39 protein-coding genes and 3 pseudogenes are annotated in these 46,297 nt (G+C 45.2%); 20 read left to right on the top strand and 22 right to left on the bottom strand.

The features are described 5' to 3' along the window. The 7 genes and pseudogenes from DW640_RS20145 to DW640_RS20115 form a co-directional block, all read left to right on the top strand. Nucleotides 1-177 (top strand): annotated as a pseudogene (locus DW640_RS20145) (sodium:solute symporter); the annotation flags it as partial. A 123-nt stretch (nucleotides 178-300) separates the two neighbouring features. Further along, entirely contained in the window at nucleotides 301-909 is a 609-nt protein-coding gene (gene yihA / locus DW640_RS20140) for a ribosome biogenesis GTP-binding protein YihA/YsxC (protein WP_070750995.1), read from the top strand. Between the two features lie 6 nt (nucleotides 910-915). Further along, a complete protein-coding gene (locus DW640_RS20135; protein WP_008763505.1) occupies nucleotides 916-1,515 on the top strand; it encodes a DUF4923 family protein in 600 nt (199 codons plus the stop codon). Between the two features lie 695 nt (nucleotides 1,516-2,210). Next, nucleotides 2,211-2,606 (top strand): DUF1573 domain-containing protein, encoded by a 396-nt coding sequence (locus DW640_RS20130; RefSeq protein ID WP_008763504.1) that lies wholly within the window; start codon nucleotides 2,211-2,213, stop codon nucleotides 2,604-2,606. Nucleotides 2,607-2,701: 95 nt separating this feature from the next. Next, nucleotides 2,702-4,690 carry an OPT family oligopeptide transporter gene (locus DW640_RS20125; RefSeq protein ID WP_008763503.1) on the top strand — a complete coding sequence of 663 codons (1,989 nt, stop codon included), beginning with the start codon at nucleotides 2,702-2,704 and terminating at the stop codon, nucleotides 4,688-4,690. Between the two features lies 1 nt (nucleotide 4,691). After that, nucleotides 4,692-6,239 (top strand): N-acetylmuramoyl-L-alanine amidase-like domain-containing protein, encoded by a 1,548-nt coding sequence (locus tag DW640_RS20120; protein WP_062695122.1) that lies wholly within the window; start codon nucleotides 4,692-4,694, stop codon nucleotides 6,237-6,239. Nucleotides 6,240-6,250: 11 nt separating this feature from the next. Continuing rightward, the gene (locus tag DW640_RS20115) at nucleotides 6,251-7,183 is read left to right on the top strand and encodes a PorV/PorQ family protein (protein ID WP_008765856.1); all 933 of its coding nucleotides are present in this window, start codon (nucleotides 6,251-6,253) and stop codon (nucleotides 7,181-7,183) included. Nucleotides 7,184-7,204: 21 nt separating this feature from the next. Here DW640_RS20115 and lipB read toward each other — a convergent pair whose 3' ends face one another. Then, on the bottom strand, nucleotides 7,205-7,873 hold the full coding sequence (gene lipB, locus DW640_RS20110; RefSeq protein ID WP_055300591.1) for a lipoyl(octanoyl) transferase LipB: 669 nt from the start codon (nucleotides 7,871-7,873) through the stop codon (nucleotides 7,205-7,207). A gap of 89 nt (nucleotides 7,874-7,962) precedes the next feature. Here lipB and DW640_RS20105 point away from each other — a divergent pair, with 89 nt between their 5' ends. Further along, complete coding sequence (locus DW640_RS20105) at nucleotides 7,963-8,799, top strand: helix-turn-helix domain-containing protein (RefSeq protein ID WP_008765858.1); 837 nt, start codon at nucleotides 7,963-7,965, stop codon at nucleotides 8,797-8,799. Between the two features lie 182 nt (nucleotides 8,800-8,981). Here the strand turns inward: DW640_RS20105 and DW640_RS20100 are convergent, their stop codons facing one another. The 4 genes from DW640_RS20100 to DW640_RS20085 all read right to left on the bottom strand — a co-directional run bounded on the left by DW640_RS20100 (nucleotide 8,982) and on the right by DW640_RS20085 (nucleotide 14,398). Next, nucleotides 8,982-11,198, bottom strand: coding sequence for a heavy metal translocating P-type ATPase (locus DW640_RS20100; protein WP_117578874.1), 2,217 nt, complete (start codon nucleotides 11,196-11,198; stop codon nucleotides 8,982-8,984). 63 nt (nucleotides 11,199-11,261) lie between these two features. Further along, a complete protein-coding gene (locus DW640_RS20095; RefSeq protein ID WP_022471112.1) occupies nucleotides 11,262-11,621 on the bottom strand; it encodes a heavy-metal-associated domain-containing protein in 360 nt (119 codons plus the stop codon). Nucleotides 11,622-11,644: 23 nt separating this feature from the next. Beyond that, nucleotides 11,645-13,864 (bottom strand): TonB-dependent receptor, encoded by a 2,220-nt coding sequence (locus tag DW640_RS20090; protein WP_199610435.1) that lies wholly within the window; start codon nucleotides 13,862-13,864, stop codon nucleotides 11,645-11,647. Between the two features lie 135 nt (nucleotides 13,865-13,999). Next, nucleotides 14,000-14,398, bottom strand: a complete 399-nt coding sequence (locus DW640_RS20085) for a hypothetical protein (RefSeq protein WP_011107631.1) — start codon at nucleotides 14,396-14,398, stop codon at nucleotides 14,000-14,002. Between the two features lie 125 nt (nucleotides 14,399-14,523). On the opposite strand from DW640_RS20085, the gene DW640_RS20080 reads away from it, so the two are divergent. Both DW640_RS20080 and DW640_RS20075 read left to right on the top strand, forming a co-directional pair. Then, on the top strand, nucleotides 14,524-14,703 hold the full coding sequence (locus DW640_RS20080) for a hypothetical protein (protein ID WP_008765862.1): 180 nt from the start codon (nucleotides 14,524-14,526) through the stop codon (nucleotides 14,701-14,703). 4 nt (nucleotides 14,704-14,707) lie between these two features. Then, a complete protein-coding gene (locus DW640_RS20075; RefSeq protein ID WP_008763494.1) occupies nucleotides 14,708-15,631 on the top strand; it encodes a cation diffusion facilitator family transporter in 924 nt (307 codons plus the stop codon). 9 nt (nucleotides 15,632-15,640) lie between these two features. Here the strand turns inward: DW640_RS20075 and DW640_RS20070 are convergent, their stop codons facing one another. Then, on the bottom strand, nucleotides 15,641-16,147 hold the full coding sequence (locus DW640_RS20070; protein WP_182427141.1) for a hypothetical protein: 507 nt from the start codon (nucleotides 16,145-16,147) through the stop codon (nucleotides 15,641-15,643). A gap of 194 nt (nucleotides 16,148-16,341) precedes the next feature. Then, entirely contained in the window at nucleotides 16,342-16,575 is a 234-nt protein-coding gene (locus DW640_RS20065) for a YecH family metal-binding protein (protein ID WP_008763492.1), read from the bottom strand. 224 nt (nucleotides 16,576-16,799) lie between these two features. Here DW640_RS20065 and DW640_RS20060 point away from each other — a divergent pair, with 224 nt between their 5' ends. From DW640_RS20060 to gcvP, 4 genes are all read left to right on the top strand, one after another. Then, nucleotides 16,800-17,651 carry a DUF3298 and DUF4163 domain-containing protein gene (locus DW640_RS20060; RefSeq protein WP_016267722.1) on the top strand — a complete coding sequence of 284 codons (852 nt, stop codon included), beginning with the start codon at nucleotides 16,800-16,802 and terminating at the stop codon, nucleotides 17,649-17,651. A gap of 113 nt (nucleotides 17,652-17,764) precedes the next feature. Continuing rightward, nucleotides 17,765-18,385 carry a 16S rRNA (guanine(527)-N(7))-methyltransferase RsmG gene (gene rsmG / locus DW640_RS20055; RefSeq protein ID WP_016267723.1) on the top strand — a complete coding sequence of 207 codons (621 nt, stop codon included), beginning with the start codon at nucleotides 17,765-17,767 and terminating at the stop codon, nucleotides 18,383-18,385. 21 nt (nucleotides 18,386-18,406) lie between these two features. Then, a complete protein-coding gene (locus DW640_RS20050; protein ID WP_008763490.1) occupies nucleotides 18,407-19,045 on the top strand; it encodes an MBL fold metallo-hydrolase in 639 nt (212 codons plus the stop codon). Nucleotides 19,046-19,167: 122 nt separating this feature from the next. Then, nucleotides 19,168-22,017, top strand: a complete 2,850-nt coding sequence (gene gcvP / locus DW640_RS20045) for an aminomethyl-transferring glycine dehydrogenase (RefSeq protein WP_117578871.1) — start codon at nucleotides 19,168-19,170, stop codon at nucleotides 22,015-22,017. A gap of 197 nt (nucleotides 22,018-22,214) precedes the next feature. On the opposite strand, the gene DW640_RS20040 is transcribed toward gcvP, so the two are convergent. The 14 genes and pseudogenes from DW640_RS20040 to DW640_RS19975 all read right to left on the bottom strand — a co-directional run bounded on the left by DW640_RS20040 (nucleotide 22,215) and on the right by DW640_RS19975 (nucleotide 37,882). After that, the gene (locus tag DW640_RS20040; RefSeq protein ID WP_008765867.1) at nucleotides 22,215-22,784 is read right to left on the bottom strand and encodes a nitroreductase; all 570 of its coding nucleotides are present in this window, start codon (nucleotides 22,782-22,784) and stop codon (nucleotides 22,215-22,217) included. Between the two features lie 42 nt (nucleotides 22,785-22,826). Beyond that, nucleotides 22,827-23,912, bottom strand: coding sequence for an HpaII family restriction endonuclease (locus DW640_RS20035; RefSeq protein WP_048696247.1), 1,086 nt, complete (start codon nucleotides 23,910-23,912; stop codon nucleotides 22,827-22,829). Between the two features lie 21 nt (nucleotides 23,913-23,933). After that, complete coding sequence (locus DW640_RS20030; protein ID WP_008765869.1) at nucleotides 23,934-24,542, bottom strand: YigZ family protein; 609 nt, start codon at nucleotides 24,540-24,542, stop codon at nucleotides 23,934-23,936. A gap of 255 nt (nucleotides 24,543-24,797) precedes the next feature. Further along, nucleotides 24,798-26,045, bottom strand: a complete 1,248-nt coding sequence (locus DW640_RS20025) for a DUF1015 domain-containing protein (RefSeq protein ID WP_008763485.1) — start codon at nucleotides 26,043-26,045, stop codon at nucleotides 24,798-24,800. A gap of 161 nt (nucleotides 26,046-26,206) precedes the next feature. Beyond that, nucleotides 26,207-27,127 (bottom strand): NAD(P)-dependent oxidoreductase, encoded by a 921-nt coding sequence (locus DW640_RS20020; protein ID WP_090614395.1) that lies wholly within the window; start codon nucleotides 27,125-27,127, stop codon nucleotides 26,207-26,209. A gap of 114 nt (nucleotides 27,128-27,241) precedes the next feature. Next, a complete protein-coding gene (gene serC / locus DW640_RS20015) occupies nucleotides 27,242-28,309 on the bottom strand; it encodes a 3-phosphoserine/phosphohydroxythreonine transaminase (RefSeq protein WP_008763483.1) in 1,068 nt (355 codons plus the stop codon). Between the two features lie 573 nt (nucleotides 28,310-28,882). Next, a complete protein-coding gene (locus tag DW640_RS20010; protein ID WP_048696257.1) occupies nucleotides 28,883-30,217 on the bottom strand; it encodes a DEAD/DEAH box helicase in 1,335 nt (444 codons plus the stop codon). A 155-nt stretch (nucleotides 30,218-30,372) separates the two neighbouring features. After that, the gene (gene nqrF, locus DW640_RS20005) at nucleotides 30,373-31,647 is read right to left on the bottom strand and encodes an NADH:ubiquinone reductase (Na(+)-transporting) subunit F (RefSeq protein ID WP_008763481.1); all 1,275 of its coding nucleotides are present in this window, start codon (nucleotides 31,645-31,647) and stop codon (nucleotides 30,373-30,375) included. 18 nt (nucleotides 31,648-31,665) lie between these two features. Next, a complete protein-coding gene (nqrE, locus tag DW640_RS20000; RefSeq protein WP_008763480.1) occupies nucleotides 31,666-32,292 on the bottom strand; it encodes an NADH:ubiquinone reductase (Na(+)-transporting) subunit E in 627 nt (208 codons plus the stop codon). A gap of 83 nt (nucleotides 32,293-32,375) precedes the next feature. Further along, complete coding sequence (locus DW640_RS19995; protein WP_008763479.1) at nucleotides 32,376-33,017, bottom strand: NADH:ubiquinone reductase (Na(+)-transporting) subunit D; 642 nt, start codon at nucleotides 33,015-33,017, stop codon at nucleotides 32,376-32,378. Nucleotides 33,018-33,037: 20 nt separating this feature from the next. After that, nucleotides 33,038-33,712 (bottom strand): Na(+)-translocating NADH-quinone reductase subunit C, encoded by a 675-nt coding sequence (locus DW640_RS19990; RefSeq protein ID WP_008765873.1) that lies wholly within the window; start codon nucleotides 33,710-33,712, stop codon nucleotides 33,038-33,040. A gap of 12 nt (nucleotides 33,713-33,724) precedes the next feature. After that, a complete protein-coding gene (locus DW640_RS19985; RefSeq protein ID WP_048692090.1) occupies nucleotides 33,725-34,897 on the bottom strand; it encodes an NADH:ubiquinone reductase (Na(+)-transporting) subunit B in 1,173 nt (390 codons plus the stop codon). A gap of 48 nt (nucleotides 34,898-34,945) precedes the next feature. Continuing rightward, nucleotides 34,946-36,416, bottom strand: a pseudogene (locus DW640_RS19980) (Na(+)-translocating NADH-quinone reductase subunit A). A 65-nt stretch (nucleotides 36,417-36,481) separates the two neighbouring features. Then, complete coding sequence (locus DW640_RS19975; protein WP_054960224.1) at nucleotides 36,482-37,882, bottom strand: C1 family peptidase; 1,401 nt, start codon at nucleotides 37,880-37,882, stop codon at nucleotides 36,482-36,484. Between the two features lie 201 nt (nucleotides 37,883-38,083). On the opposite strand from DW640_RS19975, the gene DW640_RS19965 reads away from it, so the two are divergent. The 6 genes from DW640_RS19965 (at nucleotide 38,084) to DW640_RS19940 (ending at nucleotide 46,008) form a co-directional block, all read left to right on the top strand. Next, nucleotides 38,084-39,313, top strand: coding sequence for a BamA/TamA family outer membrane protein (locus tag DW640_RS19965; RefSeq protein WP_074855808.1), 1,230 nt, complete (start codon nucleotides 38,084-38,086; stop codon nucleotides 39,311-39,313). Between the two features lie 125 nt (nucleotides 39,314-39,438). Then, nucleotides 39,439-40,188 carry a TolC family protein gene (locus DW640_RS19960; protein WP_072067277.1) on the top strand — a complete coding sequence of 250 codons (750 nt, stop codon included), beginning with the start codon at nucleotides 39,439-39,441 and terminating at the stop codon, nucleotides 40,186-40,188. Nucleotides 40,189-40,198: 10 nt separating this feature from the next. Next, complete coding sequence (locus DW640_RS19955; RefSeq protein ID WP_117578869.1) at nucleotides 40,199-42,427, top strand: hypothetical protein; 2,229 nt, start codon at nucleotides 40,199-40,201, stop codon at nucleotides 42,425-42,427. After that, nucleotides 42,411-43,898, top strand: a complete 1,488-nt coding sequence (locus DW640_RS19950; RefSeq protein WP_199610433.1) for an O-antigen ligase — start codon at nucleotides 42,411-42,413, stop codon at nucleotides 43,896-43,898. The genes DW640_RS19955 and DW640_RS19950 overlap by 17 nt, the downstream gene beginning before the upstream one ends. A gap of 3 nt (nucleotides 43,899-43,901) precedes the next feature. Continuing rightward, complete coding sequence (locus DW640_RS19945) at nucleotides 43,902-44,801, top strand: glycosyltransferase family 2 protein (RefSeq protein ID WP_032850742.1); 900 nt, start codon at nucleotides 43,902-43,904, stop codon at nucleotides 44,799-44,801. A 19-nt stretch (nucleotides 44,802-44,820) separates the two neighbouring features. Beyond that, on the top strand, nucleotides 44,821-46,008 hold the full coding sequence (locus tag DW640_RS19940; RefSeq protein WP_072067275.1) for a glycosyltransferase family 2 protein: 1,188 nt from the start codon (nucleotides 44,821-44,823) through the stop codon (nucleotides 46,006-46,008). Nucleotides 46,009-46,016: 8 nt separating this feature from the next. Here the strand turns inward: DW640_RS19940 and DW640_RS24090 are convergent. Continuing rightward, nucleotides 46,017-46,297, bottom strand: a pseudogene (locus tag DW640_RS24090) (N-acetylmuramoyl-L-alanine amidase); the annotation flags it as partial.

The raw sequence follows: 46,297 nt of genomic DNA, 5'->3' as shown, positions 1-46,297 counted from the left end.
CGGCTGGTCCCGCTCATCGCCATCGCCTCCCCGGTGCTCTGCTACGCTCTGGACTGGTGGATAAACAAAGAAACCGGATATAAATTTGGCTATGAATTGCTAATGTTGAACGGAAGCCTTACCTTTGCGGGGCTCATGCTGCTGTCCGGAAAAGAGAAAACGGCGAAAACGCCTTGAAAACTGGCGTCCGGAGTTTATAATAAAAAGTAGTGGAGTTTATTATAAACGTGACCATAGTTTATTATAAACGATAAGAGAGTTTATTAGAAGTAGAAAAACAAAGAAATAAATGACAATAAAATGGAAATAACGAGTGCAGAATTTGTGATTAGCAACACGGACGTGAAGAAATGTCCGACAGGAGTATTTCCCGAATACGCCTTCATCGGGCGGTCGAATGTAGGAAAGTCGAGCCTTATCAATATGCTGACTGCCCGCAAAGGACTGGCGATGACCTCCGCCACACCGGGAAAGACAATGCTTATCAACCACTTCCTAATCAACCAAAGCTGGTACCTGGTCGATCTTCCCGGATACGGCTACGCCAGACGCGGACAAAAAGGAAAAGACCAGATACGTACCATCATCGAAGACTACATCCTCGAACGGGAACAGATGACCAACCTGTTTGTACTGATAGACAGTCGCCTGGAACCGCAGAAAATAGACTTGGAATTTATGGAATGGCTGGGCGAAAACGGCATCCCTTTCTCCATCATCTTCACCAAAGCAGACAAACTGAAAGGCGGACGTCTGAAAATGAATATCAACAACTACCTGCGTGAACTGAGCAAGGAATGGGAAGAACTTCCCCCGTATTTCGTATCTTCTTCGGAAAACCGCACAGGACGCACGGAAATCCTCGACTACATAGAAAACATCAGTAAAGAAGTCTATAAAAATAAGTAAACGAAAATGAAAAAGAACATTTTATTTATTGCATGGGTTGCATTATTCTCACTCTTTGCAAGCAACAGTCAGGCACAATCATTAAAGGATCTGCTCAACAAAGACAACATCTCCAAAGTAGTAAATGCCATCACCGGAACACCCGAAACGATAGACATGACAGGTACATGGACTTACAGCGGTTCGGCAGTAGAATTTGAATCGGACAATCTGCTGATGAAAGCAGGAGGAGCCGCAGCCGCCACGATGGCAGAAAACAAATTGAACGAGCAATTGAGTAAAGTGGGCATCAAAGAAGGACAAATGAGCTTCACGTTCAACGCCGACAGTACTTTCACCAGCACCGTCGGAAAAAAGAAACTGAACGGCACTTATTCGTACAATGCTTCCACCAAGCAGGTAGACTTAAAGTACTTGAAACTACTGAACCTGCACGCGAAAGTGAACTGCACTTCCAACTCTATGGATTTATTGTTCAACTCCGACAAGCTGCTTAAATTAATGACATTCCTCGGCAGCAAGACAAACAGCACAGCACTGAAAACTGTCAGCTCACTGGCTGAAAACTACGACGGGATGATGCTGGGATTCGGGTTGAAGAAATAGTGTTTTATTTGCAAAACCAAAAGCTCTGAAACGCCTTCTGGCAGGGCTCGAAAACCGAATCCTAACCGAAAGGGAAACCGAACCTTAACCAGTAGAGAAGAGTAGAGTATATAATTCTATTCTAAAGAAATAGAATTACTAAGAAAGAGAAGAAAGAATTTCGCCGCTGCCGATTCACTTTCAGAACAGAAATGAATCAGACCAGTTCATCTTTGATTCGATGTTCTTTCTGTTCTTTACGTTGTTGAATGCGTTTGTACAACTTAACAATAAATGCTATAAAGTAATTCAACTCATAAAAGGGAGTCATATGATAGAAATCAAGTTTTGTTTTCATAATAGCTGGATTTTATGGGTTTGTTCCAAATATAGTAATTTTTTATGCGATAAACAAAAAATATGAGTATTCATTAGCGTGTTGAAATGAATTAATTTAGCGAACAGAGATCGGCAGTATTCACCTCGGTGCTCACTTCTGCTCGTCTCGGCGCTCAGCGTTTTTCACCTCGCTGCTTATTCTCATCCAGCTCGGTGCTCAGTGTTCCTCACCTCGGTGGTCAGGATTGCCAAGCCCAAGGACGATGATAAACAGAAGTTATTTTATTCCCTTTTTCGATAAAATTAACTCTGCCGACGGGATAGTTTCAGGGAAAAGCGTTACCTTTGGCGTTTGTAATCAATAAAAAGAAGGAAAAATGAAAAAGATACTTTTTTTAATGACCTTGTTAGTGGTAGGAGTAAGTTTCGCTTTTGCCCAGACTAACGCTGATATTAAGTTTGACAAAACAACACACGACTTTGGAAAATTCTCTGAAAACAGTCCGGTAGTAAGCTGCGTATTCACTTTCACTAATATCGGTGACGCTCCTTTAGTTATTCATCAGGCGGTAGCGTCTTGCGGATGCACAGTGCCCGAATATACCAAAGAACCGATCCAGCCGGGAAAGAAAGGTACAATCAAAGTAACTTACAACGGAACAGGTAAATATCCGGGACACTTCAAAAAGTCGATTACCCTGCGTACCAACGCAAAAACCGAAATGGTACGCCTCTATATCGAAGGCGATATGACCCCGAAAGACGAGAAGTAAGAAAAAATAGACATAACGTAAAGGAGAATCTTTCGATTCTCCTTTTTTTTTGTTTACTTTGAAGTCCATTAAGCATAAACTACTAAAAATATAATATGAAACAAGAAGAAGACAAATTCACCGGACTACCCGAGAACGCGTTCAGAGAGTTAAAAGCAGGAGAAGTGTACAATCCCCTGATGAGTCCTTCCAAAAATTATCCGGAAGTAAACTTCTGGTCAGTAACATGGGGTATCGCCATGGCCATCCTTTTCTCGGCAGCCGCCGCCTATCTGGGGCTGAAAGTGGGACAAGTATTCGAAGCCGCTATTCCGATAGCCATCATTGCCGTAGGAGTCTCCGGTGCAGCCAAAAGAAAAAATGCGTTAGGAGAAAATGTAATTATCCAGTCTATCGGAGCGTGTTCCGGTGTAATCGTTGCCGGAGCCATCTTTACCCTCCCCGCCCTTTATATCCTTCAAGTCAAATATCCTGAGATGACAGTCAGCTTTATGCAGGTATTTATCAGCTCGCTGCTGGGTGGCGTACTGGGTATCCTGTTTCTGATTCCTTTCCGCAAATATTTCGTCAGCGATATGCACGGCAAATATCCTTTCCCCGAAGCAACCGCTACCACACAGGTGCTGGTGTCCGGAGAAAAGAGCGGCAGCCAGGCCAAACCGCTGTTGATGGCGGGAATGATCGGTGGATTGTATGACTTCATCGTGGCCACTTTCGGCTGGTGGAACGAGAACTTCACCACCCGCGTATGCGGAGCCGGAGAAATGCTGGCTGAGAAAGCGAAACTGGTATTCAAAGTAAATACGGGAGCTGCCGTACTCGGTCTGGGCTATATCGTCGGACTGAAATATGCTTCCATCATCTGTGCCGGATCACTGGCAGTATGGTGGATCATCATTCCGGGAATGTCCGCCATCTGGGGAGACAGCGTGCTGAACGCATGGAACCCCGAAATCACTTCTACGGTAGGCATGATGAGCCCCGAAGAAATCTTCAAGTATTACGCCAAGAGCATCGGTATCGGCGGTATTGCCATGGCGGGTGTCATCGGTATCATCCGTTCGTGGGGAATCATCAAGAGTGCCGTCGGACTGGCTGCCAAAGAAATGGGCGGTAAAGGCAATGTAGAAAAGAATATCGTGCGTACACAGCGTGACCTTTCGATGAAAATCATCGCTATCGGCTCTATCCTTACGCTGATTCTGATCGTGCTGTTCTTCTACTTCGATATCATGCAGGGAAATATCGTCCATACGCTGGTAGCGATTGCGCTGGTAGCAGGCATTTCCTTCCTGTTCACGACGGTAGCTGCCAATGCGATTGCCATTGTAGGCACCAATCCGGTATCGGGAATGACATTGATGACACTGATTCTGGCTTCCGTAGTGATGGTAGCTGTCGGACTGAAAGGTCCTTCGGGCATGGTGGCCGCACTTGTGATGGGTGGTGTAGTATGTACGGCACTGTCTATGGCGGGCGGTTTCATCACCGACTTGAAGATCGGTTACTGGCTGGGTAGTACGCCTGCCAAACAGGAAACATGGAAATTCTTGGGAACCATCGTTTCTGCTGCTACAGTAGGCGGTGTAATGATTATACTGAACAAGACATACGGCTTCACCAGCGGCGCACTGGCTGCACCACAGGCCAATGCGATGGCTGCCGTTATCGAACCGCTGATGAGCGGCGTAGGTGCCCCCTGGCTGCTGTATGGCATCGGTGCAATCCTTGCTATCGTGCTGACATTCTTCAAGATTCCCGCACTGGCCTTTGCGCTGGGTATGTTTATTCCGTTGGAGCTGAATGTGCCGCTGGTAGTAGGCGGTGCCGTCAACTGGTATGTAACAAGCCGCAGCAAGGATACGGCACTCAATACGGAAAGAGGTGAAAAAGGTACGTTGCTGGCATCCGGTTTCATTGCCGGAGGCGCATTGATGGGAGTAGTGAGCGCGGCAATGCGTTTCGGCGGTATCAATCTGGTCAACGAAGCCTGGCTGAACAATACCTGGTCGGAAGTGTTAGCATTAGGAGCTTACGCTTTATTGATCCTCTACTTTATCAAGGCTTCCATGAAAGTAAAATAAGATGAGGAAACTGTTATCTGTTATAGTATCACTTATGACTGCAATGACATTTGCACAACAGCCCGTCGAGCTACCTTTGTGGCCCGACGGTGCTCCCAACTCCAACGGACTGACCGGCGGGGAAAAGGAAGTGTCACCCCACAGAATCAGCAATGTCACCGACCCCACCATAACCGTTTACCGTGCACCGCAGCCGAACGGAATGGCTGTCATCATGTGTCCCGGAGGTGGCTACAGCCGCCTCGCCATGGATCATGAAGGGCACGATATGGCATCCTGGTTCTGCGGACAGGGCATCACTTACGTTGTATTAAAGTACCGGATGCCGAACGGTCATTGCGAAGTCCCTTTGTCGGATGCGGAAAGAGCAATTCGCATCGTACGCGAGCATGCTGGAGAATGGAATATCCATCCCCGCAAAATAGGAATCATGGGAGCATCCGCCGGAGGACATCTCGCCTCTACCCTTGCCACCCATTACAGTGCGGCATCGCGTCCCGACTTTCAGATTCTGCTTTATCCGGTGGTCACCATGACGCAAAGTACTCATGGCGGTTCGAGAAAAGAGCTTCTGGGCGGAAATCCGACCGCAGAACAAGAGGTACTCTTCTCCAACGAACTGCAAGTGACATCCGATACTCCGCAAGCCTTTATCGTCCTGTCTTCTGATGACGGTGCCGTGCCTCCTTCCAACGGAGTGAACTATTATCTCGCTTTACAGAAAAACAATGTTCCCGCATCGCTTCATGTCTACCCTACCGGCGGACATGGCTGGGGATTCCGGGACAACTTCAAGTATAAGCAACAATGGACACAGGAACTCGAAAAGTGGTTGCGTGAGGGTGTCGTATTTCCGAAGGAGACAGCACCGATGTTGAGAATCGGAAAGACGTACCTTGGAACAAAGTATGTAGCCAACACACTGGATCAGGGAACGGAAGAAAAGTTAGTCATCCTGCCCCAAACGGTAGATTGCCTTACTTTCGTCGAATATACGCTGGCTCAGGCGATGGGGTCTTCTTTTGCCGATAATCTGCAAAAGATACGTTATCGGGACGGTGTGATCGACGGATACACTTCGCGGTTGCACTATACCTCCGACTGGATTGAGAACGGTGTCCGCCAAGGATTTCTGGAAGACGTTACTGCACAAAACAGTACGCAGACCACCAAACTGTCTCTCTCTTATATGTCCACCCATCCCCAAAAGTACAGGCAACTGGCGGATTCGCCGGAGAACGTGAAACGGATGGCCGAGCATGAAAAGGCATTGTCCGGGAAAAAGGTACACTGGCTACCTAAAGGAAAACTCCCCGACGCAGGACTTCCGTGGATCATGGACGGTGATATCATCGCCATCACCACGAATCTTCCGGGACTGGATGTAGCTCATGTAGGGATGGCCGAATATATAAACGGAAAGTTGCATTTGCTTCACGCCTCTTCTACGCTTGGCAAGGTTGTTGTCAGCGAAGAGCCTCTCAGCCAAATGCTTCGCAATAATAAATCATGGAGCGGCATACGTGTCGTCCGGATGTCTCACCCTTAAAACAAATGATTATGAAACGAGTAAAACATTTACTTCTCGCGTCGTGTCTGTTGCCTACTTTTCTGGGAGCACAGGGAGTGGCAAGCGCCTCTTTTCTGGAGATTACTCCGGATGCCCAATCGGCAGGTATGGCCGGCACAGGACTGGCTATCACTGACAATGGAAGCACGGCTATCTTTCATAACGCTTCCACCATCGCTTTCTCGCAGGATGTAATGGGTGCCAGCTACTCATACGCTGACATAAATAAAGACTTTGGAATGCATAGCGCATCCCTTTTCTACCGCATCGGACGGGAAGGGAAGCACGGATTTAGCGTAGGATTCCGTCACTACAAGGATGCCGATTTTCATTGGCAGGACGGTGCGGAAGATCATGCCCGCGCATGGAACGTAGAAGCCGCATACTTCAGAAATGTAGCCAAAAACCTGTCCCTTTCATTAACACTCAGATATCTGCAGGCAAAAGCCTATAAGGATGCGGACAGCAAAGGGTCAGTCTCCGTGGACCTCGGTGCCAGCTATCATCGCAGCATGGGTATTCTGGACGAAATGGCTTCATGGACAATCGGATTTCAAGCCGCCAACCTGGGTAGCAAGCTGGATGGACAGAAACTGCCTGCCCGACTGGGACTGGGTGGTGCCATCGACCTGCCGTTCAGTATGGACAACCGCTTGCAGGTGGCTCTTGACTTCAATTACCTGCTCCCGTCCGAGTACCGCCATCTTCAAGCCGGCATCGGAGCGGAATATAATTTCCTGAAATATGGAATTATCCGTGGAGGATATCACTTCGGGGATAACGACAAAGGAACAGGCAACTACGGTACACTGGGCTGCGGAATCAACTTCTGGCCGATTCGCGCAGATTTCTCTTATGCACTGGCTGATAAAGACTGTTTCATGCATAAGACATGGCAGCTCGGCATTGGAATCGTTTTCTAGGCTTTTCCTTCGGGCAGTCCGCTAAGTTTTATCATTGAGCAGTTTGCTAAGCTCGCATTCAAGGCGTTGCTTCACTTCGTCCATAGGCACTTCGTGCTTCAGCTCCTGACGAAGAGAAGTGACGCCTTTATCTATAAAGCCACAAGGATGAATATAGCTGAAATAGCGTAAATCCGTATTCACATTCAGAGCCAGTCCGTGCATGGTAACATAATGACTGCTCCTCACTCCGATCGCACAAATCTTACGGGCACGGGGCGTACTCCCCTCCAGCCAGACACCTGTTGCTTTTTCAAGCCGTCCCGCTTCAATGCCATAGGAGGCACAGACACGTATCACAGCCTCTTCGAGCAGGTGCACATATTCCTTCAGCCCCAGATGAAACTCTTCCAGATTCAAGATCGGATAACAGACTAGCTGTCCGGGACCATGATACGTGATATCCCCTCCCCGATCTATATGGAAAAGGGTAGCCTGAATGGCTTTCAGCTGATCGTCATTCAACAGCATATTCTTTTCTTTTCCGCTACGTCCCAAAGTATAGACGTGCGGATGTTCGCACATAATAATACGGTTTTCATACGGTTCTCCCTGCGCTTTTGCGCAGACAAGGGTATCAAACCATTCTGTCTGCCGCTGCCATGCCTCGGCGTATGGAATCAAATTCCAGTCTACTAATACAGTTTTCATGAAGACAAAAGTAAGAAATAAAAAGAAAAATCGTACATTTGCGGACCGAATATAACAAGCACTCTAAACCAAAGATAACAAACACTCTTATGAAAATGGAAGTTCCACAAGTAGATTTGCCTCTGGAGGTGTTGGCATGGACTAAAGTAACCGAAGATATTCTGAACATCTACAAACAATCGTGCCGGCTGCAGGCGTGTATTTTCGCCATCTGTACGGAAGGAACCATGAAAGTCTCCATCAATCTGTTGGAATACGAGGTTCACCCGAATGATCTGATTACATTACTTCCCGGAACAATCATACAGTTCCGTGAGAAAGCGGAAAAGGTTAGTCTTTGTTTTGCCGGATTCTCTGCGAAATGTATCGGACATATCAACTTGCTGACCACCATCGGGAACGCTTATCCCAAGCTGATAGAACAGCCGATCATCCCTCTTTCCGAGAATATCGCCGACTATCTGAAGGAATATTTTGCCTTGTTGTCTCATGCCAGTTGTGACGAGTCTTTCAAGATGGACTCCAAATTGGCGGACTTATCACTCCAGACTATTCTGACAAGCATCCAGCTGATGTACCGGAATTATTCGGGAAACAATCATTCGAACCGTAAGAAGGAGATTTGCCGGAAGTTGATTCAACTGATCACTGAACACTACAAAGACCAGCGTTGTGCACAGTTCTATGCCGATCAACTGGGAATCTCTCTGCAACATCTGAGCACCACCGTAAAACAAGTGACGGGGAAAAGTGTATTGGATACTATTGCTTATATTGTCATTATCGATGCCAAAGCGCAGCTAAAGGGTACGGATATGACTATTCAGGAGATAGCTTATTCGCTGAATTTCCCGAATCCCTCTTTCTTCTGCAAGTTCTTCAGACGGCATGTAGGGATGTCACCGCTGGAATTTAGAAATAGTTGAGGTTTGTAATCAAAGGCTATATCATGGATGGAGGCTACATATGACCAATCTTCATTATGATATTATTTAGGCACGAATTACGCGAATTACACAGTTCTAAAGGTTTAAAATCCGTGTTAATCCGCGTAATCCATGCCTAATTTAAAGTTATAAAGGAACTTTACCACGCTCCCTTTCGATGTTTAAATCTTCCTTCTTCCCAAACTCAACGAATTGAGCACTACACTCACACTGGAGAATGCCATGGCGGCACTTGCCAGCATCGGATTCAGCAACAATCCGTTTATAGGGAACAATACTCCGGCAGCGATAGGAATACCGATCAGGTTGTAGATAAATGCCCAGAAAAGGTTTTGATGAATCAGTCGTACAGTCTGCCTGGACAGTTCGAAGGCTTTGGGGAGTAACAGCAAGTCGGACGTCATCAGCGTCACCATAGCGACATCCATAGCAATATCCGTACCCTTTCCCATAGCAATGCTGACGTCAGCCAACGCCAGTGCCTGTGAGTCATTGATACCATCGCCCACCATTGCCACTTTCTTTCCCTGCATTTGCAGCTCACGCACAAATTCGGCTTTATCGTCCGGCAAGGCATCTGCCACAAATCGCTCGATACCCAGACGGGAAGAGACTGCCAAAGCTGTCCGCTGACCGTCACCGGTAAGCATACAGATATCAATGCCCTGACGTTTCAGTTCTTTCACTGCCTCGGCAGAAGTAGCCTTGATCGGGTCGGAAACGGCAATGATAGCCAAAAGTTCATTCTCACGTCCGAAGTATATGATTCCGTTTCCGTCTGATTCGTAGTGTACCAGCATATCAGCCATGACATCGCTTACTGTAGCGCTGAAATCTTTCAGAAGTTTATGGCTGCCCACCCAGTAAGTCTTACCTTGATAAAACACCTTTATACCTTTGCCTGTGATGCTTTCAAAACTGCTCAAAGGAGCGGGAGTTATCTTTTCCTCGTCTTGGAGTACGGCTACAATCGCGCCTGCCAACGGGTGTTCCGATTTCAGCTCGGCAGCAAGAAGTACATCTTTGAAGTGTTCTTCCTGCGGCTGTGCCCACAACCATCCGGTAGCGGTAGGATGTCCTTCGGTCAAAGTACCGGTTTTATCCAGTACCACCACATCTACCTTACGCATCTGCTCCAGAGCGACGGCGTCTTTTATCAGAATATGCTGTCCGGCAGCTTTACCGATTCCCACCATCAGCGCAGTAGGTGTGGCAAGTCCCAGAGCACAGGGACAGGCTATGACCAGAACGGATACAGCAGAAAGAATACCATAAGAAATATACTCACTGCCACCGATAGCTACCCACAGCACAAACGTCAGAATGGCAATTCCCAACACGACAGGAACGAAGATGCCTGTAATACGGTCTACGATACGCTGCACAGGAGCTTTGCTGCCTTGTGCTTCCTGCACCATGTGAATGATGCGTGCCAGCACAGTATCACTTCCCACCTGAGAAGCACGAATGATGAAGGAACCGCGCTGATTGATTGTTCCGGCAAGGACCTTATCGCCCTTTTTCTTCTCTACCGGAATCGGCTCACCGCTAATCATACTTTCATCCACATACGAATCGCCCTCCGAAAGCTGGCCATCCACGGGAATCTGTTCGCCGGGACGGACTACCACCATATCGCCTACCTGCAACAGGTCTATTTGTATCTCTTCCTCTACCCCACCACGCAATACACGTGCCACTTTGGGCTGCATTCCCATCAGTTTGCGAATGGCATCCGAGGTATTTCCTTTGGCGCGTTCCTCCATCATCTTTCCGGTCAGAACGAAGGCAATGATCACTGCGGAAGCTTCGTAATAGACGTGCGGTTCCAGTCCGCGATCTGTCCAGAACTGCGGAAAGAAAGTGTTGAACAAACTGAAAAGGAAGGCTATCGAGGTACTCAACGCAACCAACGTATCCATATTGCTACGACCGATCTTCGCCTGTTTCCATGCCCCCGTGAAGAAACTTCCTCCGAAGAGCACCATTACCGGAATAGCAAGCAACATTTGTATCTCGTTAGAGTATGGCATATGCATTAATAACATTGAAAAGATAAGCAACGGCACTACAAATATCCACGCACCGATCACTTTCCGTTTCAGACGAAGGTAGCGCTTATGCTGTTCTTCTTCCCGACGTTCTTCTTTATTCGCTTCTTCTACTATCAGATCATAACCGGCAGCAAGTACCGCTGCACGGATTTCTCCGGGGGTGAGCTTGTCGTCCTCATAAGAAATCGTCAATGTATTTGAAGCAAAGTTGACGGAAGCATCAACGACTCCCGGCAACTTTTTCACTGTCTTTTCTACATTGTTAGCGCATCCCGCACAATGCATATTAAGCACGGGAAACGCTTTTTTTGCTATATTACCCATATAATCCTTTACTCTTTAATTAATTAGTATTTATAAAACAAGCAAATACGGGTATTTGTTCGATTACTTCTTATCGGCCTTCTTATCCTCTTTCTTAGATTCTTGTTTGCCATCTTTCTTGCCGTCCTGCTTGGTTTCCTTCACAAACTCGGCCTCATAATTGAACTTCTTGAATCCTGCCTGCAACTTCTTCACATCTGTCTTTTCGGCATCGTAGGTGATGGACACGGTTTTGTTCTTCAGTTCGGTGGAAAGTTCCTTCACGCCTTTCTCGAAGCGCATGTTATTTTTCACTTTCTTCTCGCAGTTCTCGCAGTGCATCTGAGAGACTTTGAATACTACTACACGGATATCCTTTGCCAACACGGCTGCTACGCTCAAAAGAGCCACCACGCAAGTGGCCATCCATCTTTTTGTTCTCATTTTTCTTATTCGTTTAATGGTTATTATTCATTTCTTGCCAGATTGAAACGTATTCCGATATAGGCTTTTGCCCCGTGCACAGGTCCCCATATCATCGTTGAGTCGAAGTTTCCTCCCCACGGGTTTGCTGCGTCAATGATCGGATTCTTCTGTTTGAAGTTTGTCAGGTTCTCCCCTCCTATGTAGACAGACCAGCGGCGGAAATAGCGGGTAATCTGGGCACTCAGTTGCTCGAAGCTGCCATAGCGGCGCTCCCAAGATAGCTGACCGTCTGCCAACTCGTAAGGGGAAGGCATTCTTCCTCCGCCATTGAGCTGGAGCGTAGCATCAAACTGCCATATTCCGAGTGGAGTCTGGTACGAAGCGGTCAGCAGTCCTTTGTATTTGCTGGTCAACGGTTTCTCCATCCGCTGACCTTTGTAGGTGGTCTGAGCATCCGTCAGACGGTAAGCTCCCGTCAAGGTAAATCCTTTAAAAAAAGGATAGCTTGCCTCTACTTGGAATACATGCGAATAGGAACGCCCGTCCAAATTGTAAAAGGCTACTTCGTGAGGATTACTGTCCATATCCACCACGACTTGCTTCAGGAAGTCTGTGTAATAATATTCGGCATTGATATTCAGCGTTTTGCCAAATACAGGTACGTAGGTGGATACACTGGCACCATAGTTCCATGCTTCTTCCATGTCCAGTCCTTTCGCTATTTCGACCTTTCGGCTACTGGAAAGCAGGTAGTTATTTTCTGCCAGTACATGATTCGTACGGTAACCTTTTCCGGCAGAGAGGCGGAAGTGTACGTACTCATTCGGATTGTATTTAAGATGTGCACGGGGAGTCACAAAGAAACCGTGCTCATTGCTATAGTCACCACGCAGACCTGCCATCAGCATCCACTGATCATTCAGATTCAGCGTGTATTGCGCATAGGCTCCGGGAACCGCTTCTTTGGCAAAAGCCTTGATGAGCGGCAATTCCGTTTGATTCTCCAACCGATAATGCTGGTCATAAGCGTCATAGTTGAAACTCAGCCCCGCCGAGAAACTGTTCTGCTTATTAAACTCTGTTTCAAACATCAAAGAGGCATACACATTTGTCTGGTCTACATTGTATAGTTTTCGTCCGTACATGGCATCCTGATTGTGCCAACTGGCAGAAAGAATCAGTGCCAGATTCGTATTCTTCTCCTTATTAAATATATAAGCATTCTTGGTGAAAAATTCGTAACGTTCGGTATCGATTCCTACTTTATAAAGATCACCCGTCTGCATATCCGTATGATGTGCCTGCCCGCTAGTGCGACTTTCGGAAAGGGCCTTGAAGCCTGCCTGAAAGACATAATGATCTCCCATATAGGCCCATCGGTTCCACAGGTTATACTGCTCTACTTGGGGGATATCCACGAAGCCGTCATCATTGCCGTCGTGCGCTTTGGTTTCATTCTCATAATGTGCCAGTAAAGAGGTACCCCAACGTTTTGACAACTTTAAGGTAGCGTCCGCATTCGCCTCATACCGGTTGGTACTGCTTGCGAAAAGATTGGCGGATACCCAGTCGGCCTCCGGCAACCGCGGCTTTTTGAACTCTACATTAATCTGCCCCGTGATAGCTTCGTAGCCATTCTTCACCGATGAGATTCCTTTGGAAACCTGTATGCTTTGCATCCACGGACCGGGGACATATCCCAAACCATAAGGAGATGCCGCACCGCGATAGTTCGGGATATTCTCCGTGAGCATCTGTACATAAGTTCCGGACAATCCGAGCAGTTTGATCTGCTTGGCTCCCGTTGCCGCATCCGAATAGCTCACGTCCACCGAAGGGTTGGTCACGAAACTTTCTCCCAGATTACAGCAGGCAGCCCTGCTCAATTCGGCACTGCTTATCATCTCTTCGTTCATCACGCTGCTGCGCAACTTCATCGTTCCCATTCTGCGGCTGACTACATTTACTTCATTCAGTTCTACACCTTCTCGAAGGGTAATGTCCAGTTCCTGATTCTTCTTGCTGACATGAATCGTGTCATTCTGAAAACCGATAAAACTGATTACCAGCATGTGACTCTTCGAAGGTTTGGAGATAGAAAAGCTGCCATCTTCCTTGGTAGTTACACCCTGCTCCGTATTCACCCAGAATACATTAGCACCCGGAACAGGCTCTCCGGTATTATCTTTGACTATTCCCCGCACCTGCGCTTGTGTCGTAACTGCAAGTAATGAGAACAGTCCCATTATTATATATTTCATTCTTTCTTGGACTTAGTTTTGCGATACAAAATTAATTCATTTCTCTTGCAACTGAGTTGCATTCATTCTCCTTGTTTTCATACCCTGCAAAGGCTGAAAACAAAGTACAATCGGACAAAAAAGATGAAATAACAGCTAAATCAGAAAAACGGAATGTAACGCCAGCTTCTGCCTCGGACAGGGAGATGGCGGAGAAGGAAGACTGGAAAAGTCCACCGTCCGGTCTATAGAAGTGAAAGCAAATAGCTGACAATACTGTTCACAGAAAAGTGTTATCACCGGAACGGAAACTGTCAGTTCGGAAATATGCTTCATCAAATCGGGCTTATAGATAGTTGCCGTACAGCCCTTTTCTCTACAATCTTTCTTTGAATCGCAAGTATGAGACTTCTTACATTTGGGACAGCCATCGGCACAACAGCCCTGCACAGTCTCACAACGGGAACAGCAATAATGAACAATAGATACTCCCGCCCCTGAATAGATAATCAGGAGAGAAAGGATCACTGCTGTTATGTAGGCTAGTCTCTTCATTTCGGGAGACAAAGATAAGGTATTCCGGCAACAATATCAAATTAAATAATTCTCCATTTTTATTCGTACTACTGATATTATCCGTATATTTGACCACATATTAGTTCTTTTAAATACATCATGTCATGGAATATCATCGTATATCTTTCATCCACAACGATACAGAGTATTCGTTCATTAAAGCTATAAACGGGAACTTAACAGGATACGCTTTAATGTCAGCTTGCCGGATAGAAGTAGTCAATTATATGAAAGAAAATAACTTGAAAGGCAGCTATATACTAACCGGAATGTCAAAGGCTTAATCACATGAAAGCTAAAAGAGAGCAGATATTAATCAGAACTTCCTGGATTAGTACTATTGGTAATGCCATACTTTCCACATCAAAAATCATCGTAGGTTTATGGGCCGGCAGTCTTGCCGTGCTAGGCGACGGTATTGATTCGGCAACGGATGTGATCATCTCCATTGTCATGATTTTCACAGCACGCATTATCAGCCAGCCGCCTTCCAAGAAGTACGTATTCGGCTATGAGAAAGCCGAAGGGATTGCGACTAAAATTCTTTCGCTTGTGATATTCTATGCAGGGGTGCAAATGTTGATATCATCTATCGGAAGTATCTTTTCCGAAGAAGCAAAAGAAATTCCGTCAGCCATTGCTATATACGTCACGATCTTTTCGATTATCGGCAAACTTCTCCTGGCTTTATATCAGTACAAACAAGGGAAAAAGATAGATAGCTCCATGCTGACGGCCAATGCCATCAATATGCGCAATGATGTTATCATTTCCTCCGGTGTGCTGCTGGGACTGATATTCACGTTCATATTCAAACTGCCTATACTCGACTCCATCACAGGACTAATCATCAGCCTCTTTATCATAAAATCTTCGATTGGCATTTTCATCGATTCGAATGTGGAATTGATGGATGGCGTCAAAGATGTCAATGTGTACAATAAGATATTCGAAGCAGTAGAAACAGTTCCCGGTGCGAGCAACCCACACCGGGTAAGATCAAGAATGATCGGGAATCTTTATATGATTACCCTCGATATCGAGGTAAATCCGCAGATAACCATCACACAGGCCCATCAGATAGCCGACGCTGTGGAGAAAAGCATAAAAAGCTCTATAGACAATGTCTATGATATCTTAGTACACGTGGAACCTGCCGGCGAATGTCAGACAGACGAGAAATTTGGTATTGACAAGGGTATGGTGAATTGACGGAAGGCGTTAAGGAGCAAGTATATGCTCCCCCGAAGCTGTTATGATTACTCCACCACAATCACTGACCACCGTCTCGTGCTTTCCATCCGGAGTGACTATGATGGAACCAGTCTGTATGATATGCTTTCCGTCCGTCTTCACACGTATGCGGGCGCTTGTTTCTTCTTTTTCTTTCTTTTCCTTCTTTGCAGATTCCTCCTCTTCCTTATCCTCTATGGCTCTGTTCCGGTCCATACAGCCATTGGTATGATAACTTTTCATCTTAGTCACCCGGTCATCAACGAACCAGATATTAACGACTCCTGCAATACTTGACTCGGAAGTACGAAATTCCAGCATCTCACTCTCTTCGTCAAAACTTCGATAGCTCGGTTTACCCATAATGGCTATTACTTCTTTAGAAGACATCCCACGTTGGATAATACTCAAATTCTCATAAGTAATTCTGCTTGCATAACAACTGCTGAGCAATATCACCAGCAGCAAAGACATAAGGATCTGACTCTTTTTCATAATAGGTATAGTTTAGTAGTTTTTTTGAATACCCCAAATGTAGTATGAGAAAATTCCCTTCGCAAAGACTTCTTCCTACTTGCAAATAGGAATTTCCCTATCTATGAAAAACGACAGGTATAACCTATGACTACTAACATTTCTTCTCTCAACTATCCTATTGGCTTATCTATCATACCGTCCGCCACAGAGAATCAATGACTGCATACCTTACTGATATCAACCGTAAATTCCTCACCGGCAGGCATGAACTTCCCTTTTCGTTTAAGAAATCCGATCAGTTCGTCCACTTCCATATTATCTGCCGAACAAGTATAAAAACGCTGATGTTCGCCAAACTTCTCTACGATTGCAGCCCTCAGAGATGCCTCAGTATAACTATTTCCCTCCATCATGTGAAGGACTTCGTGTGCATGTAACTGTTCCATAATCTATTTTTTCTGCAAAGATAAGTACGGCGTACAGATTAAAACTGTAACATATGATACAGAAGCAAGAAAAAAAGAATCATTAACAATGGCATCCCCTATATACATTGCCGAAGAAAGTAGCTGAATATTTTTCCTTTTTTATTCGCAGTATTCGGTAATTTCATTTATATTTGTCGATAGTGATAGATATGATCAATGTTGAATTTATAGAAAAAACGAGTATGAAAAAACAATATGTCAGTCTGCTTGCGGTTATACTTTCGGTAAGCGGCTTTTTGTTTTCTTGTCATGACAAGATGAACAAAAACACGGGAGCATTACAATTCGATAGTATACAGGTTAACGAGACGGCACACCTCTTTAATGACACCGCCAAACCCGCGTGCAATATTATCATCAACTTCGCCTATCCCGTCAAGTCGTCGGACGAGATGCTGAAAGACAGTCTGAACGCTTACTTCATCTCCGTCTGCTTCGGAGACAAATATATCGGCGAAAAGCCAGAAGCGGTAGTGAAGCAATACGCCAAGAATTACATTGACGAGTATCGCCACGACCAAGAGCCGATGTACGCCGAAGACGAAAAGAATAAAGAAAGCGATGCAGTGGTAGGCGCATGGTACTCCTATTACAAGAGCATCGAAAGCCACGTGCAACTTTATGAGAAAGACCTGCTAGTATATCGCGTTGACTACAACGAATATACCGGAGGCGCACACGGTATGTATATGTCGACTTTCCTGAACATGGATCTCACTCTGATGCGTCCGCTCCGCCTCGATGATATTTTTGTAGGCGACTTCCAGGAAGCCCTGACGGATCTGATCTGGAACCAACTGATGGCTGACAACAAAGTAACTACTCACGAAGCGCTGGAAGACATGGGATATGCTTCGACCGGAGACATCGCCCCGACAGAGAACTTCTATCTGAGTAAAGAAGGTATCACCTTCTACTATAATATATACGACATCACACCGTACTCGATGGGACCTGTCAAAGTTACCATTCCATACTCTATGATGGAACATCTGCTGGGCAGCAACCCAATTCTTGGAGACCTGAAAGATTAAACAGCTATTAAAAGATTGAACACCAATGAATATCCTGTTGTTATTGCCCCGTGTGATGCAGAAGGATATTCATTTCACTTATAAATCAAAATTCACCATTCAAAATACTTAAAGTGGAAATCATACTGAAATATTTTCCGGATCTGACGGAAGAGCAGCGTAAACAGTTTGCCGCTCTATACGACCTCTACATCGACTGGAATGCGAAAATCAACGTTATCTCCCGCAAAGACATCGAAAATCTGTACGAGCATCATGTTCTCCATTCATTAGGCATCGCCAAAGTGATTCAATTCCGTCCCGGAACCAAGGTCATGGATTTGGGTACAGGAGGAGGATTTCCCGGCATTCCGCTCGCCATCCTGTTCCCCGAAACCAAGTTTCATCTGGTAGACAGCATCGGCAAGAAAGTACGTGTGGCGACAGAAGTGGCCAATGCCATCGGACTGAAAAACGTCACTTTCCGTCATGCCCGTGCCGAAGAGGAAAAACAACTGTTCGACTTCGTCGTGAGCCGTGCCGTAATGCCTTTGGCGGATCTGATCAAGATCATCAAAAAGAACATTTCCCCCAAACAGCAGAATGCTTTGCCCAACGGACTAATCTGTCTCAAAGGAGGCGAACTGGAGCATGAAACGATGCCGTTCAAGCATAAAACAGTCATCCACAGCCTGAGCGAAAACTTCGAGGAAGAGTTCTTTGAAACAAAGAAGGTAGTATATTCACAAATATAGGAATCAGGAGTTATCAAAACCATGAAAATAAAGAGATTTGAGTTTAATATGTTTCCCGTAAATTGCTACGTTTTATGGGATGACACAAAAGAGGCGGTTGTCATCGATCCGGGCTGCTTCTACGAAGAGGAAAAACAAGCACTAAAGAAGTTCATCCTCACCAATGAGTTAACAGTGAAACATCTGCTGAATACTCACTTACATCTGGATCACATCTTCGGCAATCCGTTTATGCTGAAAGAGTTCGGTCTGTCGGCAGAAGCCAATAAGGCGGATGAGTTCTGGATCGATGAAGCTCCGAAACAGAGCCGTATGTTCGGCTTCCAATTGCAGGAAGAACCGGTTCCGTTGGGGAAATATCTGCATGACGGAGATATCATCACTTTCGGACACACCAAACTGGAAGCAATCCATGTCCCCGGACATTCGCCCGGTAGCCTGGTGTATTATTGCAAGGAAGAAAACTGCATGTTCTCCGGCGACGTATTGTTTCAAGGCAGCATCGGTCGTGCCGATCTGTCGGGTGGCAACTTCGACGAACTGATCGATCATATTTGCAGCCGTTTATTCGTACTTCCCAACGAGACAGTCGTATACCCCGGACACGGTGCGCCAACGACCATCGGAATGGAGAAGGCAGAGAATCCATTTTTCAGATAAAAAAAAGAATACAAGTAATAGGTAATAAGTAACAGGTAATAATCGTAGCTGCCAGTATATTTATCCGCATGGATATTACTTATTACTTATTATCTATTACTTAAAAACATCCCCCATAAATTATGAAAACAGATTTGTTAGCTAGCCGTCACATCGGCATCAATGAAGAAGACACAGCTGTGATGCTCCGCAAAATAGGCGTAGACTCACTGGATGAACTGATCAACAAAACCATCCCTGCCAACATCCGACTGAAGGAACCGCTGGCACTGGCCAAGCCGTTGACGGAATACGAATTTGGAAAACACATTGCCGACCTGGCAAGTAAAAACAAACTGTATACGACATACATCGGATTGGGGTGGTATAATACGATTACTCCTGCCGTTATCCAACGGAATGTATTCGAAAATCCCGTATGGTATACTTCTTACACGCCTTATCAGACAGAAGTGTCGCAAGGAAGACTGGAAGCGTTGATGAATTTCCAGACTGCCGTCTGTGACCTCACCGCTATGCCGCTCGCCAACTGCTCACTGCTGGATGAAGCGACTGCCGCCGCCGAAGCCGTAACCATGATGTATGCTCTGCGTTCGCGTGCCCAACAGAAAGCAGGTGCCAACATAGTCTTTGTGGACGAAAACATCTTCCCGCAGACCTTGGCAGTAATGACCACACGTGCCATTCCACAAGGCATCGAATTGCGCACAGGCAAATATAAAGAGTTTGAACCCTCACCGGAAATCTTCGCCTGCATCCTGCAATATCCTAACTCCAGCGGTAATGTGGAAGACTATGCCGACTTCACAAAAAAGGCACATGAAGCAGACTGCAAAGTTGCCGTTGCCGCTGACATTCTGAGTCTTGCCCTGCTGACTCCTCCGGGAGAATGGGGAGCGGATATCGTATTCGGTACAACACAACGTCTGGGTACACCAATGTTTTACGGTGGCCCTTCGGCAGCCTACTTCGCTACACGTGACGAGTACAAGCGGAACATGCCGGGACGCATCATCGGATGGTCCAAAGACAAATACGGCAAACTCTGCTACCGAATGGCTTTGCAGACACGCGAACAACATATCAAACGCGAAAAAGCCACTTCCAATATTTGCACGGCTCAGGCATTACTCGCTACGATAGCAGGTTTCTACGCTGTATATCACGGACAGGAAGGAATCAGAACGATTGCTTCGCGTATTCATAGCATCACTGTCTTCCTCGACAAGCAATTAAAGAAATTCGGATATACGCAAGTCAATGCACAATATTTCGATACGCTACGTTTCGAGTTGCCGGAACACGTTTCGGCGCAGCAGATTCGCACGATCGCACTAAGCAAGGAAGTGAACCTGCGCTATTACGAGAACGGAGACGTAGGTTTCAGCATCGATGAAACGACAGACGTAGCAGCTACGAACGTGTTGCTTTCCATCTTTGCCATTGCCGCTGGGAAAGATTATCAGAAGGTAGAGGACGTGCCGGAAAAGAGCAATATTGACAAAGCACTGAAACGCACCACGCCTTTCCTCACGCACGAGGTGTTCTCCAACTATCATACGGAAACGGAAATGATGCGCTACATCAAACGTCTGGATCGGAAGGATATTTCATTGGCCCAGTCCATGATTTCCCTCGGATCGTGCACGATGAAGCTCAACGCAGCCGCTGAAATGCTTCCTTTAAGCCGTCCGGAATTTATGAGCATGCATCCGTTGGTGCCGGAAGATCAGGCGGAAGGATATCGTGAATTGATCAGCAATTTGAGCGAGGACTTGAAGGTTATTACCGGATTTGCAGGTGTCAGCCTGCAGCCGAACTCGGGTGCTGCGGGAGAATATGCCGGTCTGCGAGTTATCCGTGCGTATCTTGAAAGTATTGGTCAAGGACATCGCAACAAAATATTGATTCCGGCTTCGGCACACGGTACGAATCCTGCATCTGCCATACAAGCCGGATTTGAAACCGTCACCTGCGCTTGCGACGAGCAAGGAAACGTAGATATGGGCGACCTGCGTGCCAAAGCCGAAGAGAACAAGGAAGCACTGGCTGCACTGATGATCACCTATCCGTCAACGCATGGTATCTTCGAGACGGAAATAAAGGAAATCTGTGAAATCATCCACTCTTGTGGCGCACAAGTATATATGGATGGTGCCAACATGAATGCACAGGTAGGATTGACCAATCCGGGATTTATAGGTGCAGACGTTTGTCACTTGAATTTGCACAAGACGTTTGCTTCACCACATGGCGGCGGCGGTCCGGGTGTAGGCCCTATCTGTGTAGCTGAGCATCTGGTTCCATTCTTGCCGGGACATTCGATCTTCGGCAGTACGCAAAATCAGGTTTCCGCAGCTCCGTTCGGCAGTGCGGGTATCTTGCCTATCACATACGGCTACATCCGGATGATGGGTACCGAAGGCTTGACTCAGGCTACTAAAATAGCCATTCTCAATGCCAACTATCTGGCTGCCTGTCTAAAAGATACTTACGGTATTGTTTATCGGGGAGCTACCGGTTTCGTCGGACATGAAATGATTCTGGAATGCCGCAAGGTACATGAAGAAACGGGTATCTCAGAAAATGACATCGCGAAGCGTCTGATGGACTACGGCTATCATGCACCGACTCTCTCCTTCCCTGTTCACGGCACATTGATGATTGAACCTACTGAAAGCGAAAGCCTGGCGGAGTTGAACAACTTTATAGACGTCATGCTGAATATATGGAAAGAAATCCAGGAAGTGAAAAACGAAGAAGCAGATAAGAATGATAATGTATTAGTCAACGCCCCGCATCCGGAATATGAAATTGTGAATGATAACTGGGAACATTCCTACACACGTGAGAAAGCAGCGTATCCGATAGAAAGCGTGCGTGAGAATAAGTTCTGGGTGAATGTGGCTCGCGTAGACAATACGTTGGGAGACCGGAAATTATTGCCGACCCGCTACGGAACGTTCGAATAAGAAGAAACTTTCAAAGGAAATCCGTACATGAAAAAATAAGCCCGGAGCTCAGCAGATGTGAGCTCCGGGCTTACCTTTGTTAAGCACCGAGCGTATTCCAATAAGCACCGAGCTAAATGAACATAAGAAGCGACTCCGAAACCTTACGGTTATCATGCTGCTCTTCATTCCATGTTTGTCGAAAACATAGTCTGGTTCTATCTGACAACAGTCACTGTTCCGGCTTTTACCATTTTCTCCCTTAGTGAGATTTTAGGATCAGCATATCCTAAAGCTACACAGCCATATACTTTATGATTCTCCGGTACACCCAAAGAACTTATAAATTCACGAACTTCGGGATCATCGCAAGTCGTACCCAACTGATTGATCCAGCAAGATCCGATTCCCAGAGAATGGGCAGCCAAAAACATATTCTCAATCGCGCAGGCACAATCCATGCCGGCCCACCATTGAGTGGGTTCGTTGGACACGATCACCAAAGTCGGGGCATGATAATAACAGCAATACGCCTTGCTATGACCACGCTCCTGTAATTTCGGTTCATCGCTTTTAGCAAAAGCGCCTTTAATCCGTTCATTCAATTCTGCCAGTTTATCTGCATTCTGAATAGCGGTAAAATGCCATGTCTCCAAATGCATCCCACTGGGTGCAAAAGTGGCAGCTTCCAGAATAGCCTGCAAGTCTTCTTCCGAAACTTGCCGGTCAGTATAAGCCCGCACACTACGACGTGCTTTGATGTTTTCTAAAACTTCATTCGTTTTCATATACTATATTTACTATACTTACAACTCGTTCACCACTTGCATTTATCGTTTTACCAATCCGATCTTTGCATTCAGTTTGAAGTAATACGTACCGTTCTCTCTTTCCAAAAAGCCGTATTTGTCCTTATCCAGAGAACCTTTCTCCAAACGGGTATTCAAGAACAGGAAGTCCTCCATAACCGGTTTCTCTGACTTGTGATAGCAAAGAACTTCCCCACTCCCATCCATCAACAGGATACCTTCAACAGCCGAATCCTGTCCAGTATATATCTTTGCCGGACGCATACCCAAGGCTAATGCCATCAGGAATTGCTTCACTTTAAACTCATAGAAACCATGTTTGTTTACCAATTCATCTTTTATTTTCAACGGGTTCATCTGTTTGATTACTTCCGTCAGTTCACTGATACGGGTGATGTCGTCCAAGTGCATGATGCGCACCATTTCTGTCAGCACACGAGGAAAGTGTAAGTCAATCATTAAAAGATTGCTACGGAATACCCGATCTGCCACGTCCGAGTATTTGAGTACACCACCCAAGCGCTCAATCAGCAACATTCGTTCTGCTACTTCATTAGGGGTTTCCGGCAACGCATTAATCTTATTCACCGTAGGTGTTGCAAATTTGACTCCGCTCTGTTCCAGTTTCAAGTTAGCCGCACGGCCTCCGTCCAACAGCGGATTCATAGCACCCAATCGCGAACGAACGCTGAACCCGCTCAACGGTGCCTCCGGATGCCAGAAGGCAATATAAAAATCGGTACGATCTTCCGTCTTCGCTTCCAGATCGAAAATTGCGACTTCATCCAAAAACTCTTCCACTCCATCCGGAGAAGTGACTTCATCCTCCGAAGAGGACTTGACAGCCTGCAAAATCAAATCTGCCACAATCCCGAAATCTTCCCGGGGAACGGATTTCTCACTATTTTCTCCTTTGATGCGGACCATCTCTTTTTCTATATAGTAGCAGCGTGTTCCGTCATGTTCCTCCCGTTGAATCATTGCGATAGGCCAGTCGATTTCTCCTTTCTTTGCCTTAGCCGTACCCAACGTTACTTTTCCTTCTGTCAGCAGACGGAAGAAAGTATACAGTTCACACCATTCTCTTTTTGTTGCTTCAAATGCCATATATTCTTATTTTTCTTTATTTTACTCTTCATCAAGAATCCTTGCGGTCTCCACTTTCTCCAATCGTGCACGCAGTTTGGGCATCATGGAACGACGAATACACAACGTCATGCTGCAATCCATATCGTACGATTGGCTGAGAATTTCCGGTTCTTCCTCCTTTACAATACGCATGATATCGTTCATAAAAGGATATTCAAACATTACGGTCACTTCTTCATCTACCGTTTTTTCTATAATGGTAGCGGCAGATATTGCTTCGGCAGCAGCTGCTTTATAAGCTACAATCAGTCCGCTCGTTCCTAACTTGATTCCACCGAAATAACGGACTACAATAATCAGAATATCAGTCAGTTCATTAGAGTTAATTTGCCCGAGAATGGGCTTTCCCGCCGTTCCCGAAGGTTCACCGTTATCATTGGCTCGAAAATCCTTTCGCGCTGCACCTAACATATAAGCATAGCACACGTGCCGTGCATCATAATACTTCTTCTGATACGTTTCAAGATGCGCTTTTATCTCATCAAGGGTACGCACAGGCAAGGCGATGGCAATAAACTTGCTTCGCTTTTCTGTATAAATACCTTCGGAAGGTTCGACGATAGTTTTATAAGTATCTTCAGCAGTCATGCCGCAAAGATACGGCTTTCTTGACGAAATTCCATCTGCTGTTCGAAAATATTAGAGCTTCTCATTAAAACGAGCGCTTCATTTCATGCAGTCAAACGGTCGATGGGGCGCAATCAAGCAGTCAGTTGGAGGTAGTCGGGTGGTCGTTTTAACGGAATCGGGCGGTCATTTATACAAAAACAAGCGGTCAATCTCTCACAATCAACAGGACATTTGTGAGAGATTGACCGCTCTATTTTCTATATAGAATATGTCTTAATCCAACTTATGGATAACCAGTCCTGAACGAAGTTTCGGTTCAAACCAAGTCGTTTTGGGAGGCATAATGTTGCCAGTATCGGCAATATCCATCAATTGCTTCATGGATACGGGATAAAGAGCCAGAGCTACTTTCATTTCTCCACTGTCAACACGCTTCTTCAATTCTCCCAAACCGCGGATACCGCCTACAAAGTCAATACGCTTATCCGAACGGAGGTCTTTAATTCCTAAAATCTCATCTAAAATCAGATTGGAAGAAATAGTAACGTCAAGCACGCCGATAGGATCATTGTCATTGTATGTACCTGCCTTTGCCGTCAGACTATACCACTTGTCGCCAAGATAGAGGGAGAAATTGTGCAAACCGGACGGTTTATAGATATCTGTACCCTTTTCTTCTACAACAAAATTCTTATCCAATGCAGCAAGAAATTGTTCGGGAGTCAGCCCGTTGAGGTCTTTTACTACACGGTTATAGTCGATGATAGTCAATTGATTGGCAGGGAAACATACAGCCATGAAATAGTTATACTCTTCATCGCCACGATGGTTCGCGTTTTGCTTTGCTTTCTCGGCACCTACCAGAGCAGCAGCAGCGGAACGATGATGCCCGTCGGCAATATATAATGCCGGCATTTTAGCAAATTCTGCAGTAATTGCAGCGATATCTTCGTCCTGGTCAACAATCCAGAAAGTATGTCCGAAGCCATCACCCGGAGCGATAAAGTCGTAAACAGGCTTTTCGGCAGTGTATTTCCGAATGATTGTATCCAATTTCGCATTATCGGGATAGGCAAAGAATACAGGTTCGATATTCGCATTGTTCACACGAACGTGCTTCATACGGTCTTCTTCCTTATCACGACGGGTAAGCTCATGCTTCTTGATGATACCGTTCATATAGTCAGGAACATAAGCGCCTACTACCAGTCCATACTGAGTTTTCCCGTTCATGGTCTGGGCATAGATGTAATAGTTTTCCTTTGCATCCTGCACTAACCAGCCTTTATCCTGAAACAGCCGGAAGTTTTCGGCAGCTTTCTCATAAACACGTTCATCGTGTTCATCCGTACCAACAGGAAAGTCAATCTCGGGCTTAATGATATGATAAAGGGATTTTTCATTTCCAGCTGCTTCTGTACGCGCTTCTTCTGAGTTTAATACATCGTAAGGACGGGAAGCAACCTGTTCAACCAGGTCTTGTGGAGGGCGAACGCCCTTAAAAGGTTTGATTATAGCCATAAGTCATGGTATGTTTTTAAGATTAGTACAACAGATACGCCCTCGCAAAAGCCGAGGGCGAAATCTGATAACATATTTCTGAATATACTACTTAATGTACACCAGCACCTATCATCAAATAAGTGACTGAACAACGATAAGCAGCCTTACTATTCATCTCATTATTTGTTTACTCTGAACTTCTCACAGCCGTCTTTCAAGAAACCAACAATCTGTTGAGCGGCAGCAATACCGGCATTGATATTTGCTTCGGCAGTCTGTGCACCCATCTTCTTCGGAGTAGAGAAATAACGTCCTGCAAACTTCTCAGCAAATTCCACATTAGCAGCAGGCATGATATCTGTCATATACTTGAAGTCGGCACGGTCTTCCATCAATTTGATCAGCTCGGCTTCGTTGATCACTTCCTTACGGGCAGTGTTCACCAGCATAGCGCCTTTTGGCATCTCTTTCAGCAAAGCGTAGTTGATAGAGTTCTTCGTTTCAGCAGTTGCCGGGATATGAAGAGACACTACCTGACAAGTCTTGTACAGTTCTTCTGCAGAGTCAAGTGCCTTCACGCCATCTTTCTCAATCACTTCTTTCGGACAGAAAGCGTCATAGGCGTACACTTCCATTCCGAAGCCTTTAGCTACACGGGCAACGTTACGACCAACGTTTCCGTATGCATGGATACCCAGTTTCTTGCCCATCAATTCTGTACCGGAAGTACCGTTATAGAAGTTACGAACGGCGTATACCATCATGCCCAAAGCCAGTTCGGCAACAGCATTGGAGTTCTGTCCCGGAGTATTCATCACGCAAACATTGTGAGCGGTAGCGGCAGTCAGGTCTACATTATCGTATCCGGCACCAGCACGAACTACAATCTTCAGTTCTTTAGCAGCATCCAGCACCTCTGCATCAATAATATCACTACGGATAATGATAGCATTAGCATCTTTCACTGCATCCAGCAACTGTGCTTTATCGGTATATTTCTCCAGCAAAGCAAGCTCATATCCGGCTGCTTCGATTTCTTTACGGATACCGTCTACAGCAACTTTGGCAAACGGTTTTTCAGTAGCTACAAGTACTTTCATAATTTATCTGTATCTTTTAAAAAAGATTCACCACAGACTTCACCGGCCTACACACTATATTCAATAAGATTTCAGTGTAAATCCGTGCAATCTGTGGTGACTCTATTTATATTATTAATGAAGTTTTTCAAATTCCTGCATGCAGTCGATCAAAGCTTGTACACTTTCTTTCGGCAGAGCATTGTAGCAAGATGCACGGAAACCACCCACTGAACGATGTCCTTTGATACCTACCATACCTTTTTCTGTAGCGAACTTCATGAAGTCAGCTTCCAGATCCTTGTATTCGGGAGCCATCACGAAACAGATGTTCATGCGTGAACGGTCTTCTTTGGCAGCAGTACCTACGAACAGTTTGTTACGGTCGATTTCAGCGTACAGCATATCAGCCTTTTCGATAGCACGACGTTCCATTTCTTTCACACCACCCTGTGCCTTAATCCAACGCAGGTTCAACAGTGCAGCATAGATAGGCACTACCGGAGGAGTGTTGAACATAGAACCGTTATCGATATGAGTCTGATAGTTTAGCATTGACGGGATGTAACGAGAAACTTTACCTACCGCATCATTCTTCACGATAACGAATGTAACACCGGCAGGAGCCAGATTTTTCTGCGCACCACCATAGATACAGATATATTTGGAAACGTCGATCGGACGAGAGAAAATATCAGAAGACATATCGGCAACCATCGGAACCGGAGAGTTGAGATCTTCTTTTAATTCTGTACCGTAAATCGTGTTATTGGTAGTTATGTGGAAATAATCTGCGTCAGCAGGAATTGTGTAATCTTTCGGGATGTAAGTATATGTAGCTTCAGCGGAAGAAGCAACTTCTACGACTTCACCAAACCCCTTAGCTTCTTTCATCGCTTTCTTTGCCCACACACCTGTATTCAGATAAGCAGCCTTTTTTTCAAGGAAGTTGAAAGGTACCATGCAGAACTCCATACTAGCACCACCACCAAGGAACAGTACCGAATAACCTTCGGGGATATTGAGTAATTCCTTGAATAATGCCTCTGCTTCGTCAACCACAGGTTGGAAGTCTTTGGCACGGTGACTGATTTCCATCAGGGAGAGACCAGAGCCGTTGAAATCTAAAATAGCCTTCGCTGTATCCTCTATCACCTCACGCGGAAGAATGGAAGGTCCTGCATTGAAATTATGCTTTTTCATTTGAAGTTTGTTTTTGGTTTAACATTTCGTTAGTTTATGTCTTTTGACCTTGCGAATTTACGAATTTATTTCCGGTGCACAAATCTTTCCTTATAAAAATACTGTTCTAAAGCAGATTTCTCTTTCTTTTTATTGGTTTATACAAGATATATACACCATATTGTTATCCATACATATCAAGCAAGGGATAAAAGGTGAAAATATAACCTGTGGGAAATAATCGGTTATAAAGTGAAAGGAAAACGGTTATAAAATGAATATTTATTAAGAAAGACAGAGAAAAACGAGGATTTCTCACCCTAACAAGCGACGAGACTAAAATTATAAAAATAAGTCAGAAAGAAAGGAGTCTCCAATACCTTCCTAAAAGAAAAGAAATGGAGACTGTCACAGAAATATTTTTCTACTATCATTTTACTCTGTCATCCGGGGAAGATATCTCCCACTTCAGAAAAGTGATATTATTTGTAATGACAAAGCCGATCATTTCGTCATTGCAGCATCCCAATCACCTATTTGGTTCTTGAAATTCCCCTTTCAGCTTTGAGAACACCTGTTGTTTTTCGGCTCCCTTTATTTAGCTTCCTCAATGATAGTCTTCATTCCTTTGATTTTTTCCCCTTGAATAAGATTCAGGAGTTGCTTCACTTTTGCCCGACGAACGGCAACAAAAGCATAATGCTCTTTCACATCAATCGCACCTACATCTTCACGCGTCAGATTACCTTTCTTATAAAGGAATCCGGCAATGTCCATCCGGCTCAGTTTCTCCTTCTTTCCTTTACCTATATATATAGTAGTCCAGACTGATTTGGGAGGACGCGAAGGATTTTCCGGCAGTTCCATCGTTTCTATATCTTCGGGAATATATTCAGGTAGTTTCTCTTCTGTGTGAAGAATCAGATAAGAAGTACCTGTTGCATCCCAACGTGCCGTACGTCCGTTACGATGTGTAAACGCTTCTTCGTTCACAGGCAGATGATAGTGAATGATGTGCTCTATCTCCGGAATATCAAGTCCACGGGCAGCAAGGTCGGTAGAGATCAGTACATGACAGCTTCCGTTACGGAACTTATACAATGCCCGTTCCCGATCCGGCTGTTCCATACCACCATGAAAACGTTCGGCTGATAGTTTCTTATCTTCGAGCAGCTTATGCACACGATCCACCGCATCCCGATGATTGCAGAAAACAATGCTGGAACTGCTTCCCAATGTACAAAGCAAGTTGTAAAGCGTAGCAATCTTATCTTTGGAAGGAGAAAGCACCTTCATCAGCTTCAACCGGTTTTCCTGTTCTTCGGTTGCCTCCGGAAGAAAATCCAGTTTGACTGTCCGGTTCAGTCCCGTAAACTGAGGAATTTCTTCGGCATCAGTAGCCGACAGCAGCATACGTTTCTTTAATCCCGGAAGCTGGGTAATGATCTCTGCCATCTCATCATGAAAGCCGAACTCCAGCGATTTATCAAACTCATCGATAATCAAAGTCTCGATTGTTTCGGGATCAAAGTTCCCTTTGGACAGATGGTCGGTGATACGTCCCGGAGTACCGATAATGATGGCAGGATGATTTCCTGCAATGCTTTTCTTTTCTTCGGCAATGGGATGCCCGCCGTAGCAGCAACACGTTTTCCAGGAAGTTCCCATGCTCCGGAATACGGTATCTATCTGTAAAGCCAACTCACGGGAAGGCACCAGAATCAGCACCTGCACGCTGTCATCATTCGGTTTTAGGATAAGCAACAGAGGCAAAAGATATGCCAACGTCTTACCCGATCCTGTCGGTGACAACAGGATAACATCTTTCCTGCCCGTGCCCTGTTCGAGCGCAGCTTCCTGCATCGGGTTCAAAGATTCAATCTTCAAATTCTGAAGAGCGGACTGTATTATTTCATTTTTCTCTAACATGGGGACAAAGATACAAAAAGGACGAAAAGATTCGGTAAGATAGTGCATAAAGAAAGCGGGAAATCTGAAAAGCACCATTGTCTTTTACAGATTTCCCGCCAGTTTCTTTATGTTACTCTTCCGGTCCTCTCCGACCGGAAATCAACTTCCGAAGATTATCCTCCAAAGTTATCGAACATCAGGTTCTGAGCCGGAACGCCCAGATCGTCGAGCATCTTCTCTACAGCTTTCGACATCGGACCAGGACCACACATATAGTATTCAATATCTTCAGGAGCTTCGTGGTTCTTCAAGTAAGTTTCATAAATTACGTTGTGTACGAAGCCCGGAGTATATTTCACACCGGCAGCATCAGCAGCAGGATCCGGACGGTCGAGTGCCAGATGGAATGTGAAGTTCGGGAAATCCTTTTCAATTTGCAGGAAGTCTTCCAGATAGAATACTTCGTTCAGCGCACGGGCACCATAGAAGTATGACATCTTGCGGTCGGTCGTATGCAATGTTTTCGTCAAGTGCATGATCTGTGCACGCAACGGAGCCATACCGGCACCACCACCGATCCACATCATTTCCTTGTTAGAGTCGAAAATCGGATGGAAGTCTCCATAAGGCCCACTCATTATTACCTTGTCACCCGGTTTCAGCGTAAAGATATAAGAAGAAGCGATACCCGGCATTACATCCATAAATCCGGGACCTTGTTCTTTCGGCTTGAACGGAGGGGTAGCGATACGTACAGTCAGCATGATACGGTCACCTTCTGCAGGATAGTTGGCCATAGAGTAAGCACGGATTGTTTCCTCTTCATTCTTACATTTCAAGCCCAGCAAACCGAATTTCTCCCATGCAGGCAGATATTCTTCACCGATCAGGCTCTTATCAATGTCCTTATCATAATCCATTGAGAATTTAGGTATCTTGATCTGTGCGTAAGAACCCGGGATAAAGTCCATGTGTTCGCCTTTAGGCAATGCCACGATAAACTCTTTGATAAATGTAGCCACATTCTTGTTGGAGATCACTTCGCACTCCCACTCTTTCACGCCGAGTACAGACTCGTCAATCTTGATAGCCATGTCACTCTTCACTTTCACCTGACAGCCCAGACGCCAGTGGTCTTGTTGCTGTTTACGGCTGAAGTGAGGAACTTCAGAAGGCAGGATTTCGCCACCACCTTCGAGTACCTGACATTTGCACTGTCCGCAAGAACCCTTGCCACCACAAGCGGATGACAGGAATACACCGTTTACGGCCAGCGTATTAAGCAATGTGGAACCGGACTCTACTTCCAGTCCTGTTTCGCCATTGATCGTTAGTTTCACGTTACCTGACGGTACCAGAAATTTCTTGGCAACCAGCAAGATAACAACAAGCAACAGAATAACCACAAGGAATACCCCAATGCTTGATAATATTAAATTCATATCCATTGTCTTATTCCTTTCTTTTTAGATGTTCAAACCAGAGAAACACATAAATGCGATTGCCATCAGACCTACAGTGATAAATGTGATACCCAGACCTTTTAGCGGAGCAGGTACATCAGAGTAAGCCATTTTCTCACGGATAGCAGCCAGACCGACGATAGCCAGCAGCCAGCCGATACCCGAACCGAGTGCGTAAGACAGCGCATCCCATACATCACCGATGTATTTCGGATCGCTTGCACCCAGGTTGATGCGTTGTTGCATAAACAAAGAAGCACCCATGATAGCACAGTTAACGGCGATCAACGGCAGAAAGATACCCAGTGAAGCATACAGCGACGGGCTGAAACGTTCTACCACCATCTCCACCAATTGCACGATACCGGCAATAACGGCAATGAAAAGAATAAAACTCAGGAAGCTGAGGTCAACACCTTCAATGATAGCGTTGGCAGCCAGCACCTTGGTTTGCAATAAATAGTTCACCGGAAGCGTAACCAGCAACACGAATGTTACGGCTATACCCAGTCCTACGGCAGTCTTCACATTCTTCGATACAGCCAGATATGAGCACATACCCAAGAAGAACGCGAATATCATGTTGTCCACAAAGATGGAGCGGACGAATAAACTTAATAAATGTTCCATATATTTTAATTAAAAATTAAGAATGAAGAATTTCGAGTTTATGAGTGTTACCTTCATTCATCCTTCTTCACCCTTCATTTATATTAATTACTTTCTTCTTGCAGTTCTTTGTGACGTGCACGCTGATACCAGATGATGCAAGCTACGATAATCAATGCCATCGGCGGCATCAACATCAGACCGTTGTTTACATAACCGATATTCTGGATAGGCTCATAATTCAGGATATTGAAACCAAGCAAAGTTCCCGAACCGAGCAGTTCGCGGAAGAAAGCTACGATTACCAGAATCTTGGCATAACCCAAACCGTTACCAACTCCGTCAAGGAATGATTCCCAAGGACCGTTCTGCATGGCAAATGCTTCCAGACGTCCCATCAGGATACAGTTGGTAATGATCAAACCTACATAAACAGAGAGCTGTACACTTACATCGTATGCAAACGCTTTCAGAATTTCACTAACGATGGTAACCAAAGCAGCAACCACTACCAACTGAACGATGATACGGATACGATTTGGAATCGTCTTACGCAACAGTGAAATAACGACATTGGCAAACGCTGTAATCACAGTAACTGAAAGTCCCATCACAATGGCGGGTTCCAGCTTGGCAGTAACAGCAAGTGCAGAACAGATACCAAGCACCTGTACGGTTACCGGATTATCGATTCCCAACGGAGCAGAGAATACTTCTTTATTCTTCTTTGAAAACAGTTGTCCCATATTCTTTATCCTCCTCCTTATTATTTAGTTAAAAAACTTATGTAATTATTCAGACAAGCCTTCAGCATAGCATCCACACCTACCGAAGTGATCGTACCACCAGAGATACCGTCCACTTGGTAATCAGCTTTTTCTACCTTGCCATTCTTAACAACACCCAGAGCAACGGCACCGTTTTCCAGTGTCTTCTTGCCTGCGAATTCGTGTTGGAACCAGTCAGTAGCGATTTCAGCACCCAGACCCGGAGTTTCACTTGCGTGTGAGAAGTATACACCGTAAACTGTGTCTTTGTCCTCGTTCAGAGCAACGTATCCCCAGATACCGCCCCAAAGACCGGCACCGTATACAGGAACCACATATTTAGTCTGACCATCTACATCACATACAAATACGTGCAGACGTTGGTGTTCTTTCACTTCTTTCTCGTAGTTAGTGGCAAACTCACCTGTGTTTTCAGTCAGCGTGCCGTCTACGTTCATCAGCATATCACCTTTTACATATTTCTGATATTCGGCATCAGCATCTTCTACATTTTTAATGTTCAATGCAGCAAGAATCTGCTTTTTAGTGTCCAACTGCACATTCTTGTCTTGTGTAGCTTTCAGTGAAGAACTAACGAATGCCAGCAGGAATGCAACGATAACAACCATTACCGAAGCATAAATGATAGTATAACTATTACTATTTGTATTCATTTTCATTCGGTATTATTGGTTAGACTTAACAGCGCGTTTCTCGCGACGGCTGATATTACTCTGTACTACACAGTAGTCGATCAGCGGAGCGAAGATGTTCATCAGCAGGATGGCAAGCATCATACCTTCGGGATAACCCGGATTCAGTACGCGGATAACGATAGCCATCACACCGATCAGAAATCCGAAGATGTATTTACCTCTTTCCGTACGTGCGGATGTCACAGGGTCGGTAGCCATGAACACGGCACCGAAGCAGAAACCACCCAGTACGAGGTGTTCGTACCAAGGCATCTGAGCCATTGTGTTGTTTTCCATGCCGATAGCATTGAATACCCAGGCCATGAATGCACCACCAACGAATACAGAAAGCATCGTCTTCCAGCTTGCAACGCCTGTCCACAGCAGGATAACGGCACCGATCAGGATGGCGATCACACTTGTTTCACCGATAGAACCGGGAATAAGACCTGTTATCATATCCATGTTGAATGCAGGAACCGTACCCGTTGTAGCGGCTTGTCCCAGCGGGGTAGCCACAGTCAGACCGTCTACAGCCTGTCCCATACCGAAAATGGTATCGCCCGATACCCAAACGGCGTCACCGGACATCTTGGTAGGATATGCGAAGAACAGGAATGCACGGGTGATCAACGCTACGTTGAACACATTCATACCCGTACCACCGAATACTTCTTTTGCAAAGATAACAGAGAATGCAGTTGCTACGGCAAGAATCCAAAGCGGACAGTCTACCGGAACGATCATCGGGATCAGAATACCGGAAACAAGGAATCCTTCCTGAATTTCCTCCTTCTTCCATTGAGCTACGACGAACTCAATACCCAGACCGACAACGTATGATACGATAATTTTAGGCAATACAGCCAGGAATCCGTAGATAAACATTTCGATGAAGCTGCCAGTAGCACCTGTGTGGGTGAAATGCTGGTAACCTACGTTGTACATACCGAACAGCAGCGCCGGTACTAACGAAATAACCACAATCGACATAATACGCTTGCTGTCGATCGCGTCGTGTATGTGCGTTCCCGTTTTCGCAGTCTTGCTGGGCACGAACAGGAATGTTTCGAAGCCGTCGAACACCGACTGGAATGCGTGGAATTTACCGCCCTCCTCAAAGTTCGGCTTTATCTTATCGAGATAATTTCTTAACGCTTTCATTAATATATTACTATTTTACGATTTACAATTTACAATTTGCCATGCGGATTATGCCATTTCAGCACGGAGCATATCAAGTCCGGCACGGACGATGCGTTGGAGTTCCATCTTCGAAGAGCAGACGAATTCGCAGAGTGCGAAGTCTTCGGGAGCCACTTCGTAGATACCCAGCGCTTCCATGCGGTCGATATCACCGGCGATGATCGCTTTAATCAGATATTCGGGCATGATGTCCATCGGGAATACCTTGTCATATTCGCCGGACATGATCATGTGGCGTTCGCCGCCTTTGACACGTGCATCCAGCGTATATTCCTTTTTGCCCATCAACCAGCTGAAATATGAGTGGTTGGCACTGAACTGGTTGAAGCGCGGCATGATCCATCCGAACATTTCGTGAACGTCGTCACCTTCGGGGATTACAGTCAGTTGGCTGTGGAAAGCGCCCAAAAATCCGTTAGGAGAAACTTGTTTGCCACTCAGCACGTTACCACTGATGTAGCGCAAATCTTTGTCAGTTGTTACGTTTCCGGCAAATACGTTAGTCAGCAATGCACCTACCTGAAGTTTGCAGTAAGCAGGTTTCAACACTTCGGAACCTGTCACGGCTACTGTGCGGGTAAAATTCACACGGCCTGTATTGAAGAGGCGACCGATGAAGATAACGGCTTGCGGATCGATTGTCCACACAGTTTCGCCCTTTGAAACGGGGTCGAGGTGGTTGATCTGAACGCCTACGTTACCGGCAGGGTTCGGTCCGTCGAAAGCGGTGATTGTAACGTTCTTAGCCTGTGTCAGTGCAGCGGCTTTCTGTTTCACGCTGATGCTCAGGTAAGTTTTTGCCATTTTGGCGAGGGCATCAAGACCTGTCTGGAAGTTTGCTTCTTCGCCTTTCAGAGCAAATTCGAAGTCGGGAGCCAGCGGATTGGTATCGAATGCGGAAACAAAGATGCCCTTCGGTGTTACCGTCGGGTCTGCAATGATGTCATACGGACGTTGCTTGATAAACGCAAACAGACCTGCTTCAAGAAGCGCGGACTTCACAGCATCCGCATCCATAGAGGATACGTTCTTCTTACCAAATTCTTCGTAGTCCTGCTCTGCGGCAGCTTCCACTACGATGTTCAATACCTTACGGCGAGCACCACGTTCAACGCTCGTCACTACGCCACTCACGGGCGAAACAAATTTCACTTCAGGATGATACTTGTCGATAAACAAGGGTCCACCGGCCATCACATATTCCTGCTCTTTCACAACCACTTTCGGTGTCACTCCAGGAAAATCATCGGGTACGAGTGCGTAAAATCCCGGCTCTTTCACTGTTGTGTACGTCTCAGCAGCTTTACCTTTCAGGTTTATGTCAAGGCCTTTACGTAACTTTATTACATTTGCCATGCTATATAAAATAATGGTTTCATAAAATTTGCCGCAAAAGTAATAAATAATAATGTGATTCGGGAGGAAAAAAGAAAGGAATTACGGAAAAATATCCGTAATTCCTTTTGTGTTCGCACACGTTCTTTAATAAAGTAGGCTGGAAGACCTGCGCGCACAAGTCTATGCAACGTGATTGTCGGTTGGTTATTCTTCGCCGGCAAACATTGGATCCCACGCCGGCAGGCGGATCGGTTTTTGTTTCAAGACTTCGAGTGCTTTCGGGGTCACGTATTTCGTTTCCACAACAAGACGGAAGGTATATTCGTTGAACCATTCGTCGGTCATGATGAGATGTCCCTGATAGCCGGCTCCGGCACCCCAACTATTTTCAACCATCCATTTGGTCGGTTTTCCGTTTTTGTCCAGATCGACTGCCATGAGGGTCATGGCGTGACTGGAGCTGCTGGCAAAGCTTTGAATACGCTGCTTCTTGTCCATGCCGAAGGTGGTGCCCATCAATGAGTCGTAATCATAGTTTTTGACGTCGAGCAGACCACGGTCAGAGTTCAGGAACTTGCCGACGTCGCAGGAGTAATACATCATGGTGCTGTCTTTCAGAGAGGCGATGGCCATCTCCTTGATGTCCTCGATCGGGAGGTTGACGTATGTCCAGTTCTTGCCGTCGTAGCGGTGGCGGTCGTAGTCTATTTCATAACATTTGTAGTATTCGCGACTGGGGTCGTTCATGAGCATGACGTAGTTGTCAATCAGCTTTTCGTCACCGTATTTCTTCAGAAAAGAAAGCGGGGTGTAGGTGGCGGTTTCTACAGGCTCACCTTTGACATTATATTGCGTCCAGGTAAATTCTGTAGGAGGTACGCCCAAGTTCAGAACAAGCATACGGTAAATGGTGCTCAACATTTCCACTTTAGCGTTCTCTATAGCGGCAGGTTTAGCTTTTTTCGAAGCCATGTCACGGAGTTGTAACCCCTGTTCGCGAAGTTTCAGAGCGATCAGATTCGCCATGCGGGCGGTGTTTTCGCTGCTGTTCGTTTCGGGCATCACGTCTTTGGGGACGAGGCCGTATTTGCTTACGATGTCCGCTACTCCGGTGAATGTACCGCCGTCGCTCAACGGATTGCGGAACAGCCATTCCACCATTTTATCGTTCATAGGCTTGTCGCTGGTGTCGATGACGCCTTGAAGGAAAAGGTTGGCCTTTTCCAGTTGGTCGAAAAAGAAAGGATAGGTTTGCGAGAATTCGAAAGAACCCAGATGGTATTTATCGATGGCTTTGGCACGCATTACGTTCAGGCCGGTGAAGAGCCAGCAGCGTCCGGACGATTTCTGGTCGGTGATCCCCTTGGAGTTCACTTTGACAGAAAAATGTGTATCCATCCCCTTCATGTTGTCCTGGTTCAGGGCAAGCTTGCGGATGTCGTTGTTGCTGATGGCGTTCCGGATAGCCTTGTCGGTAGAAGTGCCTTGATAACTCTGTTTGATTTGCTGCATCATGTCAGTGCTGATGCCGCCTTTCGCGTCCTGTGCCTGTGCAGAATAGTAAAGGGCACAGCAAACAAAAACTGATAAAATTCGTTTATTCATTATAGATCGTTTATAAATTAACTTTGCCTGTATGCTAATAGTAATCCGTTGGCAATTTCGTTTTACATATTATTAATTGGCAAAAATACGATTCTTTTTTAGATTTATTATCTATGAGAATGAAAACTAATCGAAATAAAATAGTTTCCTTTGCAGCGGATTTCAAGAAAGAATATGAAAAGATATATAATAGGTATATTGATGATGTTTCTATTCATCAATATTTCGTTAGCTCAAACGGCTGACACGGCAGTAAAAAGCGATGAACTGCAAACGACTACAACTTCTGTTGACGAAGTCGGGGTAGCCCCGACAGATTCCACCCCCACCCTTTCCAAAAAAGAATTGCGACGTCAGCGTGTAGCCAAACGTAATCTACATTATAATATATTAGGTGGCCCCAGCTATACTCCGGACTTCGGATTACTGATCGGCGGTAGTGCATTGATGACGTTCCGGATGAATCCGAGTGATACTACCCAGCAACGTTCGGTGGTGCCGATGGCCATCGCCCTGATGTTCGAAGGAGGACTGAACCTGTTCACCAAACCGCAGCTTTTCTTCAAGGGCGACCGCTTCCGCATCTTCGGAGTCTTCGCATATAAGAATACACTGGAAAATTTCTACGGCATCGGATACAGCACCAACAAGGACTATCCGCGTGGCGAAGACACCAGCGAATACCGTTATAGCGGTGTGCAGGTGAATCCGTGGTTTTTATTCCGTCTGGGGAAAAGCAACTTCTTTGCCGGTCCGCAGATTGACTTCAATTATGACAAGATCACTAAACCCGCCGCAGGGATGATAGAGCAACCATCGTATATTGCTGCCGGCGGTACGGATCACGGCTACTCTAACCTCAGCTCCGGGCTCGGCTTCCTGTTGACATACGACACCCGTGACGTTCCCGCCAATGCTTACCGGGGAACGTATCTGGACTTTCGTGGGATGATGTACAACAAAGCCTTCGGAAGCGATAATAATTTCTACCGTTTAGAAATAGACTACCGCCAATACAAGACCCTCGGCAAACGTAAAGTATTGGCTTGGACGGTGCAGACAAAGAATGTATTCGGCAATGTTCCATTGACTAAATACGCGCTCAGCGGCACTCCTTTCGACCTTCGTGGTTACTACATGGGACAGTTTCGCGACAAGTCATCCCACGTGATGATGGCAGAATACCGTCAGATGATAAATACGGACAAAAGCAATTGGGTGAAGAAGATGCTGAATCATGTAGGCTATGTAGCGTGGGGAGGATGCGGTTTCATGGGCCCTACTCCAGGCAAAATCGAAGGTGTACTTCCTAATCTGGGACTCGGTTTACGTATTGAAGTTCAGCCCCGTATGAACGTCCGCCTCGACTTCGGCAGAGACATGGTGAACAAGCAGAATTTGTTCTATTTCAATATGACGGAGGCATTCTAAACAAGTATTTGCCGATAATTAACAAGAAAGATGATAAAATGATTCCATAAGAACATCATTAAATAAAATTAATCCTTATATTTGCGTTGCTATAACACAGCAAAAGCAGATAATAGGGTTAATTTATGAAACAAATCAAATACCTCTTCGGAGGATTATTATTTTTGTTTGCCTCCATGGGAAGCGTAACTGCGCAAGAGGTAAGCGATTACTCAAAACTACAGCCAAGTGATTATTCCAGCATTACACTTCCACCGCTGGATCTTCTTTTCGAGAACGCAAAAAGCGCTCCGACTTACGAATTAGCTTCAGTAAAAGAACAAATTGAACGGAAACTTCTGGCAAAAGAGAAGCGTGCCTTCTTAGGCTTTTTCAGTTTACGGGGCAGCTACCAATATGGTATGTTCGGTAACGAGTCTACTTATACAGATGTAGCAATTGCACCTTACCTGACCTATGCAACACAGGCACAGAACGGATATACAGTAGGTGCAGGAGTCAACATTCCTTTGGACGGTCTCTTTGACTTGACAGCGCGGGTAAAACGCCAAAAACTGAATGTACGTACCGCCCAACTTGAAAGAGAAGTTAAGTTTGAGGAAATGAAAAAGGAAATTATCCTTCTATACGCAACTGCGACCTCCCAATTAAACATTCTTAAACTTAATGCCGAAGCCCTCATGCTTGCTAATGTACAATATAGTATAGCTGAAAAGGATTTCTCGAATGGAGCTATTGATTCGGGAACTTTATCATCTGAAAAATCTCGCCAATCTGACGCACAAGAGAAATTCGAAAACAGCAAATTCGAGTTAAGCAAGAGTTTAATGATACTTGAGTTAGTCACCCACACTCCCATTTTAAGAAACAAATAAACATACATTTATGGAATACATCCTTTATATCAGCAGATTCCTATATCGTATCCGTTGGTGGTTACTAATTGGAACAGCCATTATAACATTTGCTGTTTACTATTTTGGAAAACGCATGATAGGCAAAACATATAACGTAGAGGCAACCCTCTACACTGGCGCTGCTTCCGGCTACAATCTAGAAGGTGGAAATAACAAAGTGGATTGGGCGACAACTCAGAACGCTATGGATAACCTAATGAACATTATCAAGGCTGAAAGTACACTCAAACGGGTATCTATGCGATTATATGCCCGAAGTCTGATCAAAGGTAATCCAAAAGAAGACAATGAATTCATCAAAGCCAGCAATTACAACAGAATATATGAACACCTAAAGAATAGTCCGAACGGGAAAGAAATACTGTCATTAATAGATAAAAACAGCGAAGATAAAACGGTAGCCAACTTTTTCAATTACTTGAGACCGACTCAAGCAAACTATCTCTATGGAGTATTCTATTATAATTTGCCCTATTACTCTTATAATGATCTCAGAGCAATCAGAGTAGCGCGTAAAGGTGCCAGCGATCTGATTGAAATAAGTTATACGGCAAGTGATCCGGGTATCGCCTATAATACCATCGACATCCTGACCAAAGAATTTGTAAACGAATACAGTGCAATCCGCTATGGTGAAACAGATAAAGTTATCGAATATTTTAAAAGCGAACTTCAACGCATCGGAAAGGAACTTCGGCTTAAAGAAGACTCACTAACGCAATATAACGTAGAAAAACGTGTTATTAATTATTACGATGAGACCAAAGAAATCGCTGCCATCAACAAAGAGTTTGAGTTACGTGAACAAAACGTACTGATTGCATACAATAGCGCCAAAGCAATGTTAAACGAACTGGAAAAGCAAATGGGCAGCAATGCCAAACATGTAATCAACAATCTTCAGTTCTTGGATAAACTAAATGAAGCCGCTTCGCTTACAGGAAAAATCTCAGAAATGGAGACGATTTCAAGTGATCATCAGAATCAAGAAGCCTCATTACAGGAATATAGGAATCGCTTAAATCAAACGCGCAAGGAGCTTTCCGAGCTTTCAAACAAATATGTAGAGAACAAATATACCAAAGAAGGAATAGCTAAAGAGAACATCATAGAACAGTGGCTTGAAGTAACCATGCAATACGAAAAAGCCAAATCAGACTTACAAATTATACAGCAAAGCCGTATAGACCTCAACGAGAAATACAGACAGTTTGCACCAGTAGGTTCCACTATCAAACGTCAAGAGCGTAACATAACTTTTATAGAGCAAAATTACTTGTCTGTATTGAAAAGCTATAATGATGCCCTCATGCGTAGAAAAAATTTGGAAATGACCTCCGCTGCATTAAAAGTATTAAATGCTCCGGCATATCCGATCAGTGCCATGCCCACTCCTTTGAAAAAAATGGTGATGGCAGCGTGTGCCGGTACCTTCATATTTATTTTGGGGTTCTTCTTAATTCTTGAATTATTAGACCGTACTCTACGCGATTCTATTCGTACACGTCGTTTGATTGGACTTCCGATGTTAGGCGCCTTTCCAAAAGACTCTATTTTAGAGTATCACAATTATGTTGAAGAATCAAAAAGTATAGCTACAAAACAGTTAAGCAATAGTATCCTTCGTTTCTGTCAGCAAAAGAAAGAAGGATTGCCCTACATTATCAATTTTATTAGCACAGAAGGCGGGGAAGGCAAAAGTTATGTGATCGAAGCCCTAAAAAAATACTGGAACAGTATCGGACTTAAAACAAAAGTAATAACATGGAAGTCAGACTTCAGAATTGATTCACGAGAATACAACCTGGCCAAAAGCATTACCGATCTATACACATCAGAGGAAGAAGATATTCTCATCGTTGAATATCCCAATCTGCGGGAAGCTAGCATATCGCTGGAATTACTACAAGAAGCTAATCTAAATATACTCGTAGCCCGTGCTGACCGTGGTTGGAAAGAGACCGATAAGCTCTTGTCAGAAAAGCTAAGTCAACAAGTAGGTAAAACTCCACTTTATGTTTACTTGACACACGCATCCCGCAATGTGGTTGAAGACTACACTGGTATGCTTCCACCATATACACTTTGGAGGAAAATAGTATACCGACTGTCACAATTAGCATTGACAGAAAGTATATTTACGTTCACAAAAAGAAAGAAGCAGCCGGCAACATCAGGAGATGAAGATGACGAATGATAAAGGAAAATACAGTCAATACTTAACAGTAGCCGGTAACTATTTTGCCAATAAAGGATGGGTACATTTACTATTGGCAGGAGGATTGTATATATTATACAAAATGTTCTTTCGTACTTCCCTTCCTTTCTTTCTGACGATTAGTTCATTACCTTTAATGACAGTTATTTTCTTATTAATTATCAAATATTCAAAGCAAAGTTTCTATACACTTTTCATTCTCCAATTCCTGCTGGCAGCAGCTTATGCAGTGACAGACATACCATTGGGAGTAGCAACATCAATGTGTACATTGTTTGCCGTTGTTTTGCTCTTTGCGTACGGAATGCATGAAAAAATTGACTGGTCGGAAAGTCGTAATGGTATGCTTATGCTTTTTCTGATATGGGGAGTTTATTGCATATTAGAGATAGCTAATCCGAACAATGTTCAGGCAGCATGGAATATCTCCATCACCCATTATCTCATATATCCTATTGTATGTGCTGTCATCGTACCGTTAGCAATCCGTAACATCAAGGGGATTCAGTGGCTTCTAATTATATGGTCTCTTTTCATCCTCTTGGCAGCAGCCAAAGGATATTGGCAAAAAAACTGTGGTTTTAATGAACGTGAGCAGTATTTTTTATACGTTTTGGGAGGAGCAAGAACTCATATTATTTGGTCCGGTATTCGTTATTTCTCATTCTTCAGTGATGCAGCGAACTTCGGCGTACACATGGCTATGGGTGTTTCACTTTTTGGAATTTCACTTTTTTATATAAAAGGTGTATGGCTGAAAATCTATTTTATAATTGTCATTATTGCCGCCATTTACGGAATGGGAATTTCTGGAACACGGGCTGCGATAGCTCTGCCTATCGGTGCTTTAGGGAGTTTCATTATTCTTTCACGCAATCGCAAAGCATGTATTACAGGTATTTCAGTTCTTGCCTTGTTATTCTTGTTTTTTGTATGTACCAATATAGGAGATGACAATCAATATATCCGCAAGATGCGTTCTGCATTTCGTCCTAGCCAAGACGCTTCCTATCAATTACGTGTAGACAATCGAAAGAGAATGAGAGAATTGATGATTCACAAGCCTTTTGGATATGGGATAGGGTTATCCAAAGGCGACCGTTTCTATCCCAAAGAACGTATGCCCTATCCACCGGATTCCTGGTTAGTCTCAGTATGGGTAGAAACCGGAATCATCGGTCTAGTTCTCTACCTGGCTGTTCACGGAGTCCTTTTTGCATGGTGCGGATGGATACTGATGTTCAAGATCATGAACAAACGCCTGCGAGGCTTACTTACTGCCTGGCTCTGTACCGCTGCCGGATTCTATCTGGCAGCCTATGCCAACGACGTGATGCAATATCCCAACTCCATCCCCATATACACAGCCTTTGCCCTCTGCTTCGCAGGACCGTACATTGACAAGCGGATGCAGCAAAGTAAAGAAACAGAACTGAAAAACGAACAATAGATTATGATGAACGAACCTCAAGTCTCCTTTATCACAGTTTGCTACAACGGCTTTAAAGACACTTGCGAATTAATAGAATCGCTGCAAACACATGTACATTCCGTGAGCTATGAAATCATCGTCGTAGACAATGCTTCGCGCGAAGACGAAGCGACTAAAATCAAGGAGCTATATTCCGATATAGTCACCCTGCGGAGCGAGTCTAACCTAGGCTTCTCTGGCGGAAATAATCTGGGGATCAGAGTAGCCAAAGGAGCCTATATCTTTCTGATAAACAATGACACTTATGTTGAATCAGACGGATTCCACTACCTGACAGAGCGACTGGAAAGTCAGAAAAACATCGGAGCCGTCTCTCCGAAGATACGCTTTGCCTTTCCTCCGCAAAACATACAGTTTGCCGGATTCACCTCCCTGTCGGCAATCACTATACGCAACGAAATGACAGGTTTCGGCTGTCCGGACGACGGCACGTTCGACACCCCGCACACGACCCCCTACCTGCATGGGGCGGCACTCATGGTAAAACGTGAAGTCATTGAGAAAGTAGGAGAAATGCCGGAAATATTCTTCCTGTATTATGAAGAAATGGACTGGTGTACACAGATGACAAATGCCGGTTACGAACTATGGTATGAGCCTCGTTGCACCATCTTCCACAAAGAAAGCCAGAGCACCGGACAGTTCAGCAAGCTACGTACTTTCTACATGACGCGCAACCGTTTGCTCTACACCCGCCGCAACCGGAAAGGTGCTCAGCGGCTGCTCTCCATTCTTTATCAATCTACCATAGCTGCCGGAAAAAACAGCCTTCAGTTTGCCCTGAAAGGTCGTTTCGATTTATTTGCCACAGTATGGAAAGGTGTTGTCAGAAGCTTTTCTATCACCTCTCCTATCCGATAACCCTTAAAAATGAAAGACCATGTATACCTTTATTGATTGGATTCTCTTTATTCTCCTGGCACTTTGTGTCGGTTATCTGCTGTTCTACGCCATTGCTTCCAAATTCTATCGTCCGCGAAAACTTTCCGAAGCACGTATCCTGCGTCGTTTTCTTGTACTCTTCCCTGCATACAAGGAAGACAGGGTGATCGTCTCCACTATCCGTAATTTCCTCGAACAGGAATACCCCAAAGAAATGTACGACGTTCTTGTCATCTCCGATCAGATGCAGCCGGACACGAATGCTGCCCTACAAACACTCCCCATCTGTTTGCAAGTAGCCGACTATACCAATAGTTCCAAAGCCAAAGCCCTTACGCTGGCAATGAACGTCACTGCCAACGAATCTTATGACGTAGTAGTGATCATGGATGCCGACAATGTAACGACTCCCAATTTCCTCGCAGAAATCAACCGTGCTTTTGAGTCCGGCCTGCATGCCGTACAAGCCCACCGCACAGGAAAAAACATGAATACAGACATCGCTGTTCTGGATGCGATCAGCGAAGAAATAAACAACGGATTCTTCCGTAGCGGGCACAACGCGATAGGATTGTCAGCCGGATTAGCCGGTTCCGGAATGGCATTCGACGTTCATTGGTTCCGCCGAAATGTAGGACATCTGCAAACATCGGGCGAAGACAAGGAGCTGGAAGCCCTGTTGCTAAAACAACGCATTCATATCGAATATCTGGAACAACTGCCTGTATACGATGAAAAAACACAGAAAAAAGAAGGTATCAAAAATCAGCGTAAACGATGGATTGCAGCACAATACGGTGCATTGCGGGCTTCCTTGCCCGATTTCCCGAAAGCACTGATTCAAGGAAATATCGACTACTGCGACAAGATTCTTCAATGGATGCTGCCTCCCCGTCTGATACAACTGGCGGGAGTTTTCGGTTTCACTTTACTCTTTACCGCAATCGGCTTACTAATGAGTCTGCAAAGCGGAGGATACGAATGGTATACAGCCATCAAATGGTGGATACTGTCAGCCGCTCAAGTTGCCGCCATGATCATACCTGTGCCGGGAAAGTTGCTGAACCGGAAATTAGGAAAAGCAATCCTGCAGATTCCGACACTGGCACTGGCAATGATAGCCAATATGTTCCGACTGAAAGGAGCGAACAAAAAGTTTATTCATACCGAGCACGGAGAAGAATAAGGCCTTCGTCAAGCCCACTCCTCCTCCGCATCAAAGCACGGACAAGCCTTCACCCATTCCTCCGGCTCGATCTCCCCGTTCCCGTTCAGATCAGGGCTCAGATCACGATGCCCGCACACCCGGCAACCGGGATAATCACGCAGCAACGTAAGCACAAGCACATGCATCGAGTGTACCTGCCATTCGGTACGGGTATCGGCAGGCCGCCCGTGACAGTCAAGTCCGCCCTCATAGCAAATGCCGATACTTGTCCGGTTGAATCCTTTCGCATGAGCTCCTATCCGTTCAA

The sequence above is a fragment of the Bacteroides sp. AM23-12 genome, assembly GCF_003434395.1.
GTDB classification, from domain to species: Bacteria; Bacteroidota; Bacteroidia; order Bacteroidales; family Bacteroidaceae; genus Bacteroides; species Bacteroides thetaiotaomicron.
This window is presented reverse-complemented; position numbering and strand designations above follow the sequence as displayed.

Excerpts from the sequence above, each read along its gene's own strand:
- yihA (WP_070750995.1), top strand. The coding sequence starts at position 301 with ATGGAAATAACGAGTGCAGAATTTGTGATTAGCAACACGGACGTGAAG.
- DW640_RS19965 (WP_074855808.1), top strand. The coding sequence starts at position 38,084 with ATGATGTTTCTATTCATCAATATTTCGTTAGCTCAAACGGCTGACACG.
- DW640_RS20105 (WP_008765858.1), top strand. The coding sequence starts at position 7,963 with ATGAAAATGGAAGTTCCACAAGTAGATTTGCCTCTGGAGGTGTTGGCA.
- DW640_RS20030 (WP_008765869.1), bottom strand. The coding sequence starts at position 24,542 with ATGACTGCTGAAGATACTTATAAAACTATCGTCGAACCTTCCGAAGGT.
- DW640_RS19955 (WP_117578869.1), top strand. The coding sequence starts at position 40,199 with ATGGAATACATCCTTTATATCAGCAGATTCCTATATCGTATCCGTTGG.
- DW640_RS20060 (WP_016267722.1), top strand. The coding sequence starts at position 16,800 with ATGAAAAAACAATATGTCAGTCTGCTTGCGGTTATACTTTCGGTAAGC.
- DW640_RS19945 (WP_032850742.1), top strand. The coding sequence starts at position 43,902 with ATGATGAACGAACCTCAAGTCTCCTTTATCACAGTTTGCTACAACGGC.
- gcvP (WP_117578871.1), top strand. The coding sequence starts at position 19,168 with ATGAAAACAGATTTGTTAGCTAGCCGTCACATCGGCATCAATGAAGAA.
- DW640_RS20100 (WP_117578874.1), bottom strand. The coding sequence starts at position 11,198 with ATGGGTAATATAGCAAAAAAAGCGTTTCCCGTGCTTAATATGCATTGT.
- DW640_RS20070 (WP_182427141.1), bottom strand. The coding sequence starts at position 16,147 with ATGAAAAAGAGTCAGATCCTTATGTCTTTGCTGCTGGTGATATTGCTC.
- DW640_RS20075 (WP_008763494.1), top strand. The coding sequence starts at position 14,708 with ATGAAAGCTAAAAGAGAGCAGATATTAATCAGAACTTCCTGGATTAGT.
- DW640_RS19975 (WP_054960224.1), bottom strand. The coding sequence starts at position 37,882 with ATGAATAAACGAATTTTATCAGTTTTTGTTTGCTGTGCCCTTTACTAT.
- DW640_RS20095 (WP_022471112.1), bottom strand. The coding sequence starts at position 11,621 with ATGAGAACAAAAAGATGGATGGCCACTTGCGTGGTGGCTCTTTTGAGC.
- DW640_RS20040 (WP_008765867.1), bottom strand. The coding sequence starts at position 22,784 with ATGAAAACGAATGAAGTTTTAGAAAACATCAAAGCACGTCGTAGTGTG.
- DW640_RS20065 (WP_008763492.1), bottom strand. The coding sequence starts at position 16,575 with ATGGAACAGTTACATGCACACGAAGTCCTTCACATGATGGAGGGAAAT.
- DW640_RS19995 (WP_008763479.1), bottom strand. The coding sequence starts at position 33,017 with ATGGGACAACTGTTTTCAAAGAAGAATAAAGAAGTATTCTCTGCTCCG.
- DW640_RS20020 (WP_090614395.1), bottom strand. The coding sequence starts at position 27,127 with ATGAAAGTACTTGTAGCTACTGAAAAACCGTTTGCCAAAGTTGCTGTA.
- DW640_RS19960 (WP_072067277.1), top strand. The coding sequence starts at position 39,439 with ATGAAACAAATCAAATACCTCTTCGGAGGATTATTATTTTTGTTTGCC.
- DW640_RS19950 (WP_199610433.1), top strand. The coding sequence starts at position 42,411 with ATGAAGATGACGAATGATAAAGGAAAATACAGTCAATACTTAACAGTA.
- DW640_RS20010 (WP_048696257.1), bottom strand. The coding sequence starts at position 30,217 with ATGTTAGAGAAAAATGAAATAATACAGTCCGCTCTTCAGAATTTGAAG.
- DW640_RS20080 (WP_008765862.1), top strand. The coding sequence starts at position 14,524 with ATGGAATATCATCGTATATCTTTCATCCACAACGATACAGAGTATTCG.
- DW640_RS20025 (WP_008763485.1), bottom strand. The coding sequence starts at position 26,045 with ATGGCTATAATCAAACCTTTTAAGGGCGTTCGCCCTCCACAAGACCTG.
- DW640_RS20085 (WP_011107631.1), bottom strand. The coding sequence starts at position 14,398 with ATGAAGAGACTAGCCTACATAACAGCAGTGATCCTTTCTCTCCTGATT.
- DW640_RS20120 (WP_062695122.1), top strand. The coding sequence starts at position 4,692 with ATGAGGAAACTGTTATCTGTTATAGTATCACTTATGACTGCAATGACA.
- nqrE (WP_008763480.1), bottom strand. The coding sequence starts at position 32,292 with ATGGAACATTTATTAAGTTTATTCGTCCGCTCCATCTTTGTGGACAAC.
- DW640_RS19990 (WP_008765873.1), bottom strand. The coding sequence starts at position 33,712 with ATGAATACAAATAGTAATAGTTATACTATCATTTATGCTTCGGTAATG.
- DW640_RS20090 (WP_199610435.1), bottom strand. The coding sequence starts at position 13,864 with ATGAAATATATAATAATGGGACTGTTCTCATTACTTGCAGTTACGACA.
- DW640_RS20050 (WP_008763490.1), top strand. The coding sequence starts at position 18,407 with ATGAAAATAAAGAGATTTGAGTTTAATATGTTTCCCGTAAATTGCTAC.
- DW640_RS20125 (WP_008763503.1), top strand. The coding sequence starts at position 2,702 with ATGAAACAAGAAGAAGACAAATTCACCGGACTACCCGAGAACGCGTTC.
- DW640_RS20035 (WP_048696247.1), bottom strand. The coding sequence starts at position 23,912 with ATGGCATTTGAAGCAACAAAAAGAGAATGGTGTGAACTGTATACTTTC.
- DW640_RS20130 (WP_008763504.1), top strand. The coding sequence starts at position 2,211 with ATGAAAAAGATACTTTTTTTAATGACCTTGTTAGTGGTAGGAGTAAGT.
- lipB (WP_055300591.1), bottom strand. The coding sequence starts at position 7,873 with ATGAAAACTGTATTAGTAGACTGGAATTTGATTCCATACGCCGAGGCA.
- DW640_RS19940 (WP_072067275.1), top strand. The coding sequence starts at position 44,821 with ATGTATACCTTTATTGATTGGATTCTCTTTATTCTCCTGGCACTTTGT.
- DW640_RS19985 (WP_048692090.1), bottom strand. The coding sequence starts at position 34,897 with ATGAAAGCGTTAAGAAATTATCTCGATAAGATAAAGCCGAACTTTGAG.
- nqrF (WP_008763481.1), bottom strand. The coding sequence starts at position 31,647 with ATGGATATGAATTTAATATTATCAAGCATTGGGGTATTCCTTGTGGTT.
- DW640_RS20115 (WP_008765856.1), top strand. The coding sequence starts at position 6,251 with ATGAAACGAGTAAAACATTTACTTCTCGCGTCGTGTCTGTTGCCTACT.
- serC (WP_008763483.1), bottom strand. The coding sequence starts at position 28,309 with ATGAAAAAGCATAATTTCAATGCAGGACCTTCCATTCTTCCGCGTGAG.
- DW640_RS20135 (WP_008763505.1), top strand. The coding sequence starts at position 916 with ATGAAAAAGAACATTTTATTTATTGCATGGGTTGCATTATTCTCACTC.